Here is a 54,699-nt window from a genome sequence, read left to right as displayed (position 1 = left end):
CATCAGCACCAGGCCGAGGGCGAGCGCCAGCGGCAGGTCGCCCTTGCTGGTCTCGAGCGCGATGGCGGTGGTCATGGTGCGGGTGAAGCCCTCGATATTGCCGCCGACCACCATGACGGCGCCGACCTCGGCCGCCGCCCGGCCGAATCCCGCCAGCAGGACGGTCAGCAGGGCGAAGCGGCCATCCCAGAGCAGGGTCGGCACCGCCCGCCAGGGCCCGGCGCCGAAGGAGCGGAGCTGGTCCGCATATTCCTCCCACAGCGCCTCCAGCACCCCGCGCGACAGGGCGGCGAGAATCGGCGCGATCAGCGCCGCCTGGGCGATCACCATGGCGGTGGGGGTGAACAGCAACCCGAAACGCCCGAGCGGGCCGGAACGCGACAGCAGCAGGTAGATCAGCAGCCCCGCCACCACCGGCGGCAGGCCCATCAGCGCATTCAGCCCGATCACCAGCGCATGCCGGCCGGGAAAGCGCGCCACCGCCAATAAGGCACCAAGCGGCAGGCCGACCAGCGCCGCGATGCCGAGTGCCGTCAGGCTGACCCGCAGCGAGAGGCCGAGAATGCCGAGCATCGCCGGATCCCCGTCGCGGATCAGCGCGATGGCGGCCAAGACGGCGGAACCCAGATCCCCCACGATACCCCCCGGACGGCGCGCGGAAGGTGAAGGCGGCGGCGGCGGCGGTCAATCTTCGCTTGCGGTTGCGCTGGGCGGAGGCTCTGCTTCGCCCGAAACGGAGGGAACGCCATGGAACGCTTGCTGCCGATTGCCGCCCGCGCCGGGGCCCTGCTGAAGGCGCGGGGCGAGACCATCGCCGTGGCGGAATCCTCGGCCGGCGGGCTGGTCGCCGCGGCGCTGCTCGCGGTGCCGGGGGCCTCGGCCTATTTCCTCGGCGGGACGGTGGTCTACACGCGCGCCGCGCGGGAGGCGCTGCTGGCCATCCCGACCGAGCGGCTGGAGGGCATCCGGCCCTCGACCGAACCCTATGCCGCCCTGCTGGCGGAGGCGGCGCGGGCGCGGCTCGGCACGGTCTGGGGGCTTGGCGAGACCGGGGCGACGGGGCCGGCAGGCAATCGCTATGGCGATCCGGCCGGCCATGCCTGCATCGCCGTCGCCGGGCCGGTCGCGCTGCAACGGACGCTCCGCACCGGCCATGGCGACCGGGTCGGCAATATGCGGGAATTCAGCGATGGCCTGCTGCGCCTGCTGATCGAGGCGCTGGAGGCGGCGCCATGATCGGCCGCTTCATCTGGCATGAGCTGATGGTGCCCGATCCGGCCGCGGCCGAGATCTTCTACGGCGCGGTGCTGGGCTGGGACCGGCAGGATGCCTCGATACCCGGGCAGCCCTATACCCTGTTTACCGCCGGCGACCGTCCCGCCGCCGGCCTCTTCCCCTTGCCGGAGGAGGTGCGGGCCCGCGGCGCGCGGCCGGGCTGGATCGGCCATGTCGCGGTGGAGGATGTGGATGCGGTGGTGGCCGAGGCGCTTCGCCTCGGCGGCCAGGTGCATGTGCCGCCGCGGAGCATCCCGATCGGCCGCTTCGCGGTGATCGGCGACCCACAGGGCGCGGTGCTGGCCGTCTTCGCCGGGACACTGCCGGAGCCGCAGCCCATGGGCACGCCCGGCCATGCCGGCTGGAACGAGCTGGCAGCCGCGGATTGGCAGGCGGCCTTCCCCTTCTACGCGGCACTGTTCGGCTGGGAACGGGCGGAGGCGGTGGATATCGGCCCGATGGGCATCTACCAGACCTTCGGGCCAGGCGCGGGCGGCGCGGCCATGGGCGGGATGTACACCAAGCCGCCCGCCCTGCCGCAGCCCTTCTGGCTGTATTACTTCGCCGCCGGCGACATCGATGCCGCTGCCGGCCGCGTGGCGGCGGCCGGCGGGCAGGTATTGAACGGCCCGATGCAGGTGCCGGGCGGCGCCTGGATCCTCCAGGCGCTCGACCCGCAGGGGGTGATCTTCGCGCTGCTGGGCAGCCGCACCGCTTAGGCGGTGCGGTCGCCCCCGCCCGACAGCGCCGCCTGCGCCGCCGCCAGCCGCGCCACCGGGACGCGGTAGGGCGAGCAGGAGACGTAGTCGAGCCCGGCTTCCTCGCAGAACTGGATGGAGGCCGGGTCGCCGCCATGCTCGCCGCAGATGCCGAGCTTGAGGTCGGCCTTCACCGCCCTGCCCTTCTCCTTGGCGATCTTCACCAGCGCGCCGACGCCATCCGGGTCGATGGAGACGAAGGGATCCTTCGGCAGGATGCCCTTCTCGACATAGAGGGGGAGGAATTTGCCGGCATCGTCGCGCGACAGGCCGAAGGTGGTCTGGGTCAGGTCGTTGGTGCCGAAGCTGAAGAAGTCGGCAACCTCGGCGATCTTGTCCGCGGTCAGCGCGGCGCGCGGCAGTTCGATCATCGTGCCGATATAATATTCGATCGTCACGCCGCTCTCGGCGAGGACCTCCTTCGCCACCTTCTCGACCTGGGCGCGGGTGATCTCCAGCTCGCGCCGCGTGGCGACCAGCGGGATCATGATCTCCGGCACCGGCGCGGCGCCCGTCTCCTTGGCGGTGGCGACCGCCGCCTCGAAGATGGCGCGGGCCTGCATCTCGTAGATCTCCGGGTAGGAGATGCCGAGGCGGCAGCCGCGATGGCCGAGCATCGGGTTGGCCTCGGAGAGATCGGCGGCGCGGCGCTGCATCGTCACCGGGTCGGTGCCGAGCGAGGCCGCGACCTCGGCGATTTCCGCCTGGGAATGCGGCAGGAATTCATGCAGCGGCGGGTCGAGCAGGCGGATCGTCACCGGCAGCCCGGCCATGATCCGGAACAGCTCGATGAAGTCGGTGCGCTGGAAGGGCAGCAGGCGGGACAGCGCCTCGCGCCGGCCCTCCTCGGTTTCCGACATGATCATCTGCCGCACCGCGCCGATGCGCTGCGGGTCGAAGAACATGTGCTCGGTGCGGCAGAGGCCGATGCCCTCGGCGCCGAATTTGCGCGCCGTATCGGCATCGAGCGGCGTCTCCGCATTGGTGCGGACCCTGAGGCGGCGCACGCCGTCGGCCCACTCCATCAGCGTGGCGAAGTCGCCGGAGAGTTGCGGCTCCACCATGGCGACGGGGCCGATGAAGATCTCGCCGGTCGCGCCGTCGAGGGTGATGATCTCGCCGCCGCGGATGGTCTGGCCGCCGGCCATCAGCATCTGCGAGGAATAGTCGACCGTGACGCCGCCGGCGCCGGCGACGCAGGGCCGGCCCATGCCGCGCGCGACCACGGCCGCGTGGCTGGTCATGCCGCCGCGCGTCGTCAGGATGCCGCGCGCGGCATGCATCCCGTGGATGTCCTCCGGGCTCGTCTCGATGCGGACGAGGATGACGGCCTCGCCCTTCGCCGCGCGGGCCTCCGCCTCATCGGCGGAGAAGACGACGGCGCCGCAGGCCGCGCCCGGGCTGGCGGGCAGGCCCTTGGCGAGCAGCTTCCGCGGCGCCTTCGGATCCAGCGTCGGATGGAGGAGCTGGTCGAGCGCCGAGGGATTGACGCGCTTGATCGCCTCCTTCTGGTCGATCAGCCCCTCACGCGCCATGTCGACGGCGATCTTGAGGCTGGCGGCGGCGGTGCGCTTCCCGTTGCGGGTCTGCAGCATGTACAGCTTGTTCTGCTGCACCGTGAACTCGATGTCCTGCATGTCGGCATAGTGCTGCTCGAGCTTGGCGCGGACCGCGACGAGTTCCTCATAGGCCTTCGGCATGGCGACTTCCATGCTGCGCTCGCCCGGCTTTGCCTTGAGCTGCGCCATGGGCTGCGGCGTGCGGATGCCGGCCACCACATCCTCGCCCTGGGCGTTGATAAGGTATTCGCCGTAAAAGATGTTCTCGCCGGTGCTGGGGTCGCGGGTGAAGCAGACGCCGGTCGCGCAATCCTCGCCCATATTGCCGAAGACCATGGCCTGGACGTTGACCGCCGTGCCCCAATCGGCCGGGATGTCGTGCAGGCGGCGATAGGTGTTGGCGCGGGCATTCATCCAGGAGCCGAAGACGGCGCCGATCGCCGCCCAGAGCTGCGCCTGCGGGTCCTGCGGGAAGGGGCTGCCGGTGACCTGGGCCACCATCTCCTTGTAGCCCTTGGCCACGCGCTGCCAGTCCTCGGCAGTGAGCTGCGTGTCCTCATGCACGTCCCGCTCGAGCTTCACCTCCTCGATGATTTCCTCGAAGCGGTGGTGGTCGACGCCGAGCACGACGCTGCCGAACATCTGGATGAAGCGGCGGTAGCTGTCCCAGGCGAAGCGCGAATCGCCGGAGGCTGCGGCGAGCCCGTCCACCGTCTCGTCATTCAGGCCGAGATTGAGCACCGTATCCATCATGCCGGGCATGGAGACGCGGGCGCCGGAGCGGACGGAGACGAGCAGCGGCTTCTTGTGGTCGCCGAAGCGCATGCCGACCGCATCCTCGATGCGGGTCAGCGCGGCGCCGACTTGGTCCTTCAGCTCGGCCGGGTACTGCTTCCCATGCTCGTAGTAATAGGTGCAGACCTCGGTGGTGATGGTGAAGCCGGGCGGGACGGGCAGGCCGATGCTGGCCATCTCGGCCAGGTTGGCGCCCTTGCCGCCCAGCAGGTTGCGCATCTCCGCCTTGCCTTCATTATGGCCGGCACCGAAGCTGTAGACCCATTTGCTCATGGGAGGTTTCCCTCTGTTGCGCGGCTAGGGCGTGACCGCCGCGGGCCGGAACGGCCAAAGACGTGGATCACGCGACAAACTGGTTCTGCGCCGGTCACGGGGCGAGAGTGTGCCATACCGGCGCCGATTCAACCTTCGATTTTCGAGAAGTCCGCGACGGCCGTCATGGCGCCGCAGAGACGGCTCAGCAAACGCAACCGGTTGGCCCGAAGTTTCGGCTCCGGGTCGTTCACGACTACGGTCTCGAAGAAGGCGTCGAGCGGCGCGCGCAGCGCGGCGAGCGAGGCCATGGCGGGGCGGAATTCCTCGCCCGCCAGGGCGGCGGTGACCTCGGCCGAACGCGCCTCGACCGCTTCGGCCAGCGCGGCCTCGGCGGGCAGGACCAGCAGCGCGGGATCGACCGGCCCGTCATGCGGCCCGTCCTTGCGGCTCTCGATGCGGAGGATATTGGCGGCGCGCTTATAGGCGGCGAGGAGGTTGGCGCCATCCGGCGTGCCGAGCATCGCCTCCAGCGCCGCGGCGCGGGCGAGCAGCCGCACGAGGTCGTCATCCGGCGTGGCGCCGAAGATGGCGGCGACGAGGTCGTGCCGGGCGCCCTCGGCGCGGAGCTGGACGCGGAGGCGGTCGAGGAGGAATTCGAGCAGGCCGGCGGCGAAGGCGGCGACCATCGGCGGGTGCGGCGAACCGGCGGGCGGCTTGAAGCCGGCACCCAGCTTCTCGGTGGCGACATCCATGCCGAATTCCGGGCTCGCGGTGGTGCCCGTGGCCTGGGGATAGCCGAAGAACGCCTCGCCGATCAGGCCGGCGAGGCCGAGGCGCAGCCGGCCCTCGCGGATCATGCGGATGACGCCGAGCGCCGCCCGGCGCAGCGCGAAGGGATCGCCCGAGCCGGTCGGCTTCTCGCCCACCGCGAAGAAGCCGGCGAGCTGGTCGAGCTTGTCCGCCAGCGCCACCGCCACCGCGACCGGCTCGGCCGGCACCGCATCCCCAGGCCCGAGCGGCCGGTAATGCGCGCCGACCGCCTCCGCGACACGCGGCTCCTCGCCATCGGCCAGGGCGTAGTAGCGGCCCATGACGCCCTGCACCTCGGGGAATTCGCCGACCATGCCAGTGGCGAGATCGGCCTTGGCCAGCTTGCCCGCCCGCGCCGCGAGCGCCGGATCGGCGCCGACATAGGGGGCGATCAGCGCCGCCAGCCGTTCCAGCCGCCGCACCCGCTCGCCCTGGGTGCCGAGCTTGGCGTGGAAGACCACTGTCTCCAGCTTCGGCAGGAAGCTTTCGAGGCGCTGCTTGCGGTCCTGGTCCCAGAAGAAGCGCGCATCGGACAGGCGGGCGCGCAACACGCGTTCGTTGCCGGCGACGATGGCCGCGCCGCCATCCGCGGGGATGATGTTGGCGACCAGGGCGAAGCGCGGGGCCGGCCGCCCATCCGGGACGCGCAGCGCGAAATAGCGCTGGTTCACCCGCATGGTGGTGCGCATCACCTCGGGCGGCAGGTCCATGAAGGCGGCATCGATCGAGCCGAGCAGCGGCACCGGCCATTCGACCAACCCCGCCACCTCGGCCAGCAGGCCACGATCGGGCACGACCTCCAGCCCCTCCCGCGCCGCGAGCTCGGCGATGCCGGTCTCGATCAGCCGCTCGCGCTCGGCCGCATCGGCGATGACGAAGCGGTCGCGCAGCCCTGCCTCATACTCCGCAAAGGAGCGGACGGCGAAAGGCTCGGTGCCGGCGAGGATGCGATGGCCTTCGGTGAGGTCGGCGGTGACGATTCCATGCACCTGGTCCTCGCCATGCGCGAGGGGGAAGCGCACCGGCTGGCCGTCGAGGAGGCAAAGCACACGCTGCAAAGGCCGCACCCAGGCGAAGTCGCTGCTGCCCCAGCGCATGGATTTCGGCCAGGGAAAGGCGCGCAGCACGGCCGGCACGGCGCGGGCGAGGAGATCCTCGGCCAGCGTCACCTCGGCAGGCTTCGCCAGGACCCAGAAGCCGCCCTCCTCCCGCAGCTGCTCGCGCGTCGCGCCATGCTTGCGGAGGAACCCGTCCAGCGCCTGGGCGGGGGCATTGGTGCGCGGCCCGCGCTCCTCCTTGCCCGGCGTCTCGGCGCGGGCCGCCATCTCGCCGACCAGGGCAATGCGGCGCGGACCAAACAGCGGGCGCGGCATCTCCGGCATCAGCGGCCGCAACTCGGCCTGCAGGAGGCGGCAGAAATCCTCCGACGCCCGCGCCTGCATGCGGGCCGGGATTTCCTCGGAGAAGAGTTCGATCAGGAGCTCGGGCATCGGTTACAGCGCCGCTTTCACATCGGTCGGGGCGGAAACAGTGCCCAGGGAAGGCTGATTCGGGCGCATGCTACCCCTCCCCCTTCAGCCAGGCCTCGCAGCACCCCCGCGCCAGCGCCCGCACCCGGCCGATATAGGCCGCGCGCTCGGTCACGCTGATGGCGCCGCGGGCATCGAGCAGGTTGAAGCGGTGGCTGGCCTTGATGCACTGGTCATAGGCCGGCAGCGCCAGGCCCTGGGCCAGCAGCGCGGCGCATTCGCGCTCCGCATCCTCGAAGTGGCGGAACAGCATCGGCACATCGGCGTGCTCAAAGTTGTGCGCGCTGTATTCCCGCTCGGCGCGGAGAAAGACCTCGCCGTATTTCACGCCCTCGTCGTTGAAGTCGAGGTCGTAGATGCTCTCCTTGCCCTGGAGGTACATCGCCAGCCGCTCGAGGCCGAGGGTCAGCTCGCAGCAGGGCACGGCGCAGGGGATGCCGCCGACCTGCTGGAAATAGGTGAACTGCGTCACCTCCATCCCGTCGCACCAGACCTCCCAGCCGAGGCCCCAGGCGCCGAGGGTCGGGCTTTCCCAGTCATCCTCGACGAAGCGGAAGTCATGGACCTTGGGGTCCATCCCGAGCGCGCGGTAGCTGTCGAGCAGCAGGGATTGCGGGTCGCGCGGGCTCGGCTTCAGGATCACCTGATACTGGTAGTAGTGCTGCAGCCGATTCGGGTTCTCGCCGTAGCGCCCGTCGGAGGGGCGGCGGCTCGGCTGCACATAGGCGGCCTTCCAGGGCTTGGGCCCCAGGGCGCGCAGCGTCGTCGCCGGGTGGAAGGTGCCCGCGCCCACTTCCATGTCATAGGGCTGCAGGATCAGGCAGCCCTGCGCCGACCAGAAGGCATGCAGGCGGAGGATGATGTCCTGGAAGCTCGGCGGCTTCTGGCGGAGGGTGGGGGCGGCCAGGGTCTGCATGCGGCGCCTTGTGCCACGACGCAGGCCAGGAACAAAGCCCAGGGCACCACACGGTTCAGAGGCCGAGCCGGGCCCAGGCGGCGCGCTCCTCCGCGGCGGCGATCAATGCCTCGGGCGAGAGGCCGGGCAGCAGGCGGCGCAGCAGGGAGGGACGGCGCCCGCCGATCGGCACCAGCCGTGCCTTGGGCCCGAAGCGGCGGCGCGCCTCGCCAAGCGCATCGCCCAGCCGGTCCGCGAGGCCGAGCTCCACCGCCTGGCGGCCGGGCCAGAAGCGGCCGGTGAAGAGCTGCTCGGGCGGCGCCTTCAGCCGCTGCTGCCGGCGGGCGAGGATCCAGGCGCGGAACTCGCCATGCAGCTGCTCCAGCAGGGCCTCCAGCCGGGCGACATCCTCCGGCCGCTCCGGGCCGAAGGGGTCGAGGAAGCTCTTCTCCGTGCCCGCGGTGTGCATCCGCCGCTCGATGCCGAGCCGGGCGATCGCGCCCTCGAAGCCGAATCCGGCCGAGACGACGCCGATGGAGCCGAGGATGGAGGCCGGGTCGGCCACGATCTCATCCGCCGCGCAGGCGATCCAGTAGCCGCCCGAAGCCGCGGCATCCTCGACGCAGGCGATGACCGGCAGCCGCTTCTCCTCGGCCAGCCGCCGGATATGGCCGGCGATCAGGCTGGACTGCACCGGGGAGCCGCCGGGGGAGTTGATGACCAGGAACACCGCCGCGGCGCGCTTCAGGGCGAAGGCGCGGTCCAGCGCCGGCGCGACGGTGGCGAGGCTCACGCCCCCGCCGAAGCCGGGGCGCGGGGTAATGATGCCCTGCAGCCGCACCAGGGCGATGCGGGGCGGGCGGGCGAGAAAGGGGAGAGGCATCCGCCCAACTGAGCCGCGAACGCCGCCCGCTTCAAGCCACAGTGTCTAGATCGGCAGGGCCGAGCGCCAGGCGGCGAGATCCTCCTGGCCCCAGAGCCAGCCGGTTCCCCAGCTCAACCCGACCCCCACCGCCAGCCAGACCAGCCAGAGCAGCCGCTCCGGCCGGGTCCAGGCGCGGCTGGTGGTCCAGGCCAGCACCGCGGCCATGCCGACCGCGATGGAGGGCAGCGGCCCGGTCGTGTGCCAGAACAGCGTCGCGCTGGCGCCGGAAAGCGGGCCGCCGGCCAGGGCGAGCAGGGCCGCGACCGGCCGCCGCCGCTCCTCGGGCCGGAACAGCAGGGCGAGCAGGGCCAGCAGCGCCGGCGGCATCGCCAGGTAGAACAGCGGCGCCATCTCCCGCAGCGGCTGGAGGAAGCGCCCGCCCCGCAGGTTCAGCCATTCGGATCCTGCCAGCTCCAGGGAGCCATGCATCGGCGCCAGCCAGCGCTGGAAGGCATAGGCCGGCGCCTCGCCCATGGTCGCGGCGCCGAGCAGGATGCCGCCGACCGCGATGACGGCGGGGAAGAGCGTGATCAGGTAGAGCGCCGCCGCCGAGCCGGCATCCTGCACCCCGCGCAGGCAGAAGGGCAGGATCGCCGCGATCGGCAGCACGATATAGAGCGCATCCGGCGCGGTCAGCATCAGCGCCGCCAGCCCCAGGCCGAGCGCCATCAGCGATTGCGCATCCCCCACCGTCGCGGCGCGGTCGAGGCAGAGAATGACGATGCCGACCAGCAGCACCGCCAGCAGCAGGGTCTGCCCGGTGGTCGCCAGCACCAGCACCGCAGGATGGACGGCCAGCAGCCCGACCGCCGCCAGCGCCTCGGCGACGGACCAGCCGGCGCGGCGGAAGCGGAGGAAGAGCGCGCCGATCGCCCCGCCGGCGCCGAGGGTCGTCGCCAGCATCAGGGTCTGCGGCCCGGAATCCGGCACCCGGCGGATGAAGGCGAGCAGGGTGGCGCTGACCCATTGCCCGGCCAGCGCCGCCGGATCCTCGTTCACCCGCCAGATATCGGCCAGCACGCCGTCGAGCTGGCCGGAGCCGAGGATGCGGTCGGCGACCAGGGCAAACCAGAGGAAGGCCACATAGCCGACCAGCAGCCCGGCCAGGCGCCGGATGCGCGGCCGGGCCAGCGATGCCGGCAGGGCCGCGAGGGTGGCGCCGCTCATCCTGCCCCGTGGCTGCCCCCGGCGATGGCGGCCAGGGTCTGCTGGGTGGTGGTGGAGGTGCCGTGCTGGGTCTTCTCCCAGTAATGCGGCGCGACGATGAGCTGCCAGATCGCCTTGTAGGCGGCGACCGAATGCAGCACCCAATAGGCCGGCGCCAGCAGCGCCCAGGGCATCAGCTGGAACCAGCCGCGCTTCGCCGCCGCCACCATGGTCAGGTAGACATACATCGCGTTGCCGACCACGAGGTTGAACATCGCGAAGTAGATCACCGGCGGCGGGAAGATGCGGGAGACCGCATCGGCGCCGAAGACCACCGCCATCAGCGTCGTGGACCAGAGCAGCGGGTTGACCAGCGAGGTCAGCACCGGGAAGCCGACGAAGAACTGGAAGCCCCAGAAGCCGACGAAGCCGAGCCGGCGATAGAGCCGCATCGGATGGCGCATATGCACCAGCCAGGTCTGCATGTAGCCCTTGATCCAGCGGCTGCGCTGGTTGATCCAGCTCCGCAGCACGCCGTTGGCTTCCTCGAAAGTGGTGGAATTCACCACCGCGACCTCATAGCCCGCCTGGGTCAGCCGCACGCCGAGATCGGCATCCTCGGTGACGTTGTAGGGATCCCAGGCGCCGAGGTCGCGCAGCACCTTGGTGCGGAAATGGTTGGAGGTGCCGCCGAGCGGGATCGGCACCTTCAGCACATGCAGCCCGGGCAGCAGGTAGTCGAACCAGTTGCTGTATTCGAGCGTGAACATGCGGGTGAGAAAATTCTCACGCCGATTAAAGTAGTTCAGCCGGGCCTGAATGCAGGCGACATGCTCAGGCGAGCGCTTGAACAGCGCCACCGCCTTCTTGAGCTGATCGGGCTCCGGCATGTCCTCGGCGTCGAAGACCACGATGTATTCGCCGCGGGCGAAGCGCAGGGCGTAATTGCAGGCCTTGGGCTTGGTCTTGGGCTGGCTGGTCGGCACCCGGATGATCTCGAAGATGCCCTCGGCGCGCAGCGCCTTCGCCGCCTCGATGGTCTCGGTGTCGTCCGTCTCCAGCACCAGCTTCACATCGAGCTTGGCGCGCGGGTAGTCCATCCGGCGGATCGAATGGACCAGGATCGGCAGCACCTCCTGCTCCCGGTACATCGGCACCAGCACGGTATAGACCGGCAATTCCTCCGGATTCAGCGCCGCCACCTCCTCCGCCGTCACCGAGATATCGACATCATGGTGCGCGCCGACCCAGGTGAGGAGGAAGCGGAAGGCGAAGCTCAGCATGTAGAAGAAGGTGACGAAGCCGGAGGCGAGCACGGTGGTGGCGAGCGGCGCCACCAGCAGGCCAATCAGCAGCAGCGACAGGCCGATCCAGACGGCAATGAGCTGCGACCGCGTCACCGTGGTCTTGGCCGAGAGATGCGGCGCGGCGGTGTAGAGCGCCTCCCGCGCCTCGTAATCCGCCAGCGTGTCGAAGGCGTGTTGCAGCGCCCAGAGGATGTCGAATTTGGTGGTGACCGCCCAGGCGATGGAGGAGCCGGAGAAATGCTCGGCCGCCCAGGCGGCGGCCTCCGCCGAGGCGGGGTCCTGCGCGGCGATGATCAGGCGGTCGCCCTCCACCCGCCAGGGCAGCAGGCCGAGCTGGAGGTAGTCGATCCGCGCATCGGGATCGAGCAGCGCGGGATCGGGCGGCGTGGCGATGAGATCGGCCAGCGGCAGGCCGGTGCTGCGGGCCGACGCCGCCGCCCAGTCGCGATGGCTGATCGCGCCCTCGGCGATCAGCGCATCGCCGATGCTGGTGCGCCAGTTCCGCGCCTGGTCGCGCGCCTGGATGATGTCCTGCGTTTCCAGCCGCCGGTCGGCGACCAGCCGGGCGATGGTCTCATCCTCGCGCGGGCGGCGCTGGAGCATGGGTGCCCTACCCGGCCCGGCTGCGGCGGATGCGGATCACGACGCCGATCGCGGCGATCGTCACCAGGAGCCAGATGGCGATGAACAGCTCAGTCCGCCAGCGCTGCAGCAGCGAGGGGGCGGAGACGGGCCCGGATTCGACGACCGTTACATCGGGGCTGCGGGTATCGAAGGTCACCGGCAGGCCGCGGCCGTCATAGACCGCGACGGTGCCGGTGGTGAGCGTCGCCCGCGGCGGGATGACAAGGCTCTGCGGCGTGCCCGGGCTGACCCAGAGGCCGGGGATGGCGCCCGCGCTGGCCAGCTGCACCACCGTCACCGCGCCGACATTGCCGAGCTCCACCCGCGTGCCGGCCCGCGGCATATCGATGGTGACGCGGTTGCGGTCGGGCCGCAGCAGGCCAGCGCCGGCCAGATCCGGCGGCAGGGTCTCGCTGATGGCGATGAAGGGGCGGTTGAGCGCGCCGGAGGTGCTGACCTCGACCGATTCCGGCCGGGCGCCGGAATCGGCCAGCAGCCGGGCCACCAGCGGCACCGCCGCGGCGGCCGTCGCCTGGGAGGTGCCGAGCCGGACCAGGGCCGGCATGGTGTCCGGAAAGGCGAGGCCGCCGAAATCCCCGGCCGGGATGGGGCCATCGGTCAGCACCAGCTGGCTGGTGCCATGCAGCTGCATGTTCAGCGCATCCGAATAGGTGCAATTCCGCCGGATGCCGACCCGCACCAGCCGCAGGGTCACGGCCATGCGGTGCCGCACCAGATCCGGCGGCAGGTTCACCCGCACCCCGTCCAGATCGACCTGCCCCCGATAGGTCTCCGACCAGACCAGGCGGCGCCCGGCATAAAGGGCGACGACCAGGCTCTCGCCCTGCGGCACCGTCGCGCTCTTGCCCCGCAGCAGCATCGCCTGCGGCCGGCGCCCGGCCGGCAGGCGGCTCAGCGGCAGTTCGAAGGTGAGCGAGGCGCTGCCATAGACGTCGATCGCCTGGGGCGGAATGTCGAGATCGATGAAGCTGATCAGGTCGTGGTGCAGCGGCTCCCGCTGCAGGGGCCGGCCATTGGCCGCGGTGCTGTTGAAGACGCGGAGCGCCTGGCCCATGGCAATCAGCGCCGCCGCCGCCGAGCCATCGGCCACGACGATGCGCTGGCCGCCATCGGCGCGCGGCTCCAGCGCAAGGGTGCTCGCCGGGCCGATGCGGATATGCGCGCCGGGGTCGTTCGGCGGCAGCATCACCGGCCGGGCGCCGCGGCTGGTCAGCGCCATGGCGACGGCGATGGCGGCTTCGAGATCGCCGGTGCTGAGATTGGCCGGGAGCGAGATGCCGACATTGCCCGAGAGCTGGCGCCAGACCACGCCGAGGCCGGGATTGCCCTCCTCCGCCGCGAGGAGCTGGGTGCTGGGCTCGATCCGGGTCCAGACCGCCGGTGTGTCGTTGTCGAAGCATTCGACGCCGCGGCGCAGCGCCTGGTCGCCCTGGAAGCGAAGGCGGAGGAATTCCCCGGTGAGGAAGCGGGGCGGGATCGGCAGTCTCTCCCGGATCGTGCCCTGGTTCACCCGCAGCGTGCCAAGCGGCGTATCCTCGGCATAGACCGTGACCGAGGAGAGGTCATCGAGCATCGGGGAGGCGGTGACGTTCAGCTCCAGATCGGTCCGGCCGGGGCGCTGCGGCAGGGGGAAGAAGGCCTCGGCCCCGCCGAAGGGGCCGCGCAGGGTGAAGCCCTGGGGGAAGCCGAGATCGTCGAGGCTGGCGGCCTGGCCGGGCAGCGTCCCGGCCAGAATCAGTCCGAGGGCTGCCATCCCGAATCGCGCCGCCATCCTAGGCCGCCACCCACCCATCATCGATCCTCGATCCCCGGCCCCTGCGCCCACCGCCGCGGTCCGGTGCCAAATACCATCGCATTTATCGGAAATTGAAACAACTCATCGATGGATGCAGCCGCCTGTCATTTTGTCGCGTTACGCGAGTGGCAGCCAGGACCCTTGCCCTGCCGTCCCGCCTTCGCCAGCCTTGTCGCCAAGTCAGGAGGAGCGGGGCCATGTTCGATTTCCAGGGCAAGCGGGTGGTGGTCTGCGGCGGCAGCCGGGGCATCGGCCGCTCCATCGCGCTCGGCTTCGCCCGCGGCGGGGCGGCGGTGTCCATCTGCGCGCGCAGCGCCGGGCCGCTGGAGGCAGCGCGGGCGGAGATCGAGGCCCTCGGCGTCCAGGCCCATGCGGCGCCCTGCGACCTGGGCGACGGGCCAGCGGTGAAGGCCTATGTCGCGGCGGCGGCCGAGGCGCTCGGCGGGATCGACGTGCTGGTGAACAATGCCAGCGGCTTCGGCTCCCAGGATACCGAGGAGCATTGGGCGCTCGGCCTCTCGGTCGATGTGATGGCGACGGTGCGGGCGACGCATACCGCCCTCCCCTTCCTGGAGAAGGCCGGGGGCAGCATCATTAACGTCTCCTCGATCTCGGGCTACCGGCCCTCGGTGCGGACGCCGGCCTATGCGGCGGTGAAGGCGCTGCTGATCAACTACACCTCCTCCCAGGCGGCGATGTATGCGCCGAAGGGCATCCGGGTGAATGCGGTCGCGCCCGGCTCGATCGAATTCCCCGGCGGCTCCTGGGAGCAGCGGCGGAGCTCCGATCCCAAGCTCTACAATTCCATCCTGGGCAGCATCCCCTTCGGCCGCCTCGGCACGCCGGAGGAGGTGGCGAATGTGGCGATGTTCCTGGCAAGCCCGCTGGCCGGCTGGGTCACCGGGCAGACCGTCATCGTCGATGGCGGGCAGATGCTGTGAGCGCCGCCGGCCGCATCCTGGTCATCAACCCGAATTCCTCGCTCTCCTGCACCCAGGGGATCGCGGCGGCGCTGGCGCCCTTCGGGGCGCTCGGCCGGTTCGAGGTGGTGCGGCTGGAAGACGGCCCGCCCGCCATCGCCAGCTGGCGCGACTGGCATTCCGTTGCCGAGCCGCTCTGCCGGCGGGTCGAGCGGGAGGATGCGGCGGCCTATGTGATCGCCTGCGTCTCCGATCCCGGCTTCGAGGCGGTGCGCGCCACCACGCGGCGGCCGGTGCTCGGGATGTTCCGCTGCGCCGTGGCCGCGGCGCTGACCCGGGCGGAGCGCTTCGGGGTCATCGGCTTCGTCGCCGCCAGCGAGGCCCGGCAGCGCCTGGCGCTGCGCTCTATGGGTGTGGAGGAGCGGCTGGTCGGCTGGACCCCGCTCGACCTGCCGATGGAGGTGCTGACCGATCCGGAGGCGCCGCGATCCCGCATCCGCGAAGCGGCGCGGGCATTGGCCTCGACCGGGGCGGGCGCGATCGTGCTGGGCTGCACCGGCATGGCCGGGCATGTGGCCGCGGCCGAGGATGCCGCCGGGCTGGCGGTGATCGAGCCCTGCGCGGCAGCAGGGGCGATGGCGCTGCTGGCCACCGCCCCGGCCTGACGCCTTAGGTCGGGCTTAGAGCAAACTCCGATCAGGTGGGATCACCTGATCGGAGTACTTTGCTCGCTCAAACAACAAGCTGGAGCGGCTTCCGTGAGCCTAGGCGAACGGAAACTGCTCTAGATGCCCGACTTCTGCCCGCTGGTCTCGAGCTGGATATACTTCTGCACCGTCTGCGGCAGGTTCTGGCCGATGAACTCGGCCATCTGCACCTCCTCCTGGAGGCTCTGCTGCAGCAGCGCGATGCCCTGCTGGTCGCCCGCCGCCTGCGCCATCTCGATCAGGCCGCGATAGGAGGCGATCTCGAAATGCTCGAAGGCATAGTTGGCGAAGGTGTTCTTCAGGATCTCGTCCTGCATCGGCGCATGCGCCATAGCAGCGAGATTGCCCATCAGACCCGTGCCGAAATCCTTCAGCGAGGAATTGCTGGTGCCGAAGCGCTCGAGGATCTGTTCCAGCCGCTGCGACTGGACCCGGCTCTCCTCGATATGCTGCTTCATCCGGCCGACCATCTCCGGATAGCTCTCGATGCGCTCGACCTGGCGCTCGAGCAGCTGCATCGCCTGGACTTCCAGCGCATGGGCGTTCTTGAGGCCGGTAATGTAGATATCCTGGGCCGTACTTGCCATGAGGCGTCTCCCGTGTTGTCTGCGGCTGGAACAGCGTCCGCCGGGACCGGTTCCCGGTCGGTGCGGACCGTTCCGGCGGCAGGGGACCCGTGGGGCCCTTTCACGGGGAACGGAGGGCGAGGCTCCGGCGCTTCGACCGCAGGTCGCGAAGGAGAGTCGGATGCGCTGGACAGCCGGAGGAGTGGAGGACGGGACCCGGCGCTGGGTCGCGCCGCCGCTCGGGACCGCGGTGCGCCGCGGCGTCGCCAACCGATGCCCCTATTGCGGGGTGGGACGGGTCTTCGCGGGCTATCTGCGGCTGGTCCCGGAATGCGCCCATTGCGGGGCCCCGCTCGGGCGGCTGAGGGCCGATGATGCCCCACCCTATTTCACCATCTTCCTGGTCGGCCACCTGCTGGTGCCCGGGGTGTTCATGGTGGAGAAGGCCTATCAGCCGCCGATGTGGCTGCACATGGTGATCTGGTTGCCTCTCTTCACCGTCCTCTGCATCCTGATGCTGCGGCCCATCAAGGGCGCGGTGGTGGGCTGGATGAGCACGCTGGGTATCGGGTCGGAGGATGAGGACGCGGCGGAGCCGGCCAAGGCCGAGCCCCGATTGGCCGAGCCCCGGCTGGAAGGGCTGCCCGACCGGAATGCCTGAGACCGACCGATCCGCGACGGGGCCCGCACGGCGCATCGCGCGGCTGGAATTGCCGGATGCGAGCCCCCTGCCCTCGGCCTATGCCGAGGCGGACCGGCGCCAGGCGGTGCAGGACCTGCTGGCGAGCAACAGCTTCGACCCGCATGGCGTGGCGGGCGGGCCCTTCGTGCTCTTTCTCTGCGTGCGCGACGGAAGGCTGGTCTTCGATATCCGCGACGCGGCGGAGGTGCCGGTGCGGGCGGTGGCGCTGGCGCTCGGCCCCTTCCGGCGGCTGATCAAGGACTACCACCTGATCGTCGAAAGCCATGAGCAGGCGGTGACCGAGGGTGGGCACGAGGCGCGCATCCAGGCGATCGATATGGGCCGGCGCGGCCTGCACAATGAAGGGGCGGAGCTGCTGGTGGCGCGCCTCGATGGGCGGATCGGCCTCGATTTCGAGACGGCGCGGCGGCTGTTTACCCTGGTCTGCGCGCTGCACCAGCGGATCTAGCGGATCGGCCAAGGCGCTTCTATATCTGGTACTGGATTGAGTACCGGAGTAAGTTCTTGCAGACCCTGCCCGCCGCCGAGATCAAGCGCCGCGGTCTCGCTGCCCTGGACGAGGTCTTGCCGAACGGGCCGGTGCAGGTGATCCGCCGCAACCAGCCGGATTGCGTGGTCCTCAGCCTCGCCGATTACGAAAGGCTGCAGCAGTTGGCGGCGGCTGCCCGTCCCGGGCCGGACATCTGGTCGCTGCTGCTGGCGGAGGAGGCGAGCCCTGGCGAGCCGCGGGCCCGGCTTGACGCCGCCCTGGCGGAGGAGAGGGCAGCCTGGGAGTAGGTCGTGTACCTCTTCCTCGATGCCTGCATCCTGATCTACCAGGTCGAAGCCGCGGAACCCTTTGCCGGGCGGGTGCGGGATTGCCTCGCAACCCTGCGGCAGGAGCATCCGGGGGCACGGATCGCCGTCTCGGAGCTGAGCCGCCTCGAATGCCGGGTGCGGTCCTTGCGGGAGCGGCAGGAAGCGCTGGTTGCCGCCTATGACCGACTCTTTGCCGCATCCGGGCTGACGGTGGTGCCGCTCTCGCCCGCGGTCATCGATGCCGCGACGGTCTTGCGCGCCCGGCATCGGCTGCGCACCCCGGATGCCATCCAGGCCGCCTGCTGCCTGGCCCTGCCCGCGCCGCGCCGCTTCGTCACCGGCGATGCCGGATTCACCCGCCTGCCACGGCTTGACGTGGTGCTGGTTTGAGCCCCAAGGGACCGCCATGAAGATCAACGGCACCCCCTATCGCAGCGTCTGGGTGGACCCCGAGGATGGCTGGTCCGTCCGCATCTTCGACCAGACCCGGCTCCCCTGGGCGGTCGAGATCCTGCGCCTGGCAAATTGGGAGGAGGCGGCGCGGGCCATCAAGACCATGCAGGTGCGGGGCGCGCCGCTGATCGGGGCCGTTGCCGCCTATGGCGTGGCGCTGGCCATGCGGGCCGATCCGGGCAGCCTCGACCGGGTGCTGCCGGCGCTCAACGCCACCCGCCCGACCGCGATCAACCTGCGCTGGGCGCTCGACCGCCAGCGGGCGCGGCTGCACAACCTGCCCATCGAGGCCCGCGCCGCCGCGGCCTATGAGGAGGCGGCAGCGATCGCCGATGACGATGCCGAGACCTGCCGCCGGATCGGCGAGAACGGCCTGCCGCTGCTGGCCGAGATCGCGGCGCGGAAGGGCAAGGTCAATGTGCTGACCCATTGCAATGCCGGCTGGCTGGCCACCGTCGATTGGGGCACCGCGCTGGCGCCGATCTATATGGCGCATGATGCCGGGCATGACGTGCATGTCTGGGTGGACGAGACCCGGCCACGCAACCAGGGCGCGGCGCTGACCGCCTTCGAGCTCGGCGCGCATGGCGTGAAGCACACCGTCATCGCCGACAATGCCGGCGGCCATCTGATGCAGCATGGCGAGGTCGATCTCTGCATCGTCGGCACCGACCGGGTGACGCGCCAGGGCGATGTGGCGAACAAGATCGGCACCTATCTGAAGGCGCTGGCGGCGCGGGACAACGGCGTGCCCTTCTGGGTGGCGCTGCCGCATTCGACCCTCGACTGGCGCGTCCGTGACGGCGTCGCCGAGATCCCGATCGAGGAGCGCGGCGAGGCGGAGGTGACGGAGCTGACGGGCCGCACCGCCGATGGCCGGATCGAGACGGTGCGGGTGGTGGCCGAGGGCAGCGCCGCCGCCAACCCCGCCTTCGACGTGACGCCGGCGCGGCTGGTGACCGGGCTGATCACCGAACGCGGCCGCTGCGAGGCGAGCGAGGCGGGGCTGCGGGACCTCTATCCGGAGCTGGCCGGCTAACCGCCGCGGCGGCATGGCGGAAAAGGAGGGATCTGCGTCATTTCGCCACGACCCGATCCGGGCGAGAACCCGGTGCCGGGCCGATGGAGACGACGCCGATGCCAGCCAGCACCGCCACAGACGCAGCCCCGCAGCCCGGGATGGCAGCGGCGGGCCGGTCGAACGCCGTGGTCCTGGCCGTGGCACAGGGGCTTTTCACCGCGGCCCTGTCCATCGACCTGACGCTGACCGGCCTGACCGGCTACCAGCTTGCCCCCGACAAATCGCTGGCGACCCTGCCCTTTGCGCTGATCACCGTGGCGGGGGCCGTCGCCACCCTCTTCGCCTCGCTCCTGATGCAGCGGATCGGCCGGCGCTGGGGCTTCGTCATCGGCGCCGCCACCTGCGCCCTGGGCGGGCTGGTTTCCGTCTGGTCCATCCTGCATGACGATTTCTGGCTGTTCTGCCTGGGCACGGCCGCCGTCGGCGTCTTCCAGGCCTTCGCCCAATATTACCGCCTGGCCGCCGCGGATTCGGTGGAGGGTGAGCAGAAGGCCCGGGCGGTCTCGATGGTGCTCGCCGGCGGGGTGATCGCCGCCATCCTCGGCCCGGCCCTCGCAGCCTGGAGCAAGGACCTCTTCCCGGTCCTCTTCGCCGGCTCCTACCTCATGGTCTTCGTCCTCGGCCTCGCCTCGGTGGCCCTGCTGGCCCTGGGCTACCGCGACATGGATGCGCCGGGCGCCGCCGGGGATGCGGCCGCAGCGCCGGCCCGCAGCCTGATCCTGGTCTTCCGCCAGCCGATCTCGCTGGCGGCGCTCGCCAACAACGTCATCGGCGGCGCCGTGATGATGTTCGTCATGACCGCAGCGCCGCTCGCCGCCGTCGCCTGCCACCATTCCATCGACGATGGCGCGAACATCATCCAGTGGCACCTGGTCGGCATGTATGCGCCGTCCTTCTTTGCCGGCCGCCTCATCAAGCGCTTCGGCATGCCGGCCGTGCTCTTCACCGGCATGGCGCTGAGCGCCGCCTGCGGCCTCATCGCCCTGGCCTCCACCAGCCTGGTCGCCTTCTATCTGGCCCTGTTCTGCCTCGGCATCGGTTGGAATTTCATGTTCGTCGGCGGCACCACGCTCCTCGCCTCCTCCTACCGTCCGTCCGAACGGGCACGGGTCCAGGGCGTGGCGGAGCTGATCCGCTACGGGATCACCGCCGCCGCGACGCTGGCCGCCGGGCCGGTGCTGGAAGGCTTCGGCTGGGCAGCCCTGAATGTCGTCATCCTGCCGCTGCTGGTTGTTGCCGCCGCGATGACCTTCGCCTGGGTACGGGCGGAGCGCGGGGCTCGGGAAAGGCCTGCGGCATGAGCCGGGAGATCCGCTTCCTGATCCATCCCGGCTTCCAGCTCCTCGACCTCAGCGGCCCGCTGGCGGCCTTCCAGATCGCCGGCCGGCTGGCGGGGGCCGAGCCCTACCGGCTCCGCGTCGTCTCCCGCGGGGGCGGCCCCGTCGCCAGTTCCTCCGGCGTGGAGGTCCTGTCCGAACCGGCCGATGCCCTGCCCTTCGACACGCTGGTGGTGATGGGTGGCGCCCAGGGCCAGTGCAGCACCGGCGAATCGGAGGAGGCGCGGATCGTCGCCGCCGGGGCAGGCCGCAGCCGCCGCACGGCCAGCGTCTGCACCGGCGCCTTCACCCTGGCCAATGCCGGATTGCTGGATGGCAGGCGCGCCACCACCCATTGGGAATTCGCCGCCCTGCTGCAGCGCCTCTTCCCCCGCATCAGGGTCGATGGCGACCGCATCTTCATCCAGGATGGCCCCATCTGGACCTCGGCCGGCATCACCGCCGGGATCGACCTCGCCCTGGCCATGATCGAGGAGGATCTCGGCATGGAATTGTCCCGTGCCACCGCCCGCATGCTGGTCGTCTATCACCGCCGGCCGGGCGGCCAGTCGCAATTCTCGACCCTTCTGGAGCTGGACCCCCGGTCGGAACGGATTCGCGCGGTGCTGAGCTTCGTGCGCGAGCACCTGCACGAGGCCCTAACGGCCGAGCGGCTGGCCGCGATCGCCTGCCTCAGCCCCCGTCAGTTCACCCGCGCCTTCCTGGCCGAGACCGGCGAGACGCCGGCCCGAGCTGTCGAGCGCCTGCGTGCCGAGCTGGCGCGGCAGCGGATCGAGGATGGCTCGGAGCCGATCGAGGTGATCGCGCGCGAGGTGGGGTTCCTCGACCCCGAGCGGATGCGGCGCGCCTTCCTCCGCCGCTTCGGCCATCCGCCCCAGAGCATCCGGCGCTTGGCGCGCACCGCATGATGACAGCCCCGGCCCCGATGACAGGATCCCACGGCATGAATGCCAACCGAGACGCGCAGGTCGAGGAGTTGCGGCAATTGCGCCGCCTGCGCCTGGCGGCCCTGGTCGAGGGCACGACCCTTCTCCTCCTCCTGCTGGTCGCCGTGCCGGCCAAGCACCTTTTCGGCCTCCCCGAGGCGACCCGGGTGATGGGCCCGGTGCATGGCCTCGCCTTCCTCGCCTATGCCTGGACCTTGGTGGCGACCGTCTCGGGCACGCCCTGGCGGGCGGGCGAGGTGCTGCGCCTCGTGCTCGCCGCCTTCCTGCCCTTTGGCGCCCTGCTCAGCACCGGGCTGCTGCGGCGGAAGGAGCTGGCGGTGGCTGCCATCCGGGATGCGGCGTGATGGAGGTCTGGCTCAAGGCGTTGCATGTCGCGGCGGTCCTCCTCTTCGCCGGCGGGCTGCTCGCCCAGTCGCTTGCCGTGGCGGCGGCGAGCCGCGGTGCCCTCGATGCCGGGCTGCTGGCCGGGCTGCGCCGCTGGGACGGGCGCGTCACCGGCCCGGCGCTGCTCGCCCTCTGGGCGCTCGGCATTGCCGTGGCGCTGCGCGGTGGCTGGTTCGGGGCCGGCTGGCTCTCCGCCAAGCTGCTGCTCGTGGTGGCGCTCAGCGGCCTGCATGGCATGCAGGCCGGCCGGCTCCGGCGCCTCGCCCTCGGTGGCGGGCCGCCGCCCAACGGCCTGGCCTGGACGCCTGTGGCGGTTGCCCTGCTGCTGGCCGTGATTGCGCTGCTCGCCGTCGCCAAGCCGTTCTGAACGGGGCCGCTACCGCCGCCCCGCCATCTGCCGGTTCTCCAGGCGGCTCAGCAGCCGCACCACCGGCCAGAGCAGCACGAAGTAGATCACCGCCGCCGCCATGATCGGCGTCGCGTTGTAGGTCACGCTCTGCGCCTGGCGGGCCTGGAACAGCAGCTCCGGCAGCGCGACGACCGAGGCGATGGAGGTGAGCTTCACCACTTCCAGCGTGTTGGAGATCAGGTCCGGCAACACGTTCCGGACCGCCTGCGGCAGCACCACATGCCCGAGCGCCTGCAAGGCGGTGAGGCCGGTGGAACGCGCCGCCTCCGTCTGGCCATGCGGCACGCTCTCGATCCCGGCCCGCAGGATCTCCCCGTAATAGGCGCCGGTATTGAGGAAGAAGCCGATCGCCACGGCGGTCAGCGGCGAGACCTCCAGCCCCGCGAAGGGCAGGCCGGCATAGACGAAGACCAGCAGCACCAGCGGCGGCAGGGACCGGAAGAGATCCACCCAGGCGATCAGCGGCCAGCGCACCCAGCGGCTGCGCAGGGTCGAGAGCAGGGCCAGGATGACGCCGCCGATGAAGCCGAGCGGCACCACGACCGCCGAGAGCACCAGCGTATTGAGGAAGCCGGCCCAGAGGATCGGCCAGGCCTGCTCCAGGATCTCCCAGGAGAAGAAGGCCTGGAGGAAGTCATCGAAGGTCATGGATTAAGGGCCATGCGATTCACGCTCCGGTCCTCGCTGCGCTGCGGGCCTCCGCGACCGCATGGCGCTCACCGCTTCCAGGCGAAACGCGCCTCGACCCAGCGGCCGAGGATCACGACAGGGAGGAAGAGGACGAGATAGGCCAGCGCGCCGAGGGTCAGCGGTGTCGGGTTGAAGCTGAAGGAAACGCCGGCCTGGGCGGCGCCCAGGATCTCCTGCACCGCGACCACGCTCGCCAGCGCCGTGCCCTTGGTGATGGCGATGGTGCGGTTGGTCAGTGGCGGCACCACCATCCGCAATGCTTGCGGCAGCACCACCCAGCCGAGCGTCTGGGCGAAGCCGAGGCCGGTGGAGCGCGCCGCCTCCCACTGGCCGCGCGGCACGGCGGTGATGCCGGCCCAGACGATCTCCTCGGCGAAGGCCATCAGCACCAGCGAGAGGGAGAGCCAGGCGGCGGCGAAGCCCGACATCGAGAGGCCCGCTGCCGGCAGGCCGAAATAGAGCAGCACGATCACCACCAGCGGCGGCAGCGCCCGGAACAGGTCCACCACGAAGATGATCAGCCAGTTGAGCGGGCGGATGCCGAGGCTCCGCAGCACCGCCAGCGCCAGCCCGGCGGCGAGGCCGGTCAGGATGATGCAGCCGGCCAGCAGGATGGTCAGCCAGAAGCCCTCGATCACCTTCGGCAGGTATTCCGCCGCGACCCGGGCATTGAAGAAGCTGTCGAGGAAGCGGTCCCAATTGCTCACGCGTGGTTACGCTCGATCTGGCCGATGAAGGCGCGGGTGCGCTCCTCCTGCGGCGCGCCGAAGATGGCGGCGGGCGGCCCCTGCTCGACGATGCGCCCGCCATCCATGAAGATCACCCGGTCGGCCGCGGCGCGGGCGAAGCCCATCTCATGGCTGACGACCACCATGGTCATGCCGCTCTCGCGCAGCTCCCGCATCGCCGCCAGCACGCCGCCCACCAGTTCGGGATCGAGGGCCGAGGTCGGCTCGTCGAACAGCATCACCCGTGGCTCCAGCGCGATGGCGCGGGCGATGGCGACGCGCTGCTGCTGCCCGCCCGAAAGCTGGCCTGGGTAATGGCCGGCGCGGTCCGCCAAGTGGACACGGTCCAGCGCCTCCCGCGCCCGCGCCTCGGCCTCCGCCCGGCCCCGCCCCTGCACCTTGCGCAGCGCCAGCGCCACATTCCCGAGCGCGGTCATATGCGGGTAAAGGTTGAAGGACTGGAACACCATCCCGATCCGCTGCCGGGCCTTGTTGATATCGGTCCGGCGATCCAGCAGGTCGATCCCGTCCACCGTGATGCTGCCGGCGGAAGGTTCCTCCAACCGGTTCAGGCAGCGCAGCAGGGTCGATTTGCCGGAACCGCTGGGGCCGATCACGAAGACCAGCTCCCTCTCCTGCACCAGCAGGTCGACCCCCTTCAGCACATGCAGGTGGCCGAAATGCTTGTGCAGGCCGCGGGCCTCGAGGATGGGGCCGGGCATCAGCCGCAGCTGGCGCGGACCGGGGCCGGGTCGTAGCCGGGCAGGTTGGGCGGGCCATAGCCCGGGAAGGTCACCCGCTCCGCATCATCCTCCTTCGGCGCCGCGCCGAACCATTTCTCGGACAGCTTGGCGATCGTGCCGTCCTTCTTGAGGCACTCGATCGTCTCCTCGAGCTGGTTGCGCATGGCCGCATTGTCCTGCCGCACCGGCGTCGCCCAGTGGAAGCGGGTGCCGGGCAGCACGAAATCGGCGATGAATTGCGGCGTGCGGGTGGCGGAATACTTCACCACCGTATTGCCCGCGAGGTTGGCATAGGCGCGGCCCTGGATCACCGCCTGCACTGCATCCGGCTGGCTGTCGAAGGCCAGCAGCGTCAGGTTCAGCCGTTCCGCGTTGTTGCGCACCCATTGCTCATAGGGCGTGCCCTTGTTCACGCTGATCGCCTTGCCGCGCAGATCCTCCTCCGAGCGGATCGGAGGCGTGCCGCGCTTGATGCCGAATTGCAGCTCGGTCCAGATATAGCCCTCGGTGAAGAGCAGGCTGGCGGCGCGTTCCGGCGTGACCGTGACCGGGGCGCAGAGGAAGTCGTAGCGCCCGGCATTCATAGCCGGGATCAGGCCGGAGAAGCTGGCGGAATCGATGACCAGCTGCCGGCCGAGCCGCTTCGCGATCGCATCGAAGAGGTCGATCTGGAAGCCCTGGACGCCGCCCTGGAGGCTCGGGAAGGCATGCGGGGCGTAGGTGCCATCCACCGCGCAGCGCAGCGGCGGCTGGTTGCCGGCCGGGGCACCGACAGTGGTCTGGGCCAGGGCCGGCGCCGCCAGCAGGGTTCCGAGCAGGGCGGCGAGCAGGGGGTGTCTCAAGGCGTGCAACTCCCGGATGGCGTCGCGCGGACGATCCTGCATCCGCGGGTCCGGCGCAACGGTCCCCGGCCGAGTCGCTGCCACGAAATCGCCCTACGGCTGACCGGAAGCCGCCAAGCCCGGGGTGTTTAAGACTGGGCAAGGGCCGCTGGCCCATGAGCCTTGGAGAGATTGAGATGCAACGGATCGCCTGCAGCCTGATCGGTGCCTCGCTGGCCGTGATCTGCGCCCTCGTGGCCCTGCTGCTATCGGATGCGCTCTCACCCGGCCGCCTGCCGCCGATGCTGGCCTTCTGGGCCGCCTGCGGCGCCGGCGGGATGCTGATCGCCGGCCTGATGCTGCTGGAGCGCAGCAGCCGGGAGACGCGGATCACGCATGCCCCGGCCGGGTTCCTGCCCGCGCGCTAGAAGGCGAGCTGCGTCCTCAGCGCGAGGGTATGGAAGCGCTGGCCGATCTGGGTCGTGCCAGCCGGGTTCAGCCGGTCGACATTCACGATGTCCCAGTTGAGCATGAAGCGCAGGAGGTTGTTCGGGTACCAGCTCAGCCCGAGCCCCACCACCTCCTGCCGCCCCCCGAAGACGCCACCGGTCGTGGCCTGGGCTTGGCCGCGGCGCACCTTGTCGTTCAGGTCGGCCACGCTGTAGCGCGCCATCACCTCCCAGGCACCCCAGCCGCCTTCCGCCAAGCTGAAGGGATGCGCCGGCTTCGGCCGGGCGAAGGCGGCGGCGCTGCTGGTATAGAGCCGCGGCTCCCCGGTCAGCACCCAGCTCCCTTCCACATAGCCGCCCTCGAAGCCGAGATCGGGCCGCGGCGCAGCGCCGGCGCGGGCCTGCTCCACCCCGATATGGATGTATTCGCCCTGGAGCAGGAAATTCCGCCAGCGCAGGCCGAATTCCGGCCCCCAGGCATAGGCATGGTCGGCCGGCAGGCTGCCGGTATCGATCAGCCGCGACTGGTCGATCCGCAGCTCCGCCCGGTCGCGGAGCTGCAGGGTCTGGCCGGTGGAGGTGCGGCGGATGTCGAAGGCGTAGTTGCCCGACAGGCCGAGATGGACATCGATATCCGGATCGGCATAGGGCCGGCCAGCGATGCGGGCGACGCCGCCGGTCTGGTCCGGAATGCCCTGGGCGGTGCTGTTGCCGCCGTAATTGGCGCCGGTCAGATAGGCGCTGGCGAACCACCGGTTCGCCGCCCAGCGCCCACCGAGCGAGGAGCGGCCGTCGCCGGCGGCGATGTTGCGGGCGATCTCGACGATGCTCGGCCGCTCGAGGAACAGGAAGTCGTTCGAGCTCATCGAATCCTGCAGCGTCACCCAGGGCTTGAAATAGCCGAGGGTGAGGGTCAGCGGCCGGATCGGGTTCCAGTTGAAATTCGCCTCGTAGAGGGTGGGCGAGCCGTCCGGGGAGCCGCCGAAATCGGGGGTGATGTTGAAGGTGAAGTCGTCGTAGCGGAAGCCGAAGAGCAGCCGGCCGCGCCGCAGGTTCTGGCCGAAGCTGTCGAGGTCGCGGACGCCGCGGTTGTTCGGGTTGCCCGGCGCGTCGCGCAGGTAGCCGCCGATATCGTATTGGAACTGGCCGCCGAGCGAGGCGGAGAAGCGCCCATCGGCCGAGGTGAAGGTCGGCCGGTTGTTCGGGAAGGTGACGCGGCCGGTATCCGGCGGCGGGGCCGGGGGCGGCACGGCGGCCAGGGCAGCGGGCGGCGGCGCGGTGTCCAGCCGGCGCTGGGTCTCGCGCACCTCGGTGCGGCTCCGCTCGGCCTCCTGCCGGGCCGTCGCCGCCTCGCGCCGCAGGCGGGCCAGCTCGGATTGGAGGCTGCGGAGCTGGCGCTCGATCGCCTCCATCCGGGCAGCATCCTGGGCCAGGGCCGGCGGCGGGATCAGGGCAAGGCCCAGCAGGACGCTTCCGGCGGCGAGCATACGGGCATTTGGCATCGGCAAGGTTTCCCTGCTGCGGTGCGGCGGACCCTGCCGCGCAGCTATAGCCAGGGGATGACGCTTCGGTTGCAGCAGGGAGACATCACCGCCGGCGAATGAAAGGCAGGGCTTTACGCCGGCCGGCGCGCCGCTTATCCAGGGCGCCACCGCGATGGGGCGTAGCCAAGCGGTAAGGCAGCGGTTTTTGGTACCGCCATTCCCAGGTTCGAATCCTGGCGCCCCAACCAGCACCCGCGCGCCCGGAGAGGTTCGAACTCCCAGCCCCCAGATCCGAAGTCTGGTGCTCTATCCGGTTGAGCTACGGGCGCCACGGCGGTTGATCCTTGGCGCAGAACCGAGGTGCCGGCAAGAAGCCGGGCTACCAGCGGGCGAAGACGCCCAGCACCGGCCCCGCCACCGCATTCCAGCCCTCGGCGCAGGCGATGCCGCAGCGGCGCGCCCAACCTGGCAAGACGGCAGAGACGAAGAGGGCGCGGATGGCGGCCCGATTCGCCGCGCTCTCGACCACCAGGGTCAGCGTGCCGCGTTCGCCTGGACAGGCGGGCTGCCCGAGGAGGCAGGCTTCCCCCTCCTCCCGCTGCGTCTCGGCAGCCCGCCAGATCGCGGCCTCATGCTGCCGGATGCCGGCCTGCAGCGCTCCCCTCACCTCCCCCGGCAGCGCCGCCCAGCCGGCGGCATGGGCGGTCAGGAAGGCCATGGACCAGCCCAGCGGCACGGTGGAGACATGGGTGACGACGCGGTGCAGCCCGATCCCGCTGGCGGCCGGTGTGCCGGTCACGACGCAATCCAGCACGCCCTCACGGAACCCCTCCATGACCCGGTCGAGGCCGAGCACCACCGGCGAGGCCCCAAGCGCGATCACCAGATCCGCCTGGTTGACCGAGGCGATGCGGATGCGCCGGCCAGCGAGGTCCAGCAGGCTGGCAAAGGGGCGGTTGCAGGCCATCACCTGCGGCGGGCGGAGGAAGACCGCCAGCAGCTCGATCCCGTAGCGGTCCTGCAGCATCTGCGCGAGGCGCGGCTGCCAGAGATCGACCATCCGGCGCTGGCTGACCGCATCCTCGGAGAGCAGCGGCAGGTCGGCGATGCCAAGCTCAGGCTCGGTAAGGACGAGCGCGCTGACCTCCAGCGTGCCGATCAGCACCACGCCGTTGCGCATGACCGTCAGCATATGATCGGCGGCGAGGCCCAGATTGCCTGGGGACCGCAGGGCGACGCTGACGCGGCCATCGGTGAGCTCCGGCACTTGCCGGGTCCAGAAGGGGATTTCCACCGTGCGGAATTGGCGCGGCGCCGCGAAGCCGCTGATGACCCGGATCTCGATCGGCGCCGGCGCCTCGGCGGCAGCAGGTCGGGCCAGCGCGCAGACCACAAGGCAGGACAACGCGCCGATCAGCCAACGCAGCATCGCTCCTGCTCTCCCACCTCAACCTGGACGGGAAGATAGACGATGGCCACGAAATGTAACGCGGGAACTAAGGTATCGGGGAAGAAAATGGCGCGCCCGAAGAGATTCGAACTCCTGACCCCCAGATTCGTAGTCTGGTGCTCTATCCAGCTGAGCTACGGGCGCGCAGCCGCCGAAGCGGCGAGGTGGGCGAAATAGCGGAGGCTGCGCCGGTGCGCAACCCCCTATCGGCCGATCAATGCGAGAGCTTTTCCAACTCCCGCACCACCGCCTCACCCATGACGCTGGTGCCGACGCGGGCCATGCCGGGCTGCATGATATCGGCGGTGCGGAGGCCACCGGCGAGAACCTTCTCGACCGCCGCCTCGACCAGCTTCGCATCCTCCTCCATGCCGAAGGACCAGCGCAGCAGCATGGCAAAGGAGAGAATCTGCGCGCAGGGGTTGGCGATGCCGCGCCCGGCGATATCCGGCGCCGAGCCATGGATCGGCTCATAGAGCGCGTAGCGCTTGCCGCTGGTCGAATCCACCGCGCCGAGGGTCGCCGAGGGCAGCATGCCGAGCGAGCCGGTCAGCGCCGCCGCCAGGTCGCTCAGCACATCGCCGAAGAGGTTGTTGCCGAGAATGACGTCGAACTGCTTCGGGCGGCTGCAGAGCTGCATGGCGCAGTTGTCGGCATACATGTTCTCGAGCTGCACATCCGCATATTCGGCCTTGTGCACCTCGCCGACCACGGCCCGCCACAGCCGGCCGGACTGCATGACATTCGCCTTCTCGACGCTCGTCACCTTGCCCCGGCGCTTGCGTGCCAGGTCGAAGGCGACTCGCGCCACGCGGGCGATCTCGTCCTCATGGTAGACATCGGTGTCGAAGCCGCGGCGCTTGCCATCCGGCAGCGTTTCGACGCCACGCGGCTCGCCGAAATAGACGCCGCCCACCGTCTCCCGCACCACCATGATATCGACGCCGCGGACGATATCGGCCTTCAGGGAGGAAGCCTCGACCAGCGGCTCCATCACCAGCGCCGGACGGAGATTGGCGAAGAGGCCGAGATCCTTCCGCAGCCGGAGAATGCCGAGTTCCGGCCGTTGGTCAAAGGGGAGGCTGTCCCATTTCGGGCCGCCGACGCTGCCGAACAGCACCGCATCGGCCGCGCGGGCCTTGGCCACTGTCTCGTCCGGGCAGGGCGTGCCGACGGCATCGATCGCGGCGCCGCCGACCAGCCCTTCCTCGATGCGGAAGCTCACCGCCCGGCGCCGCTCCATCCAGTCGATGACGCGGCTGACCTCGCGCATCACCTCGGGGCCGATGCCGTCACCCGGCAGGACCAGCAGCGTCTTGTTGGCAGCCATCGAACCTTCCCCCTTGCCGCGTCCGTTCAGCCGTAGAGCCAGGGCTGCGCGGCCTTCTGCTTCGCTTCGAACCCGTCGATCGCCCCGGCGTGCTGCATGGTCTGGCCGATATCGTCGAGGCCGTTCAGCAGCAGGTGCCGCCGCAGCGGATCGATCTGGAAGGGGATCTCCTCGCCCGAGGGCCGCACCACCACCTGCCGTTCGAGATCGACGGTGATGCGCGCATTCTCGCCCATCTTCGCGTCTTCCATCAGCTGCGCGCAGACCTCGCGCGGCAGCTTCACCGGCAGCACGCCGTTCTTGAAGCTGTTGTTGTGGAAGATGTCGGCGAAGTCCGGCGCGATGACGCAGCGGATGCCGAAATCGAGCAGCGCCCAGGGCGCATGCTCGCGGGAGGAACCGCAGCCGAAATTCTCGAAGGCGATGAGGATCTCGGCCTTGCGGTAGGGTTCCTGGTTGAGGACGAAGTCGGGATTCTCCGACCCATCCTCCTTGTAACGGAAATTGGCGAAGAGGTTCTTGCCGAAGCCGGTGCGGCTGATGGATTTGAGGAACCGCGCCGGGATGATCTGGTCGGTATCCACATTGGCCTTCGGCATCGGCGCCGCGATGCCGGTGAGCGTCGTGAAGGCTTCCATCACACGGCTTCCTTCGGCTGGTAGTCCCGCACATCGGCCAGGTGGCCGGCAATGGCGCTGGCCGCCGCCGTCGCCGGCGAGACCAGATGCGTCCGCCCGCCGGGGCCCTGCCGCCCCTCGAAATTCCGGTTCGAGGTAGAGGCCGAGCGCTGGCCGGGCTTCAGCTTGTCCGGATTCATGCCGAGGCACATCGAGCAGCCCGCCTCGCGCCACTCGAAGCCCGCTTCCTGGAGGATGCGGTCGAGACCCTCGGCCTCGGCCTGCTTCTTCACCAGGCCGGAGCCGGGGACGACCATGGCCCGCACATTGTCCGCCACCTTGCGGCCGCGGGCGATGCTCGCCGCCATGCGGATGTCCTCGATCCGGCTATTGGTGCAGGAGCCGATGAAGACGACATCGACCGGCAGGTCCTGCAGCTTCTGCCCGGGCTGGAGGCCCATATACTCGACCTTGCGGCGGAACTGGGCGCGTCGGGCCTCGTCCTCCTGCGCCTCCGGGTCGGGCACGACGCCATTGACCGGCAGCACATCCTCGGGACTCGTCCCCCAGGTGACCTGCGGCGCAATCTCATGCGCGGCGAGCTTCACCACCTTGTCGAAATGCGCCCCGGCATCGGTCGGCAGCGTCTTCCACCACTCGATCGCGCGCGCCAGCGCCTCGCCCTTCGGCCCCTGCGGGGTGCGGGCGATGTAGTCGAAGGTGGTCTGGTCGGGGGCGATCAGCCCGGCCCGGGCGCCGCCTTCGATCGCCATGTTGGACACCGTCATCCGCCCCGCCATGTCGAGCGCGCGGATGGTGTCGCCGGCATATTCGATCACATGGCCGGTGCCGCCGGCGGTGCCGATCTTGCCGATGATGGCCAGCGTGATGTCCTTGCCGGAGCAACCGAGGGCGAGGTTGCCCTCGACCAGGACCTGCATGTTCTTCGCCGGCTTCTGCAGCAGCGTCTGCGTCGCCAGCACATGCTCCACCTCGGAGGTGCCGATGCCGAAGGCGAGCGCGCCCATGGCGCCATGCGTCGAGGTATGGCTGTCGCCGCAGACGATGGTCATGCCGGGCAGCGAACGGCCAAGTTCCGGCCCGATCACATGCACGATCCCCTGCCGGTCATCGAGCAGCGGGATGAAGGGCACGCCGAATTCGGCGACGTTCTTCTCGAGCGTCTCGACCTGGAGGCGGCTTTCGGGATCGACGATGCCGGTATAGCGGCTGGCATCGGTGGCGATGTTGTGGTCGATGACGGCCAGCGTCGCATCGGGGCGGCGGACCTTGCGGCCGGCGGCGCGGAGGCCGTCGAAGGCCTGGGGCGTCGTCACCTCATGGGTGAGGTGGAGGTCGATGTAGAGAAGGGCAGTGCCGTCGGGCAGCGTCTCGACGACGTGGGCATCCCAGATTTTGTCGAACAGCGTGCGCGGTTTCTGCGCTGACATGACGTACCCCAAGTGTTTGATGGGCGCCCCGGGCCGGCTGGGCCCGGGGACGCCGATGGTTCAGCCTTGCGCCTCGGCGGTGCGGAGGTCGCGCTTCTCCTCGATGCGGGCGGCCTTGCCGGTCCGGCCACGGAGGTAATAGAGCTTCGCGCGCCGCACCTTGCCGCGGCGGACCACCGCGATCTCGGTGACGGAGGGCGAATAGAGCGGGAAGACGCGCTCCACGCCTTCGCCATAGGACAGCTTGCGGACGGTGAAGTTGCTGTTCACGCCCTTGTTGCTGCGGGCGATGACCACGCCCTCATAGGCCTGGGAGCGGACCCGCTCGCCCTCGACCACGCGCACCATGACGCGGACCGTATCGCCCGGGCCGAATTCCGGCACGGTGCGAAGGCCGGAGAGGCGCGCAAGCTGGTCGGCCTCGAATTGCTGAAGCAGGTTCATGGCGGGTTGTCCTTTGCGTTCTGATGTCTAGGCGGCGCTGGCCTGGCCGTCCAGCGGCGCCGCGATGGGTTGGGTGCCCTGGAGCCGGGCCCAGAGATCGGGCCGGCGGGTCCGGGTCAGGGTCTCGGCCTGTTCCCGCCGCCAGCGCGCCACCTCGGCATGGTTGCCGGAGAGCAGCACAGGCGGGACGGGCAGGCCGTTCCAGACCGCCGGGCGGGTGTAATGCGGGTATTCGAGGAGGCCGCCATTGGGACCGGCACTGAAGCTCTCCTCCTCCCCGCTCGCGGCCGCGCCCATCACGCCGGGCAGCAGCCGCACGCAGGCATCGAGGAGAACCAGCGCCGCCGGCTCCCCGCCCGAGAGGACATAGTCGCCGATCGAGACCTCGCGCAGGCCGCGGGAGTCGATCACGCGCTGGTCGATCCCCTCGAACCGGCCGCAGAGCAGGACGAGGCCGGGACCGGCACTGAATTCGCGGACCATGGCCTGGTCGAGCGGCACGCCGCGCGGCGTCAGCACCACCGCCGGCCGCACCGGGCCCTCGGCCAGCGCCGCGCCGAGCGCCGCATCCACCACATCCGGCCGCAGCACCATCCCGGTGCCGCCGCCGCAGGGCGTGTCATCCACGCTGCGATGGCGGTCCGTGGCGAAGCCGCGGATATCGATGGCATCGAGCGCCCAGCGCCCCTCGCGCAGCGCCCGGCCCGCGAGGGAATGGCCGAGCGGCCCGGGGAACATCTCGGGGAAGAGGGTGAGGACGGAGGCGGACCAGGTCACGCGGCATCCTCCGACCCGGGCGGCACGACGATCTCCTCCGGCGGCACGACGACGACGCGCCCGCCCGCCAGATCGACCACCGGCACCACCGCCCGGGTGAAGGGCAGCAGCCGCTCGGGCGGCCCCTCCAGCACCAGGAAGGCCCCGGCGCCATGATCCTCGACCGCGTGGATGATGCCGAGGCTCCCCCCCGCCTCCGTCTCGGCCCGGAGGCCGATGAGATCGGCGAGGTAGTATTCCTCCTCCTCCGGCGGCGGCAGCCGGTCGCGCTCGGCATAGAGCCGGGTGCCGGTCAGCCGCGCCGCGGCATCCCGGTCGGCGACGCCCTCGACCCGCGCCAGCCCCTCGGCCAGCAGGATGAGGTCGTAGCGCCGCGTGCCGTCCTCGTTCGTCAGCGGGCCATAGTCGGCAATCGCGGCAGGGTCGGCGGTGAAGCTGCGCAGCTTCACCAGGCCGCGCACTCCGTGCGGCCTGCCGATTTCCCCCACCAGGATGCGCTTGCCGGTCACGGCCTAGCCTCCTTTGGTCAGCCGGCCGCGGCCGCGGCGCGCTCCTGCGCCTTCTTCTTCGGCGCGGACTGCTTCGGCTGCTCACGGAACTCCGGCATCGGCGCCAGGTCGGCCTTGCCGAGGAACTTGGCGACGCGGTCGGTGGCGACGGCGCCCTCGCCCAGCCAATGCTTGATGCGCTCATCGAGCAGCCGGATGCGGTCGGCATGGTCGGAGGGCAGCATCGGGTTGTAGCTGCCGACCTTCTCGATGAAGCGGCCGTCGCGCGGGCTGCGGCTGTCGGCCACCACGATGTGGTAGTAGGGACGCTTCTTGGCGCCGGCGCGGGCGAGGCGAATCTTGAGACCCATGGTCCTGCTTCTACTCCGTAGAGGGTTCTAGAAAGGCTTCCGGCCGCCAGGGAGGTTCATCCCCTTGGGGAGCAGGGCGCCGAGGCCACCCCGCATCAGCCCCTTCTGGCCGAGCTTGTTCATCCGCTTCATCATCGCGGACATCTCGTCGAACTGCTTGAGGAGGCGATTGACCTCCTGCACCGTGGCCCCGCTGCCGGCGGCGATCCGCCGCTTGCGCGAGGCCTTGATGATATCCGGCGCCCGCCGCTCCTTCGGGGTCATGCTGCCGATGATGGCGGCCTGTCGCTTGAGGATGGTCTGGTCGAGATTGGCGCCCTCGATCTGCTGCTTCATCTTGCCGATGCCCGGCAGCATGCCGAGGATGCCGGAGAGCGAGCCCATCTTGCCGATCTGTTTCAACTGATTGGCATAGTCCTCGAGGTTGAACTGGCCCTTCTGCATCCGGGCCGCCATCTTCTCGGCTTCCGCCTGGTCGATGGTCTCCGCCGCCCGCTCGACGAGCGAGACGATGTCGCCCATTCCCAGGATGCGCCCGGCGATGCGGTCGGGGTGGAAGTCCTCCAGCGCATCGAGCTTCTCGCCCGCGCCCAGCAGCTTGATCGGCGCACCCGTCACCGCCCGCATCGACAGCGCCGCGCCGCCGCGCGCATCGCCGTCGATCCGCGTCATGACGATGCCGCTGACGCCGACCTTGTCCTGGAAGGCCCGCGCCGTGTTGACGGCATCCTGGCCGGTCATGGCATCGACGACGAGCAGCGTCTCATGCGGCCGCGTCGCCGCCTTGACCTGCGCGACCTCGTCCATCAACGCCTCGTCGATGGCCAGCCGCCCGGCGGTGTCCAGCACCACCACGTCGAAGAGCTCGCGCCGGCCGAGATCCATGGCGCGGGCCGCGATCTGCAACGGCGTCTCGCCGGCGACGATCGGCAGGGAGGCCACGCCCACCTGCTTCGCCAGCGTCTCCAGCTGCAGCTGCGCCGCCGGACGGTGGACGTCGAGCGAGGCGAGGAGGACCTTCTTCTTCTCGCGGTTCTTCAGCCGCAGCGCGATCTTGCCCGAGGTCGTGGTCTTGCCCGAACCCTGGAGGCCGACCATCAGGATCGGCACCGGCGACGGCGCATTGAGGTCGAGCCCCCGCGCCCCGCTATCGCCCTCGCCACCGCCCAGCGCCTCGACCAGAGCGTCGTTGACGATCTTGATGACCTGCTGGGCCGGGGAGACGCTTTTCAGCACCTCGACGCCGACCGCCCGCTCACGGACCTTGGTGGTGAGGTCCTTCACCACCGGCAGGGCGACATCGGCCTCCAGCAGCGCCACGCGCACCTCGCGCAGCGCCTCGTTCACGTCGGCCTCGGACAGCGCGCCGCGGCGGCGCAGCCGGTCGAAGACCCCGTTCAGCTTGCTGGACAATGCCTCGAACATGGTAACCCTTTATGTTCGGCCCGCCCAAAACAGAACGCGCCGCTGCGCGAGTCTTCGCGGAGCGGCGGAGCCCCCTGCCCGGCAGGGGACCGTCTGGTTCGGGGCAACCCGAGGGGAGGACGCCTAAGCCTTGGCGCCCACCGCGTCAAGTCTCAGACTATTTCGGTGCCAGCACCATGATCATCTGGCGGTTTTCCAGCCGCGGCATCTGCTCAACCTTGATGGTCTCGCCGAGCTCGACCCGGATCCGCTCGAGAACCTTGATGCCCAGATCCTGGTGCGCCATCTCGCGGCCGCGGAAGCGGAGCGTAACCTTCACCTTGTCGCCCTCGCCGATGAAGCTCTTCATCTGGCGCATCTTGACCTCGTAGTCATGGTCGTCGATGTTCGGACGGACCTTGACTTCCTTGATCTCGACGACTTTCTGGCGCTTCCGGGCCTCGTTGGCCTTCTTCTGCTGTTCGTATTTGTATTTGCCGTAGTCGGTGATCTTGCAGACCGGCGGCACGGCGTTCGGGCTGATCTCCAGCAGGTCCATGCCGACCTCGAAGGCCCGCAGCATGGCATCGCGCGCCGACATCACGCCGATCATCTCGCCGTCCTGGTCGATGAGCCGGACCTGCGGGACACGGATATCCTCGTTGACCCGGGGGCCGTCGCGGGTCGGCAGCTGGTTTGAAACGGGGCCTCTGGCTATGGTACTCTCCTGTCGTTGTGAAAGGGGTGGCAGCCCATTTTATGGGGCTTGACTCACTCCGCTGCAACCGTCCGTGCAAGATCCGGCGGCATCGCCTCAGTGGCGAGGAGGCGAACCGCCTCCTCCAGAGGCAGGGCTTGCTGCTCGCGGCCCGGCAGGCGGCGCAGCACCAGCGTCCGCTCCTCCGCCTCGCGCCGCCCGACCACCGCCAGCACCGGCACGCGCTGGTCGATATGATCGACCACCTTGCGGTTGATCTTCTCGTTCCGCAGGTCGAGCTCGACCCGCAGCCCGGCCTTGGCCAACGCCGCCGCCGCCTCACGCGCATAGCCGTCGGCGTCCGAGACGATGGTCGTCACCACCACCTGGACCGGCGCCAGCCAGAGCGGGAAGCGCCCGGCATGCTGTTCGATCAGGATGCCGATGAAGCGCTCGAAGCTGCCGAGGATGGCACGGTGCAGCATCACCGGGCGCTTCCGCGACCCATCCTCCGCCACATACTCCGCCCCCAGCCGCTCCGGCAGGACGAAATCCACCTGCAGCGTGCCGCATTGCCAGTCGCGACCAATCGCGTCGCGGAGCACGAATTCCAGCTTCGGGCCGTAGAAGGCGCCCTCGCCCGGGTTCAGCGTGTATTCGACGCCCGCCGTCCGGCAGGCCTCGCGCAGCGCACCCTCCGCCTGATCCCAGACCTCGTCCGTGCCGGCCCGCATCGCCGGCCGGTCGCTGAACTTCACCCGGAATTCGGAGAAGCCGAGGTCGCGGTAGATGGAGGAGAGCAGCGCCACGAATTCGACCGTCTCGGCGGCGATCTGCTCCTCGGTGCAGAAGATATGCGCGTCGTCCTGCGTGAAGGCCCGGACGCGCATGATGCCATGCAGCGCCCCGGACGGCTCATAGCGGTGGCAGCTGCCGAATTCCGCCATGCGCAGCGGCAGCTCGCGGTAGCTGCGGAGCCCCTGGTTGAAGATCTGCACATGGCAGGGGCAGTTCATCGGCTTCAGGGCGAGGACCCGATCCTTCTCGTCCTCATCCTCGACGCGCGCGATGAACATCGCCTCGCGGAATTTCTCCCAATGGCCGGAGGCTTCCCAGAGCTTCCGGTCCAGCAGCTGCGGCGTCCGCACCTCCTGGTAGTGCGTCGCGTCCAGCCGCCGGCGCATATAATCCTCGAGCGCCCGGTAGAGCTTCCAGCCCTTCGGATGCCAGAAGATGCTCCCCGTTGCCTCCTCCTGCAGGTGGAAGAGGTGCATTTCGCGGCCAATCTTGCGGTGGTCGCGCTTCTCCGCCTCCTCGATCTGGTGGAGATAGGCGTCGAGCTCCTTCTGGTCGCGCCAGGCCGTGCCGTAGATGCGGCTCAGCATGGCGTTGCGGTGGTCGCCCCGCCAATAGGCGCCGGCCACCTTCATCAGCTTGAAGGCCGTGCCGACATCCCCCGTGCCGCGCATATGCGGGCCGCGGCAGAGGTCGATCCAGTCGCCCTGCGAATAGAGGCTGATCTCCTCCGTCTCCGGCAGGTCGCGGATGAGCTGCGCCTTGTATTTCTCGCCCCGCGCCTCGAAGAAGGCGATCGCCTCCTCGCGCGGCATCACGGACCGCACGAAGGGCGCGTTGCGCGAGACGATCTCCCGCATCTTCGCCTCGATCGCGGCGAAATCCTCCGGCGTGAAGGGCTCGTTGCGGGCGAAGTCGTAGTAGAAGCCGTTCTCGATCGAGGGCCCGATCGTCACCTGCGTCCCGGGATAGAGCGCCTGCACGGCCTCGGCCAGCACATGCGCCGCATCGTGCCGGATCATCTCCAGCGCCTCGGGGTCGCGGCGCGTGATGAAGCGCAGGCTGGCATCGCGCTCGATCGGCATGGCGAGGTCGCGCGTCACGCCATCGACCTGCATGGCCAGCGCCGCCTTGGCGAGGCCGGGGCCGATCGCCGCCGCGACGGTGGTGCCCGTCACCGGCCCGTCGAAGGCGCGGACGGAACCATCGGGCAGGGTGATCGCGGGCATGGCTCTGGCTGTATCCTTGGGTCTGGCGGGGCGCGGACCATGGCCAGCGCGCGCGGCTCCCGTCAAGCGGCACGCTTGCTTGCCGCCCGGGCGGACCTAATTGTTTGCAACCTGCGGCCAATTCAAGCCGCGCGGGGAGGAAAGACCAGCCTTTGACGGAGCCGCGCCGCGCCGCCCTGTATGTCGACTTCGATAATGTCTTCGCCGGCCTCGCTGCGCTGGACGAGGCTGCCGCCTGGAATTTCGCCTCCAATCCCGGCCGCTGGCTCACCTGGCTGGCCGAGGCCGCGCCGGGCGGGCCGCGGCGCTTCCTGGTCCGCCGCTGCTACCTGAACCCGGCCGGCTGGATCGAGCCGGAGCAGGGCGGGGAGCTGGCGCAATGGCTCGGCCAGCCGCGGCTCTTCTACAGCCGCTTCCGCCCGGATTTCGTCCGCGCCGGCTTCAGCGTGGTGGATTGTCCGCGCCTCGCACGGCTGAAGAACGCCGCCGATATCGTCATGGCGCTGGATGTGGTGGACGCGCTCGCCCATCCCACCCGCTTCGAGGAGGTCGTGATCCTTTCCGGCGACAGCGACTTCACCCCGCTGCTGCACCGGCTGCGGGAGCATGACCGGCGGGTCCTGGTCGTCACCCAGGACGCCTCGGCACCGGCCTTCCGCGCCGCGGCCGACCAGGTGATCCCGCTCGGTGAATTCGCCCTTGCCGCCCTGCCGCCCGAACCCGCCTCCGGGCCCGACCGCATCCCCGACCCGGCCGAGCCCGAGGCCCAGCGCGCCGCGATCCTGGAGGCACTGCGCCGCATGGTCGCCGCCTCGCCCGTGCCGCTGCACCTGCCGGTGCTCGGCAAGCGCATCCATGAGGAATGCGGCGCCTGGGTCCGCCGCAGCCGCTTCGGCGGGGCGGGGACGCTGGCCAAGCTGATCGAAGGCGCGCGCGACCTGGCGCTGGAGGCGGGGCCGGGCGGCGGCTGGCTCTATGACCCGAACCGGCATGAGCGACCCTCCCTCGCCCAGCCGGAGCCGGCGCCAGAGTCCGAACCCGATCCCCGCTCCCTGACGGAGCTGCGCGCGGCGCTGGGCGAGGAGTTGCCGCGGCTGGGCGCGGAGGAGATGGGCTTCCTGCTCGACCGGCTCGCCGCACTGCTGCCCCTCCCGGCCGCGCCGGGGCCGGAGCAGCGGGCGGCGCTGGTCGCGGAAGGCATCGCCGCCGGCTTCGACATCCCGGCCGGGGCGGTGGAGGCGGTGGTGTCCTGGCTGCAGCGCGGCCGCTTCGACTGGCAGCCGGCGGCCCGGCCGGATGACAGCGCCGCCCGGCTGGCCCGCTTCCTCTATGCCACCCTCACCCGCCAGGCTACCGCAGCCGGGCTGCGCCTGCCGCCCGAGACCCTGGCCGCGCTGCGCAACTGGCTTGGCCTGCCGGCGCCGCGCCCGACCGAGGCCATGGCCGCCGAGGAACCCTGACGCCGGACGGCGTTCCATGATCCTAGTGTTTAAGCCGGCGCGGCGAGTCCCGCCGGGGAGGCCATGCCCATGTCCGTCCGGATCCCCTTCGACACCCTCTATGCCCAGCTGCCGGAGCGCTTCTATTCGCGCGAGGCCCCGAAGCCGGTTGCGGCGCCACGGCTGGTCCGACTGAACACCCCGCTCGCCGAGCAGCTCGGCCTCGATCCCGCCGCGCTGGCGAGCCCGGAGGGGGTGGAGATCCTCGCCGGCAACCGGGTGGCGGAAGGCTCGGCCTTCATCGCCGAGGCCTATGCCGGCCATCAATTCGGCCATTTCAACCCGCAGCTCGGCGATGGCCGCGCCATCCTGCTGGGCGAGGTGGTGGGGCGCGACGGGCAGCGGCGGGACCTCCAGCTCAAGGGTTCCGGCCGCACCCCCTGGTCGCGCGGCGGCGACGGGCGGGCGGCGATCGGCCCGGTCCTGCGCGAATACATCATCAGCGAGGCGATGGCGGCGCTCGGCGTGCCGACCACCCGCAGCCTCGCCGCCGTCACCACCGGCGAATCGGTCTTCCGCGAGACGGCGCTGCCGGGCGCAGTGCTGACGCGGGTCGCCGCCAGCCATATCCGCGTCGGCACCTTCCAGTATTTCGCCGCCCGCGGCGATCTGGAGGCGGTGCGGCTGCTGGCCGACCATGTGATCGCCCGCCACTATCCGGAGGCGGCTGCGGCCCCCTCCCCCTATCTCGCCCTGCTGGAGGGGGTGATCGGCCGCCAAGCACGGCTGATCGCGCAATGGATGCAGATCGGCTTCATTCACGGGGTGATGAATACCGACAACTGCGCCATCTCCGGCGAGACCATCGATTACGGCCCCTGCGCCTTCATGGACCATTACGACCCGGCGACCGTCTACAGCTCCATCGACCATGCCGGGCGCTATGCCTATGGCAACCAGCCGCGCATCGCCCAATGGAACCTGGCCCGGCTGGCGGAGGCCCTGCTGCCGCTCCTGTCCGACGACGAGGACAAGGCGATGAGCGCGGCGCAGGATGCGCTGGCCGCCTATGTCCCGCAATTCCAGGGCGCCTGGCTGGACGGGATGCGGCGGAAGCTCGGCTTGGCGACGGCGGGCGAGGAGGATGCGGCGCTGGTCGGCGAGCTGCTCGGCGCCATGGCCGAGGGCAGTGCGGATTTCACGCTGACCTTCCGCTTCCTGGCCGAGGCAGCGGCCGACCCGGCCGGCGATGCGGCGCTGGTCGCGCTTTTCCCCGGCTATGCCGGCTGGGCGCCGCGCTGGCGGGCCCGGGTGGAGGCGGAGAGTGCGACGCCGGCCGAACGCGCCGCGGCGATGCGGGCGGTGAACCCGGCCTTCATCCCGCGCAACCACCGGGTGGAGGCGGCGCTGGCTGCCGCGACGGAGCGCGAGGATTTCGCCCCCTTCGAGGAGCTGCTGGCGGTGCTGGCGCGGCCCTTCGAGGACCAGCCCCATTTCGCCGCCTATGCCGCCCCGCCCGAGCCGGAGCAGCGGGTGCTGCAGACCTTCTGTGGCACCTGACCGTCAGGGGGATCGGGCAAGGCCGAAGCGGATCGGCCTTGCCCAAGGGTCCCTATATCAGCGGGTGGTCCAGATGGGCCAACAGCATGTGCTCCATCGCCTCCGACGGCAGCGGATGCAGCGCGTGGTCGGGTCCTATCACCAGGAGATGCCCGTCCGGCACGGCGGTCTCGGTCGTCGGGAAGAGGAAGAGGTCATCCGTATGCAGCACGAGCTGCACCAGGGGTGACAGCGTCGTATCGGCCGGAGTCACAGGGTCCGCATGGACCACCGCGGGGCTGGCCGGCGTGGCGTGGTCCAGGCCGGGTGGCTGATCGGTGGCGGTGGCCTTGTCCGTGACGGTCTGAAGCAGATCGGTGACGGGATTGGCCGGCACCGCCGGATCAGCAGCCTGGGCGGGATGACCGGCGGCCACGGCCGGGCCGGCACCGTGATCCGCCGCGTCTGCGATCGGCTTGGGGGCCGGGGTCGGATCGCCGGCCGTCTTGACCGGCTGCGCCGCAGGGCTGTCCTTCCCGGTCGGGTGGTCGGGCAGGGCGGCGACCGGGTTGCCGCCGGCCGCAGGTGCGTCGCCACCCTTCGCCGCATGGCCGTTGGCGACGGCTTGGCCGGGGGCGTGATCCAGCCCGTTCGAGGCCGCAGTCGCCGCGGGAGTGCCCTCGGCCGCGGTCTTCGCAGGCGGAGACGCCGCCTTATCCTGCCCGGTAAAGTGGTCGAGCAGATCGGCGACCGGGCCATCGGTTGCCTTCCCGGGCGGGTCCGCCGACGCGGCCGGTCCGGTGCCATGATCGATCAGGCCAGGGGCGGCATTGCCCGGCGTCGCCGCCTCGGCCGCCGGCTTCGTTGCGCCATCCGCGATGACGTCCTTGCCGGTGACATGGCTGACCAGATCCGAAACCGGGTTGCCCGGCCCCGTCGCATCGGCCGCCGGCTTCGCCGCGCCATCTGCGATGACGTCCTTGCCGGTGACATGGCTGACCAGATCCGAGACCGGATTGCCCGGCCCCGCCGCATCGGCCGCCGGCTTCGCCGCGCCATCTGCGATGACGTCCTTGCCGGTGACATGGCTGACCAGATCCGAGACCGGATTGCCCGGCCCCGCCGCATCGGCCGCCGGCTTCGCCGCGCCATCCGCGGCAACGTCCTTGCCGGTGACATGGCTGACCAGATCGGAAATCGGGTTGCCCGGCCCCGCCGCATCGGTCGCCGGCTTCGCCGCGCCATCCGCGATGACGTCCTTGCCGGTGACATGGCTGACCAGGTCGGAAATCGGGTTGCCCGGCCCCGTCGCATCGACCGCGGGCTTCGTCACGCCACCCGCAGCACCGTCCTTGCCGGTGACATGGCTGACCAGATCGGAAATCGGGTTGCCCGGCCCCGTCGCATCGACCGCCGGCTTCGTCACGCCACCCGCAGTAACATCCTTGCCGGTGACATGGCCGACCAAGTCGGAGATCGGGTTGCCCGGCCCCGTCGCATCGACGGCCGGCTTCGTCAGGCCGCCCGCGGCAACGTCCTTGCCGGTGACATGGCCGACCAAGTCGGAGATCGGGTTGCCCGGCCCCGTCGCATCGGCCGCCGGCTTCGCCGCGCCATCCGCGATGACGTCCTTGCCGGTGACATGGCCGACCAAGTCGGAGATCGGGTTGCCCGGCCCCGTCGCATCGACGGCCGGCTTAGTCAGGCCGGCCGCGGCAACGTCCTTGCCGGTGACATGGCTGGCCAGGTCGGAAATCGGGTTGCCCGGCCCCGTCGCATCGGCGGCCGGCTTCGTCACGCCGCCCGCGGCAACATCCTTGCCGGTCAGGTGACCGACCAGATCCGAGACGGGGTTGCCCGTCGCCACATCGGCCGCCGGCTTCGTCAGGCCAACTCCGGCGACCTCCTTGCCTGTCACTTGGCCGGCCAAGCCGGCCACCGCCTGGCCGTGATCGGAAGCCGTGGCCGCGACATCCTGGCCATGAGTCGCCGCGCCGACTGTATCGGCCACACCTTTGCCCAGCCCGGTCGTGGCCTGGGTAACGGCATCCTTCACCGTGGTGGCCGTATCGGCCAGCGCCGTATCCACGGCAGCCACCACGATGGCACCGAGGCCGACCGCCACCGCCCCCGCCACGGGGTCGGCCGCCTGCTGCATGGCGGCCTCCATCGGGCCGAGTCCGCGATCAACCGTGTCGGATACGGTCTGGACCGGCGGGACCTTCACCGTAACCGGGGCCTGATGATCCCCGCTCGCGGCATGCTGGGGGGAGGCCGGCGCGTCATCCAGCTGCGGCTTGCTGACCGTGTCGAGGACCGGCGTCACCACCGCGACCTGCTTCACCGGCTGCGGGACAGGCGCGGATTTCTGGGGCGTCGTCGCGGCGACCTCGTCGCCATGCGCCTCGACCGGCGCCGGATTGCTCTCGACCGGGGTGCTGCGCGGTGGCGGCGCGGCCTCCTGCTTCACCGGCGCGCTGGTGGCGATGCTGGGCGGCTTCTCCATCATCACCACCGCCTCCGCCCGCGGCGCGTCGGCGGCCGATCCGGGCTGCAGAGGCATGGCGGCGGCCGGCTTAGCGGCATCGGTCGCGGTGGCCGCCACGGGCTGCGCCTTGGTCGGGCCGGTCTCGACCAGCCTGGCCCGGGCCAGATCCGTCTGCCCCGCCAGCACGGCCAGGGCCGATGGGTCCAGATCGGCGGCCTGGCCGGCCGCGGCCATATCGGCATGGACGAGACCCGCCGCCGCATCAGCCAGCACCACCGCCTTCACGACAGTCGTGCCCTCGGTGCCGCTACGGCCCGAGGAGAACAGGCTGCCGGGCGCGGGTTTGGCCGCGGCTGCCTCGCTCTCCAGCGAGGCCCGATAGGTGACGCTCGGGATGATGGTGGTGCCGCGCAGCGCACGGCGGCCGCCGCCGATATCGGCGATGATGGCGGACCAGCCGATCGCATCGGCCCGCTGCTCCTCCTGTAGGGCCGCGCTGCCGGCCGGGGCGCCGGGCGTTGCCTCCGCGATGTCGCCAGGGGACGGCACGGTGCCGGGCGCGATCGGGCTCGCCTGAGCCCCCTCCTCGCGCCGCAGCCCCTCCTGGTTCAACAGGCTCGCCAGCGCGATGCCGCCGAGGCCGAGCACGCCCATCTCCACCGAGGTCACCCGGTCGCGGAACTGCTCCCGCAGCCGGGCCCGGGCATGGCGGGCATTGCTCTCGGCCTCCTCGCTGGCGGAGATGTCCACCGCCGGCGGGCGCGGCCGGCGCGGCGGCGGCATGCGCACCTCCCCCGGCTCGAGGAAGGATGCATCGAGGCGCGCAGCCGATCGGCGCCAAAGGCTGGCGCGCTGCCACTCCATACCCATCGGCCTGTCTCCTCGTCGCCCCGGTAAGGAAGTGTATACCATTCCCCGCGGTCGCGAGGCCGCTCTGTCACGCTCCCGCTATCAAGCCCTGGCGATCATGCCGGGGGCGAGCCGTTTCAGCGCCCGCAGGCCGGCAGGGGCAGCCGCGCCGCCGGATCGATGCGTTCGCCATCGGCCAGCAGCTCGAAATGCAGATGCGTGCCGTAGGTGATGCCGCTGCGCCCGACTCGGCCCAGCCGCTCCCCTTGTGCCAACTGCCGCCGCCCGCCCGCCAGCGCAGGGACTACCGTGCCGAGATGCGCGTAGCGCGTCACCCAGCCACCCGGATGGCGGAGATCGACCTCCAGCCCCCGCGCGCTGCGGCGGCGGATGGCCACGACCTCGCCCGCCGCTGCCGCCTGGACCCAGGCGCCAGCCGGGGCCGGTATGTCGATGCCGCCATGCAGGCGGGAGGCACGCGGCCCCGCTCCCTCCCGCGCCCCGAAGGGCGAGGAGATGCAGGACTGGGCAAAAGGCGGCCGGAGCTCGGGCGCCGGCCCCGCCGCCGCCAGCAGCGGCAGCAAGCCGGCCAGCGCCGCCGCCCGGATATGCGTCCGTGTCCTCGTCATGCCGTCCCTAACGGCGGGACCAGCTCCCGGCCGCAATCACCGTCGTCAACACGATCCCATAGGTGCACAGTCCGAGGGCAAGGGCCGCGAAGACCCAGTCCAGCGAGCCGCCGAGTCGCAGCGCCAGCCAGCCGCCGCCGACCGCGACCACCAGCCGCAGCAGCCCAGCCAGCAGCGGCCAGCCCAGCCGACCCGCCCCCTGCGAGGCGAAATACAGCGAAAGGCCGAGGCCGAAGAAGCCATAGGCCGGCCCGACCAGGCGCAGATAGGCGGCGCCCGTCGCCAGCATCGCCGGCTCGGCGCCGAACAGGCCAAGCCAGGCTTCCGGCCAGGCCGCCGCCGCCAGCCCCACCGCCTCGGTCACCAGGAAGGCGAGGGCCCCGCCGGTCAGCGCGATGCGCAGCGCCCGCGCCGTCTGCCCGGCGCCGATATTGGTCCCGACCATTGCCACCAGCGGCGCGCCCAGCCCGAAGACCAGCGGGATCAGCAGGTATTCCAGCCGCGTCCCGGTGCCATAGCCGGCCACCGCATCGGTACCGCCGGCACGGGCGACGACCGCGGTGGTCAGCGCGATGGTCAGCGTGGTCTGCAAGGTGCTGACCGAGGCGACCGCGCCGACGCCCAGGATGTCGCGGAACAGCGCCCAGCGCAGCCGCGCGGGCCGCAGCCGGGCTGGGCTCCGCCCGGTGCAGACCGCCCAGCCCAGCAGCAGGGCCGAAAGCGCGCTGCCCGCCACCACCGCCCAGCCCGCCCCGGCGATGCCGAGCGCCGGCACCGGCCCCCAGCCGAAGATCAGCAGCGGCGAGAGCGGCACCAGCAGCACCACGCCGGCGATGATGGCGACCGAGGGCAGCAGCATCGTCCCGGTGCCACGCAGCACGCTGGCGAAGGCATTGCCGATCCAGGTCAGCACCGCCCCGCCGAAGGCGACGTCCGAATAGAGCAGCGCGGCCTGCAGCGCCTCGCCCTCCCCGCCCAGCGCCGCATAGAGCGCCGCGCCGAAGCCGAGCAGCAGGCCGGTGAAGACCAGGCCGAGCGCGACATTCACCACCAGCGCATGCAGCACGAGCGCATCGGCATCCTCGCGCCGATTGGCGCCCAGCGCCCGGGCGATGGCGGAGGCGATGCCGCCGCCGATCGCCCCGCCCGAGAGCATCTGCATCATCATGAAGCCGGGAAAGACCAGCGCCATCCCGGCCAGCGCCTCGGTCCCCAACTGCCCGACCCACCAGGTCTCGATCAGCCCGACCGAGGCCTGGGCCAGCATGACCAGCGTGTTCGGCCAGGCGAGCCGCAGCAGGGTCGGCACCACCCGCCCTTCCAGCAGCAGCCGCGTGCGCGGGCTGAGTGCCGAGCGCAGCGGCGGCGCGGCCAGGTCGGCACGCGAGGGCTGGATGTGCATCGCCATCTCCGGTTTTGATGGCGAACGTCACCATCAACGCCAAAAATGGCGGACGTTATTAAAGCCTGTCAAGGCGTCGCGTCGGCTGTCGCCGTCGTCGTGGTGGTCGCCGCCGGCGCCGCGTCCTGCGTCGTACCCTGCGTCGTCCGCTGCGTCCTCCCCTGGCCCGGCACGGCGATCGGCGTGACCTGTACCGGCGCCACGCCCTGCTGGCGCATGCCCAGGCGGTCGGCGACGCGCGGCGTCACATCGATCACCCGCCCGCGCACATAGGGGCCGCGGTCGCGGATGGTGACGCGGGCCCGCTGGCCGGTCCGAAGATTGGTCACCTCGGCGACCGTGCCGAGCGGCAGGGTGCGATGCGCCGCCGTGTCGGAACCGGGGTCGAAGCGCTCGCCGCTCGCCGTCTTCTTGCCCTCGAAGCCTGGTCCGTAGAAGGAGGCTTGGCCCTGCTGTGCCGGCGCCGCGGCCTCGGGCGCCTGGACGGGCGGCGATAGGGGCGGCTGGCTGGCGCAGGCGGCCAGGGAGGCGGCGAGCAGCAGGGCGGCGGCCGGGGCGCGGGGCATGAGGTCTCCTCGGGTCGTGACGGTCCCGGCCCGAAGGACGCCTGGCAACCGATCCGGTTCCCGACCGCCGCGCCGAATGGCCGGCTTGACCAGGGGCATGGCTGCCAACGAGTTTGCGCCCTCCCTGGACAGGTGCCCCGTATGCCCCAGCGCATCCTCGTGCTGCTCGCCCATCCCGCCCGCCGCCGCTCCCGCGCCAATGCCGCGCTGACCGCCGCCGCGGCCGCGGTGGAGGGCGTCCGGCTGCACGACCTGTATGAGGCCTATCCGGACTTCCTGATCGATGTCGAGGGCGAGCAGGCACTGCTGCTGGAGCATGACGTCATCGTCTTCCAGCACCCGGTCTATTGGTATTCCTCGCCGGCCATCCTGAAGGAATGGCAGGACCTGGTCCTGGAACACGGCTTCGCCTATGGCCGCGAGGGCACCGCCCTGGCCGGCAAGACCCTGCTCTCGGCGGTCACCGCCGGCGGCACCGAGGAGGCCTATGGGCCGGAGGGGATGAACCGCCACGCCATCACGGAATTCCTCCGTCCCTTCGAGGCGACGGCGCGGCTCTGCCGCATGCGCTGGCTGCCGCCCTTCATCCTGCACGGCACGCATCTGCTGGGGCCGGAGGCGCTGGCGGAACGCGCCACCGACTACGCCGCCCGATTGGCGCGACTGCGCGACGCGGTGGAGGCCTGAGCGATGGGTGAGGGATTCCTAGGCCAGGCCTTCGTCTATCTCCTCGCCGCGGTGGCGGCGGTGCCGATCGCCAAGCGGCTCGGCCTCGGCTCGGTGCTCGGCTACCTGCTCGCCGGGGTGGCGATCGGGCCCTTCGGCCTGCATCTCGCAGGCGATGCCGGGGCGGTGATGCATTTCGCCGAATTCGGCGTGGTCATGATGCTGTTCCTGGTGGGGCTGGAACTGCGCCCGGCCCGGCTCTGGGCGATGCGCGGGCCGGTGCTCGGCGCGGGCGGGATGCAGGTCGGGCTGACGGCGCTGGCGGTTGCTGCCATCGGCCTCGCCTTCGGCTTCGACTGGCGCATGGCGCTGGCGGCGGGGCTCATCCTCGCCATGTCCTCGACCGCCATCGCGCTGCAGATCCTGGCCGAGCGCGGGCTGCTGAAGACCGGCGGCGGCGAGACCACCTTCGCCGTGCTGCTGTTCCAGGATGTCTCGGTCATCCCGATCCTGACGGTGCTGCCGCTGCTCGCCCTCGCCCCGGCCGGGGCCGCTGGCGGCGCACATGCGGGCGGCTGGATCGAGACCCTGCCGCCCTGGGCCCATGCCCTCGCGGTGCTGGGCGCCGTCGCCATCGTGGTGCTGGGCGGGCGGGTGCTGACGCGCCCGGTCTTCCGCCTGGTCGCGGGCACGCATCTGCGGGAGATCTTCACCGCCACCGCCCTGCTGCTCGTCATCGCCATCGCGCTGCTGATGGAGACGGTCGGGCTCTCGCCCGCGCTCGGCGCCTTCCTCGGCGGCGTGGTCCTGGCCGATAGCGAGTTCCGCCACGAGCTCGAGGGCGATATCGAGCCCTTCAAGGGGCTGCTGCTCGGCCTGTTCTTCCTCTCGGTCGGGGCCGGGATCGATTTCGCCCAGGTCGCGGGCGCGCCGCTCACGGTCGCCGGCCTCGTGCTGCTGCTGGTGCTGGTGAAGGCGGCGGTGCTGGCGGGGCTGGGGCTGCTGGCGCGGCGGCCGCGGACCGAGATCCTGCTGACCGCGCTGGTGCTCTCGCAGGGCGGCGAATTCGCCTTTGTCCTGCTCGCCTTCGCCACCCAGAACGGCGTTTTGCCGGCGGCCGAGGCGAGCCTCCTCGTCTCCGTCGTCGCCCTGTCGATGCCGGTGACGCCGCTGCTGATGATGGCCTATGGCCGGCTCGCCGACCGCCTCGCCGGGACGGACCTGCCGCCGGAGCCGGATGCGGTCGAGCCGCAGGGCAGCGTCATCATCGCCGGCTTCGGCCGCTTCGGGCAGATCGTCGGCCGGCTGCTGCTGGCCCAGGGCCAGCCCGTCACCGTGCTCGACCACGATATGGAGACGATCGAGACGCTGCGCCGCTTCGGCTACCGGGTCTTCTACGGCGATGCCACGCGGCTCGACCTGTTGCAGGCGGCGGGCGCGGCGGAGGCGGCGCTGGTCGTGGTGGCGACCGATGCGCCGGAGACCACGCTCTCGATCATCCATACCGTGCGGCGGCACTTCCCCCAGGCACAGATCCTGGCCCGCGCCACCGACCGGACCCATGCCTATGCGGTGCTGGAAGCCGGGGCGGATGGCATGGTGCGGGAGACCTTCGGCTCGGCGCTGGAGCTGGGGGTGGAGGCGCTGCGCCGGCTCGGCCTGCCAGCCTATGAGGCGGCGCGGGTGGGGCGGCTGTTCCGCCGCCACGACCTGCGGGCGCTGCACCGGCTGGGCGCGATCCGCGACGATGACGGGCGCTACCGCCTCGCGGTGCGGGAGGCGGCGGAGCAGCTGGTCGGCGTGCTGGAACGCGACCAGGTCCGCGGCCGCATCGCGCTCGACGAGGGCTGGGATACCCGCAGCCTGGTGGAGGAAGTGCGCCGCGACGCCGCCGAGCGGGACAAGGCGGGTTGAACCGGGCTCAGCCCCCGTTCAGCTCCTGCCGGACCTGGGCATAGGCCAGCAGGGTGAACAGCCCGGTGCCGCCGAGGACGTTGCCGATCAGCGCCGGCAGGATGAGGCCGCCCAGCGCATGGCCGAAGCCGATCTCGCCGCTCCAGGCCAGCAGGAAGGCCTCGGCACTGCCGGCCACCACATGGGTGAAGTCGCCGAGCGCGATGGCGGTGGTCAGCGCGACGATGATGGCGATGTCGCCCTGGGCGATACCAGCGCGGATCCAGGCGATGGAGGCGATGAGGAAGCCGGCCGGCACGCCCTGCAGCAGCAGCGCGGTCCAGTCCTTCGCCAGCAGCTTGCGCGAGACCTCCAGCATGGACTCCAGCAGCTCCGGGCCCATCAGGTGGGCATGCACATTGATCGCGGCGGCGATGCAGGCGCCGATCATGTTGCCGATGAAGACGATGGCCCAGAGCCGCGCGGTGCCGCCGAGCTTGGTCCAGCTCGGCGCTGCCATCACCGGCAGGACGGTGACGATGGTCTGTTCAGTGAAAAGCTGCATCCGCCCGAGGATGACCATCAGGAAGCCGAGGCTGTAGCCGAGATCGGCCACCGCATCGCGCCAGGGCAGGCTAGCCGGCAGCTTGTGCAGCAGAGAGCCCTGGGCGATCACCGAAGCCATGATGGTGATGCCGCCGGCGATGCCGGACCAGAAGAGCGAGCCGTTCGGCCGCCTCAGCTCCTCCTCGCCCTGGCGACGGACGACCTCGTGCAGGACGGTCGAGCGGGGCGCCGAGAGGGCCTCGACATCCTCGTGCTCGCTGGCCTTCAGCCCTCTCCCTTGTCCGCCTTCCATGACTCCTCCCGCTGGCTGGCGCGGGTGGCACGCCGCGCCGCGCGGCGGGGAAAGACGCTGCGGAATTCCAGCCGCTGCAGCAGCAGGAGGCCGAGTCCGGCGAGGAGGAGGATGATCAGGGCGGTGAACATGGCGTGCCATCCCAAACGGGCGGCGGCATCGCGAGTTGCTGGCCATAACTCGCATCGGCTTCGGTAGAAGCATTCCAAACGGTTTCACAACTTATTGGTTTATCGGCAGAATCTCCGGTCACATCTTGTGCAGGGAAGCGGACCACAACCGCCATGCGCTTGCTGGGTATCGGTTGTAACCTGCAATCTCCGCGCCCTCCGGCAATTGGATCTGGGTGATGCATCCTAGTGGGGCGCTGAAGGCAGGATCGGCCGCGCGGCCCGGCAGCGGCCAGGTGGAGATCGCCGGGCGTTATCTGTTGCGCGGCACGCTCGGCACCGGCGCGGGCACGGTGGTGCATGAGGCCTTCGACCGGCTGATCGAACGCCGGGTGGCGCTGAAGCTGGTGAGCCTGCCCGCGGTCGAGGATGCCGAGACGGCGGAGGCCATCGCCCGCTTCCGCCGTGGCGCCCGTGCCGCCGGCGGGCTCAATCACCCGAACATCGTCGCCGTCTTCGACTATGGCGAGAATGCCGAGCAGGCCTGGATCGTGATGGAGCTGGTCGAGGGCGGGTCGCTCAAGGCGCTGCTCGATGCCGGCGAGAAGCTGCCGCTGCCGAAGATCCTCGCGCTGATGACGCAGCTGCTGGAAGGCCTCGGCTATTCCCATGCGCGCGGCGTCGTCCATCGCGACATCAAGCCGGCCAATCTGATGCTCACCCCGGCGGGGATGCTGAAGATCGCCGATTTCGGCATCGCGCGGCTGGAGAATTCCTCGATCACCCAGATCGGCACCATGATGGGCACGCCGGCCTATATGGCGCCCGAGCAGTTGCGTGGCGAAACGGTGGATGCGCGGGCCGATATCTGGGCCGCCGGCGTCGTGCTCTATCAGATGCTCACCGGAGAAAAGCCGTTCGGCGGCGGCATCACCTCGATCATGCAGAAGGTGCTGAACACCGATCCGGTGCCGCCCTCCCGCCATGGCACGCCGACCGGCTCGCCCGAGATCGATGCCGTGGTGGCCCGCGCCATGGCCAAGCTGCCGGAGGACCGCTTCGCCTCCGCCGCCGAATTCGCCGCCGCCCTGCAACGCGCGGTCGCCGCTGCCGCCGCGGGCGGCACCGCGGCGCCGCGCCATCCGACCGAGGACGGCACCGTGGTCAGCGCGCCGCCGCGCCGGCGCCTGCCGCCCGAGCCCTCGCGCGGGCGGCGCCTGCTGCTGCCGGCGCTGGGCGGCGGCGTGGTGATCCTCGCCCTGCTGATCGGCGGCAGCATGATGCTGGGCAGCCGCCGGCCAACCCCGCCGCCGGCGCAACAGGCGGCCGCCGTCCCGCCGCCTCCGCCCGCCCCGGCCCCGATCGCCGCCCAGCCGGCCCCGGTCGCCATGCCGGCCCCGCCACCCACGCCTGCCGCGCCGCCCCCGGTCCCGCCCAGCCTGGCGCCGCCCGAGCCCGATCTCGCCGCCCTGGCCGCCACCATCCGGGAGGAGCCTTGCAGCCTGCTACGGGTCGCGGTCACGGGACGGGAGATTGCGGTCGGCGGCCTCGCCCGCACCGCCTCGGTCGAGGCGGTCCGCCGCAGCCTGGATGGCGCCGGCCTCGCGCCCGGCGCGGCGCGGCTCGCGCTCGATAATTTCGACGCCCCCTATTGCGCGACGCTCGACGCGGTGCGGCCGGTCGCCGTGCTGGGCGAGGAGGCGCCCAACCTCCGCTTCACCAGCCCCAACCCGCTGCGCGGCGGCCAGGCGCTGCGCTTCAGCGTCACCACGCCCGATTGGCCGGCGCGGCTGCACATCGCCTATGTCACCGAAGCGGGCGAGGTCGGGCATCTGGTCCAGGGCGGCGTGCCGCAGGCGCCGCGCAGCGCGGTGGCCTTCGGCGACGGCAACCGCTGGGCCGCGACGGCGCCCTTCGGCGCCGACATGCTGGTGGTGATCGCCACCGAACGGCCGCTCTTCATGCTCCGCCGGCGCGGTGAGCGGATCGAGGATTTCAACATCGCCCTGACCGGCGCGCTGCGCGATGCGCAGCAGGAAGGCGGGCGGGCCGCGGTGCGGGTCGTGCTGCTGCATACGGTGCCCGGGCCATGAGGCTGCCGCTCGGCACATTGCTGGCGCTGCTGGCCGGCCCGGCCCTGGCCGCCGTCACCTTCGAGGAGGAGGCACCGGCCCCGCGGCCCGCGGCACCTGCGGCCCGGCCGGCCCCCACGCCGCGCGCCGCCCCTGCCCCTCGCCCCCGGCCGCCCCGCGAGGAGCGCGCCCCGCGCGACGAAGCCACCCCGGTCTCCACCCAGCCGGCCGAGCCGGCATCGCGCGGCCTGGTCATGGACAGCCGCGCCCGCTGCGGCATCTGGGCGCCCGACCTCCAGCCGGGCGAGGCGCTGGAATGGTCCGGCCCCTGCAGCAACGGCGTCGCCAATGGCACCGGGGAGCTGCTGCGGCGGAACGGCGATGCGGTGGTCAGCCTGACCCAAGGCCGCTTCGCCGGCGGCAAGCTGGAGGGACCGGCCAATATCAGCCTCGCCAACGGGGCGCATCTCGAGGCCGAATTCGCCGGCGGCATCGCCCGCACCGGCACCATCCGCTTCGGCGATGCCAGCACCTACCAGGGCGAGATCCGGGGCAACCTGCCCAATGGCCGCGGCTCCCGCTCCTGGCCGCGGGGGCCGGAATATGACGGGCAATGGGTGAATGGCGTCCGCACCGGCGAGGGCCGGCAGCAGGATGGCTATGGCGTCTATTCCGGCGAATGGCGCAATGACCGTCGCAACGGCCGCGGCGTGCAGATCTACCAGAGCGGCGACCGCTATGACGGCATGTGGCGCGACGACCAGCGGAACGGCCAGGGCGTCATGACCTGGTCCGGCGGCGTCTATGAGGGCGAATGGCGCAATGACCGCCGCAACGGCCAGGGCACCGAGGCCTATCGCAACGGCGCCCGCTTCAGCGGCCAATTCGTGGACGACCTGCCGAGTGGCCCCGGCGTGCTGGTCGCCGGCGACGGCACCCGCTTCGAGGGGCGGATGACCGGCGGCTGCCTGGCGACCGAGCGCGGCATCTTCCGCATCCTCCCCGGCCCGGGAAATTGCTGAGCGGTTGCTGAGGGGGAAAGGCCGGCAACGTCACCCTCCGCACCCCGTTGGCTGCTTTCTCTCCCAGGAAGGGACAGCAGCATGACGAACGGCAACCCCCTCTCGCGGCGCCAGGCCGTGGGCAGCACCGGCCTCGGCCTCGCAGCGGCCGCCGCTGCGCCGGGCCTCGGCCAGGCCGCCACCTCGACCGGCCAGCCCCTGGCCGACCCAAGGGCGAAATACCCGAAGCCACCCTTCGCCAAGCAGTCCCAGCCCTGGCCTGGCCTCGCCTCCAAAATGGATCCGCGGCCGGATCATGGCGAGACCAGCTATCGCGGCTCCGGCCGGCTGGCCGGACGCAAGGCCCTCATCACCGGCGGCGATTCCGGCATGGGCCGCGCCGCCGCCATCGCCTATGCCCGCGAGGGCGCCGATGTGGCGATCAACTACTTCCCCAATGAGGAAGAGGATGCCGCCGAGGTCCTCGCCCTGATCAAGGCGGAGGGGCGCATCGGCATCGGCATCCCCGGCGACCTGCGGGAGGAAGCCTTCTGCACCCGCCTGGTCGCGGAGGCGGTGCGCGGCCTCGGCGGGCTCGACATCCTGGTCAACAATGCGGCGCGACAGCAGACCCGCGCCTCGATCCTCGACATCAGCAGCGAGGATTTCGACGCCACGATGAAGACCAACATCTACGCGCCCTTCTGGATCATCAAGGCGGCGCTGCCGCACATGCAGCCTGGCTCGGCCATCATCGGCACCACCTCCGAGCAGGCCTATGACCCCTCGGCCGAGCTCTATGACTATGCCCAGACCAAGGCGGCGACGATGAGCTACGTGAAGTCGCTGGCGAAGCAGCTGGCGTCCAAGGGCATTCGGGTGAATGGCGTGGCGCCGGGGCCGATCTGGACGCCGCTCCAGGTCAGCGGCGGGGCGACGATGGAGAAGCTGGAGAGCTTCGGTAGCCAGACGCCCTTTGGCCGGCCGGGGCAGCCGGTCGAGCTGGCCTCGATCTATGTCCAGCTCGCCGCGGCGGATGCCAGCTATGCCACGGGCCAGGTCTATGGCGCGGCCGGCGGCTCCGGCCAGCCGTAGTAGCGTCAGGCAGGGCCGGCTTCCGGTCGGCCCTGGCCTAGAGCAGCATCCGATCATTCGGGCTCATAGCCTGCGGCGGTGAAGTAGCTTCGGCATTCGTTTGGAGTGAACTGCGGCAGCGCAT

General features: G+C 70.7%; 52 protein-coding genes and 3 tRNA genes (1 of these 55 only partly in view). 22 read left to right on the top strand and 33 right to left on the bottom strand.

Going from position 1 to position 54,699, the window contains the following annotated elements:
- Nucleotides 1-612, bottom strand: partial view of an ABC transporter permease gene (locus JMJ55_RS00275; protein ID WP_328702545.1) — the 5' portion only. The gene continues 69 nt to the left of window position 1, outside the view; only the first 612 of its 681 coding nucleotides appear in the window; it begins with the start codon at nucleotides 610-612; its stop codon lies beyond the left edge, outside the window.
- A gap of 135 nt (nucleotides 613-747) precedes the next feature.
- Here JMJ55_RS00275 and JMJ55_RS00270 point away from each other — a divergent pair, with 135 nt between their 5' ends.
- Together JMJ55_RS00270 and JMJ55_RS00265 are read left to right on the top strand one after the other, a co-directional pair.
- Nucleotides 748-1,236: a CinA family protein gene (locus tag JMJ55_RS00270; RefSeq protein WP_202823491.1), complete on the top strand. Its 489-nt coding sequence runs from the start codon at nucleotides 748-750 to the stop codon at nucleotides 1,234-1,236.
- Complete coding sequence (locus tag JMJ55_RS00265) at nucleotides 1,233-1,994, top strand: VOC family protein (RefSeq protein ID WP_202823490.1); 762 nt, start codon at nucleotides 1,233-1,235, stop codon at nucleotides 1,992-1,994. The genes JMJ55_RS00270 and JMJ55_RS00265 overlap by 4 nt, the downstream gene beginning before the upstream one ends.
- Here JMJ55_RS00265 and ppdK read toward each other — a convergent pair.
- From ppdK to JMJ55_RS00230, 7 genes are all read right to left on the bottom strand, one after another.
- Nucleotides 1,991-4,660 carry a pyruvate, phosphate dikinase gene (gene ppdK, locus JMJ55_RS00260; protein ID WP_202823489.1) on the bottom strand — a complete coding sequence of 890 codons (2,670 nt, stop codon included), beginning with the start codon at nucleotides 4,658-4,660 and terminating at the stop codon, nucleotides 1,991-1,993. The two genes, JMJ55_RS00265 and ppdK, sit on opposite strands and share 4 nt — an antisense overlap.
- Before the next feature lie 128 nt (nucleotides 4,661-4,788).
- Entirely contained in the window at nucleotides 4,789-6,942 is a 2,154-nt protein-coding gene (gene glyS, locus JMJ55_RS00255; protein WP_202823488.1) for a glycine--tRNA ligase subunit beta, read from the bottom strand.
- A gap of 70 nt (nucleotides 6,943-7,012) precedes the next feature.
- On the bottom strand, nucleotides 7,013-7,897 hold the full coding sequence (locus JMJ55_RS00250; protein WP_202823487.1) for a glycine--tRNA ligase subunit alpha: 885 nt from the start codon (nucleotides 7,895-7,897) through the stop codon (nucleotides 7,013-7,015).
- A 55-nt stretch (nucleotides 7,898-7,952) separates the two neighbouring features.
- Nucleotides 7,953-8,759, bottom strand: a complete 807-nt coding sequence (locus tag JMJ55_RS00245) for a S49 family peptidase (RefSeq protein ID WP_202823486.1) — start codon at nucleotides 8,757-8,759, stop codon at nucleotides 7,953-7,955.
- Between the two features lie 45 nt (nucleotides 8,760-8,804).
- A complete protein-coding gene (locus tag JMJ55_RS00240) occupies nucleotides 8,805-9,968 on the bottom strand; it encodes a hypothetical protein (RefSeq protein ID WP_202823485.1) in 1,164 nt (387 codons plus the stop codon).
- Nucleotides 9,965-11,857, bottom strand: a complete 1,893-nt coding sequence (locus JMJ55_RS00235) for a glycosyltransferase (protein ID WP_202823484.1) — start codon at nucleotides 11,855-11,857, stop codon at nucleotides 9,965-9,967. Before JMJ55_RS00235 ends, JMJ55_RS00240 begins: the two co-directional genes overlap by 4 nt.
- A 7-nt stretch (nucleotides 11,858-11,864) precedes the next feature.
- Complete coding sequence (locus tag JMJ55_RS00230; protein WP_202823483.1) at nucleotides 11,865-13,652, bottom strand: cellulose biosynthesis cyclic di-GMP-binding regulatory protein BcsB; 1,788 nt, start codon at nucleotides 13,650-13,652, stop codon at nucleotides 11,865-11,867.
- Nucleotides 13,653-13,891: 239 nt separating this feature from the next.
- Here JMJ55_RS00230 and JMJ55_RS00225 point away from each other — a divergent pair, with 239 nt between their 5' ends.
- Nucleotides 13,892-14,635, top strand: coding sequence for an SDR family NAD(P)-dependent oxidoreductase (locus JMJ55_RS00225; RefSeq protein ID WP_202823482.1), 744 nt, complete (start codon nucleotides 13,892-13,894; stop codon nucleotides 14,633-14,635).
- Nucleotides 14,632-15,279, top strand: coding sequence for an aspartate/glutamate racemase family protein (locus JMJ55_RS00220; protein ID WP_202823481.1), 648 nt, complete (start codon nucleotides 14,632-14,634; stop codon nucleotides 15,277-15,279). Before JMJ55_RS00225 ends, JMJ55_RS00220 begins: the two co-directional genes overlap by 4 nt.
- A 119-nt stretch (nucleotides 15,280-15,398) precedes the next feature.
- Here the strand turns inward: JMJ55_RS00220 and JMJ55_RS00215 are convergent, their stop codons facing one another.
- Nucleotides 15,399-15,908, bottom strand: a complete 510-nt coding sequence (locus JMJ55_RS00215; protein WP_202823480.1) for a ferritin-like domain-containing protein — start codon at nucleotides 15,906-15,908, stop codon at nucleotides 15,399-15,401.
- 160 nt (nucleotides 15,909-16,068) lie between these two features.
- Here JMJ55_RS00215 and JMJ55_RS00210 point away from each other — a divergent pair, with 160 nt between their 5' ends.
- From JMJ55_RS00210 to JMJ55_RS00170, 9 genes are all read left to right on the top strand, one after another.
- Entirely contained in the window at nucleotides 16,069-16,548 is a 480-nt protein-coding gene (locus JMJ55_RS00210) for a DUF983 domain-containing protein (RefSeq protein WP_202823479.1), read from the top strand.
- A complete protein-coding gene (locus JMJ55_RS00205; protein WP_202823478.1) occupies nucleotides 16,541-17,038 on the top strand; it encodes a UPF0262 family protein in 498 nt (165 codons plus the stop codon). Before JMJ55_RS00210 ends, JMJ55_RS00205 begins: the two co-directional genes overlap by 8 nt.
- Nucleotides 17,039-17,094: 56 nt before the next feature.
- On the top strand, nucleotides 17,095-17,367 hold the full coding sequence (locus tag JMJ55_RS00200; RefSeq protein WP_202823477.1) for a type II toxin-antitoxin system Phd/YefM family antitoxin: 273 nt from the start codon (nucleotides 17,095-17,097) through the stop codon (nucleotides 17,365-17,367).
- A gap of 3 nt (nucleotides 17,368-17,370) precedes the next feature.
- Nucleotides 17,371-17,778 (top strand): type II toxin-antitoxin system VapC family toxin, encoded by a 408-nt coding sequence (locus JMJ55_RS00195; RefSeq protein ID WP_202823476.1) that lies wholly within the window; start codon nucleotides 17,371-17,373, stop codon nucleotides 17,776-17,778.
- Between the two features lie 16 nt (nucleotides 17,779-17,794).
- The gene (mtnA, locus tag JMJ55_RS00190; protein ID WP_202823475.1) at nucleotides 17,795-18,880 is read left to right on the top strand and encodes an S-methyl-5-thioribose-1-phosphate isomerase; all 1,086 of its coding nucleotides are present in this window, start codon (nucleotides 17,795-17,797) and stop codon (nucleotides 18,878-18,880) included.
- Between the two features lie 98 nt (nucleotides 18,881-18,978).
- On the top strand, nucleotides 18,979-20,223 hold the full coding sequence (locus JMJ55_RS00185) for an MFS transporter (RefSeq protein ID WP_202823474.1): 1,245 nt from the start codon (nucleotides 18,979-18,981) through the stop codon (nucleotides 20,221-20,223).
- Complete coding sequence (locus JMJ55_RS00180; RefSeq protein ID WP_202823473.1) at nucleotides 20,220-21,167, top strand: GlxA family transcriptional regulator; 948 nt, start codon at nucleotides 20,220-20,222, stop codon at nucleotides 21,165-21,167. Before JMJ55_RS00185 ends, JMJ55_RS00180 begins: the two co-directional genes overlap by 4 nt.
- A 35-nt stretch (nucleotides 21,168-21,202) precedes the next feature.
- A complete protein-coding gene (locus JMJ55_RS00175; RefSeq protein ID WP_202823472.1) occupies nucleotides 21,203-21,550 on the top strand; it encodes a DUF3817 domain-containing protein in 348 nt (115 codons plus the stop codon).
- Entirely contained in the window at nucleotides 21,550-21,957 is a 408-nt protein-coding gene (locus tag JMJ55_RS00170) for a CopD family protein (protein WP_202823471.1), read from the top strand. The genes JMJ55_RS00175 and JMJ55_RS00170 overlap by 1 nt, the downstream gene beginning before the upstream one ends.
- A 9-nt stretch (nucleotides 21,958-21,966) precedes the next feature.
- Here the strand turns inward: JMJ55_RS00170 and JMJ55_RS00165 are convergent, their stop codons facing one another.
- The 4 genes from JMJ55_RS00165 to JMJ55_RS00150 form a co-directional block, all read right to left on the bottom strand.
- Entirely contained in the window at nucleotides 21,967-22,647 is a 681-nt protein-coding gene (locus tag JMJ55_RS00165; protein WP_202823470.1) for an amino acid ABC transporter permease, read from the bottom strand.
- 68 nt (nucleotides 22,648-22,715) lie between these two features.
- Nucleotides 22,716-23,396, bottom strand: coding sequence for an amino acid ABC transporter permease (locus JMJ55_RS00160; RefSeq protein ID WP_202823469.1), 681 nt, complete (start codon nucleotides 23,394-23,396; stop codon nucleotides 22,716-22,718).
- Complete coding sequence (locus JMJ55_RS00155) at nucleotides 23,393-24,139, bottom strand: amino acid ABC transporter ATP-binding protein (protein ID WP_202823468.1); 747 nt, start codon at nucleotides 24,137-24,139, stop codon at nucleotides 23,393-23,395. The genes JMJ55_RS00160 and JMJ55_RS00155 overlap by 4 nt, the downstream gene beginning before the upstream one ends.
- Nucleotides 24,139-25,044: a transporter substrate-binding domain-containing protein gene (locus tag JMJ55_RS00150; protein ID WP_202823467.1), complete on the bottom strand. Its 906-nt coding sequence runs from the start codon at nucleotides 25,042-25,044 to the stop codon at nucleotides 24,139-24,141. Before JMJ55_RS00150 ends, JMJ55_RS00155 begins: the two co-directional genes overlap by 1 nt.
- A 134-nt stretch (nucleotides 25,045-25,178) precedes the next feature.
- On the opposite strand from JMJ55_RS00150, the gene JMJ55_RS00145 reads away from it, so the two are divergent.
- Entirely contained in the window at nucleotides 25,179-25,409 is a 231-nt protein-coding gene (locus JMJ55_RS00145; RefSeq protein WP_202823466.1) for a hypothetical protein, read from the top strand.
- On the opposite strand, the gene JMJ55_RS00140 is transcribed toward JMJ55_RS00145, so the two are convergent.
- Nucleotides 25,406-26,932: a porin gene (locus JMJ55_RS00140; RefSeq protein ID WP_202823465.1), complete on the bottom strand. Its 1,527-nt coding sequence runs from the start codon at nucleotides 26,930-26,932 to the stop codon at nucleotides 25,406-25,408. The genes JMJ55_RS00145 and JMJ55_RS00140 overlap by 4 nt on opposite strands.
- 155 nt (nucleotides 26,933-27,087) lie before the next feature.
- Between JMJ55_RS00140 and JMJ55_RS00135 the strand changes: the two genes are divergently transcribed.
- Nucleotides 27,088-27,162: transfer RNA gene (locus JMJ55_RS00135), tRNA-Gln, on the top strand.
- Between the two features lie 7 nt (nucleotides 27,163-27,169).
- Here JMJ55_RS00135 and JMJ55_RS00130 read toward each other — a convergent pair.
- The 13 genes from JMJ55_RS00130 to thrS all read right to left on the bottom strand — a co-directional run bounded on the left by JMJ55_RS00130 (nucleotide 27,170) and on the right by thrS (nucleotide 37,967).
- Nucleotides 27,170-27,243, bottom strand: a tRNA-Arg gene (locus JMJ55_RS00130).
- 50 nt (nucleotides 27,244-27,293) lie between these two features.
- A complete protein-coding gene (gene dctP, locus JMJ55_RS00125; RefSeq protein ID WP_202823464.1) occupies nucleotides 27,294-28,343 on the bottom strand; it encodes a TRAP transporter substrate-binding protein DctP in 1,050 nt (349 codons plus the stop codon).
- Between the two features lie 88 nt (nucleotides 28,344-28,431).
- Nucleotides 28,432-28,508 (bottom strand) — tRNA-Arg (locus JMJ55_RS00120).
- A 70-nt stretch (nucleotides 28,509-28,578) separates the two neighbouring features.
- Nucleotides 28,579-29,694 carry a 3-isopropylmalate dehydrogenase gene (leuB, locus tag JMJ55_RS00115; protein WP_202823463.1) on the bottom strand — a complete coding sequence of 372 codons (1,116 nt, stop codon included), beginning with the start codon at nucleotides 29,692-29,694 and terminating at the stop codon, nucleotides 28,579-28,581.
- 26 nt (nucleotides 29,695-29,720) lie between these two features.
- On the bottom strand, nucleotides 29,721-30,332 hold the full coding sequence (gene leuD, locus JMJ55_RS00110; protein ID WP_202823462.1) for a 3-isopropylmalate dehydratase small subunit: 612 nt from the start codon (nucleotides 30,330-30,332) through the stop codon (nucleotides 29,721-29,723).
- Nucleotides 30,332-31,762, bottom strand: a complete 1,431-nt coding sequence (gene leuC, locus JMJ55_RS00105) for a 3-isopropylmalate dehydratase large subunit (RefSeq protein WP_202823461.1) — start codon at nucleotides 31,760-31,762, stop codon at nucleotides 30,332-30,334. Before leuC ends, leuD begins: the two co-directional genes overlap by 1 nt.
- 60 nt (nucleotides 31,763-31,822) lie before the next feature.
- Nucleotides 31,823-32,206, bottom strand: coding sequence for a 50S ribosomal protein L19 (gene rplS / locus JMJ55_RS00100; protein ID WP_202823460.1), 384 nt, complete (start codon nucleotides 32,204-32,206; stop codon nucleotides 31,823-31,825).
- A gap of 27 nt (nucleotides 32,207-32,233) precedes the next feature.
- Nucleotides 32,234-32,983: a tRNA (guanosine(37)-N1)-methyltransferase TrmD gene (gene trmD / locus JMJ55_RS00095; RefSeq protein WP_202823459.1), complete on the bottom strand. Its 750-nt coding sequence runs from the start codon at nucleotides 32,981-32,983 to the stop codon at nucleotides 32,234-32,236.
- Nucleotides 32,980-33,492 carry a ribosome maturation factor RimM gene (gene rimM / locus JMJ55_RS00090; RefSeq protein ID WP_202823458.1) on the bottom strand — a complete coding sequence of 171 codons (513 nt, stop codon included), beginning with the start codon at nucleotides 33,490-33,492 and terminating at the stop codon, nucleotides 32,980-32,982. The genes trmD and rimM overlap by 4 nt, the downstream gene beginning before the upstream one ends.
- 17 nt (nucleotides 33,493-33,509) lie before the next feature.
- Nucleotides 33,510-33,842: a 30S ribosomal protein S16 gene (gene rpsP / locus JMJ55_RS00085; protein WP_202823457.1), complete on the bottom strand. Its 333-nt coding sequence runs from the start codon at nucleotides 33,840-33,842 to the stop codon at nucleotides 33,510-33,512.
- 27 nt (nucleotides 33,843-33,869) lie between these two features.
- On the bottom strand, nucleotides 33,870-35,267 hold the full coding sequence (gene ffh / locus JMJ55_RS00080) for a signal recognition particle protein (RefSeq protein WP_202823456.1): 1,398 nt from the start codon (nucleotides 35,265-35,267) through the stop codon (nucleotides 33,870-33,872).
- 157 nt (nucleotides 35,268-35,424) lie between these two features.
- A complete protein-coding gene (gene infC / locus JMJ55_RS00075; protein ID WP_236033357.1) occupies nucleotides 35,425-35,937 on the bottom strand; it encodes a translation initiation factor IF-3 in 513 nt (170 codons plus the stop codon).
- Nucleotides 35,938-36,017: 80 nt separating this feature from the next.
- Nucleotides 36,018-37,967, bottom strand: a complete 1,950-nt coding sequence (gene thrS, locus JMJ55_RS00070; RefSeq protein WP_202823455.1) for a threonine--tRNA ligase — start codon at nucleotides 37,965-37,967, stop codon at nucleotides 36,018-36,020.
- 152 nt (nucleotides 37,968-38,119) lie between these two features.
- Between thrS and JMJ55_RS00065 the strand changes: the two genes are divergently transcribed.
- Nucleotides 38,120-39,427, top strand: coding sequence for an NYN domain-containing protein (locus tag JMJ55_RS00065; RefSeq protein WP_202823454.1), 1,308 nt, complete (start codon nucleotides 38,120-38,122; stop codon nucleotides 39,425-39,427).
- 69 nt (nucleotides 39,428-39,496) lie between these two features.
- Nucleotides 39,497-40,966, top strand: a complete 1,470-nt coding sequence (locus JMJ55_RS00060) for a protein adenylyltransferase SelO (RefSeq protein WP_202823453.1) — start codon at nucleotides 39,497-39,499, stop codon at nucleotides 40,964-40,966.
- Nucleotides 40,967-41,018: 52 nt separating this feature from the next.
- Here the strand turns inward: JMJ55_RS00060 and JMJ55_RS00055 are convergent, their stop codons facing one another.
- From JMJ55_RS00055 to JMJ55_RS00040, 4 genes are all read right to left on the bottom strand, one after another.
- Entirely contained in the window at nucleotides 41,019-44,216 is a 3,198-nt protein-coding gene (locus JMJ55_RS00055; protein ID WP_202823452.1) for a hypothetical protein, read from the bottom strand.
- A gap of 203 nt (nucleotides 44,217-44,419) precedes the next feature.
- Nucleotides 44,420-44,911 carry a M23 family metallopeptidase gene (locus tag JMJ55_RS00050; RefSeq protein WP_202823451.1) on the bottom strand — a complete coding sequence of 164 codons (492 nt, stop codon included), beginning with the start codon at nucleotides 44,909-44,911 and terminating at the stop codon, nucleotides 44,420-44,422.
- Between the two features lie 7 nt (nucleotides 44,912-44,918).
- The gene (locus JMJ55_RS00045) at nucleotides 44,919-46,313 is read right to left on the bottom strand and encodes an MATE family efflux transporter (protein ID WP_202823450.1); all 1,395 of its coding nucleotides are present in this window, start codon (nucleotides 46,311-46,313) and stop codon (nucleotides 44,919-44,921) included.
- Between the two features lie 68 nt (nucleotides 46,314-46,381).
- Nucleotides 46,382-46,879 carry a septal ring lytic transglycosylase RlpA family protein gene (locus tag JMJ55_RS00040; protein WP_202823449.1) on the bottom strand — a complete coding sequence of 166 codons (498 nt, stop codon included), beginning with the start codon at nucleotides 46,877-46,879 and terminating at the stop codon, nucleotides 46,382-46,384.
- A gap of 141 nt (nucleotides 46,880-47,020) precedes the next feature.
- Here JMJ55_RS00040 and kefF point away from each other — a divergent pair, with 141 nt between their 5' ends.
- Both kefF and JMJ55_RS00030 read left to right on the top strand, forming a co-directional pair.
- On the top strand, nucleotides 47,021-47,566 hold the full coding sequence (gene kefF / locus JMJ55_RS00035) for a glutathione-regulated potassium-efflux system oxidoreductase KefF (protein WP_202823448.1): 546 nt from the start codon (nucleotides 47,021-47,023) through the stop codon (nucleotides 47,564-47,566).
- 3 nt (nucleotides 47,567-47,569) lie between these two features.
- Nucleotides 47,570-49,459: a monovalent cation:proton antiporter-2 (CPA2) family protein gene (locus JMJ55_RS00030; RefSeq protein WP_202823447.1), complete on the top strand. Its 1,890-nt coding sequence runs from the start codon at nucleotides 47,570-47,572 to the stop codon at nucleotides 49,457-49,459.
- Between the two features lie 7 nt (nucleotides 49,460-49,466).
- Here the strand turns inward: JMJ55_RS00030 and JMJ55_RS00025 are convergent, their stop codons facing one another.
- Together JMJ55_RS00025 and JMJ55_RS00020 are read right to left on the bottom strand one after the other, a co-directional pair.
- Nucleotides 49,467-50,297: a formate/nitrite transporter family protein gene (locus JMJ55_RS00025; protein ID WP_202823446.1), complete on the bottom strand. Its 831-nt coding sequence runs from the start codon at nucleotides 50,295-50,297 to the stop codon at nucleotides 49,467-49,469.
- The gene (locus JMJ55_RS00020) at nucleotides 50,270-50,428 is read right to left on the bottom strand and encodes a hypothetical protein (RefSeq protein ID WP_202823445.1); all 159 of its coding nucleotides are present in this window, start codon (nucleotides 50,426-50,428) and stop codon (nucleotides 50,270-50,272) included. Before JMJ55_RS00020 ends, JMJ55_RS00025 begins: the two co-directional genes overlap by 28 nt.
- Before the next feature lie 218 nt (nucleotides 50,429-50,646).
- Between JMJ55_RS00020 and JMJ55_RS00015 the strand changes: the two genes are divergently transcribed.
- From JMJ55_RS00015 to JMJ55_RS00005, 3 genes are all read left to right on the top strand, one after another.
- A complete protein-coding gene (locus tag JMJ55_RS00015; protein WP_202823444.1) occupies nucleotides 50,647-52,500 on the top strand; it encodes a serine/threonine-protein kinase in 1,854 nt (617 codons plus the stop codon).
- Complete coding sequence (locus JMJ55_RS00010; RefSeq protein ID WP_202823443.1) at nucleotides 52,497-53,501, top strand: MORN repeat-containing protein; 1,005 nt, start codon at nucleotides 52,497-52,499, stop codon at nucleotides 53,499-53,501. Before JMJ55_RS00015 ends, JMJ55_RS00010 begins: the two co-directional genes overlap by 4 nt.
- Nucleotides 53,502-53,582: 81 nt before the next feature.
- Complete coding sequence (locus JMJ55_RS00005) at nucleotides 53,583-54,575, top strand: SDR family oxidoreductase (protein WP_202823442.1); 993 nt, start codon at nucleotides 53,583-53,585, stop codon at nucleotides 54,573-54,575.
- The last annotated feature ends 124 nt before the right edge of the window (nucleotides 54,576-54,699 follow it).

It is taken from the genome of Belnapia mucosa (assembly GCF_016775475.1).
GTDB classification, from domain to species: domain Bacteria; phylum Pseudomonadota; class Alphaproteobacteria; order Acetobacterales; family Acetobacteraceae; genus Belnapia; species Belnapia mucosa.
The sequence above is the reverse complement of the archived record's forward strand: the minus strand, read 5'-3'. Positions and strand labels throughout refer to the sequence as shown.

Excerpts from the sequence above, each read along its gene's own strand:
- JMJ55_RS00270 (WP_202823491.1), top strand. The coding sequence starts at position 748 with ATGGAACGCTTGCTGCCGATTGCCGCCCGCGCCGGGGCCCTGCTGAAG.
- JMJ55_RS00265 (WP_202823490.1), top strand. The coding sequence starts at position 1,233 with ATGATCGGCCGCTTCATCTGGCATGAGCTGATGGTGCCCGATCCGGCC.
- ppdK (WP_202823489.1), bottom strand. The coding sequence starts at position 4,660 with ATGAGCAAATGGGTCTACAGCTTCGGTGCCGGCCATAATGAAGGCAAG.
- glyS (WP_202823488.1), bottom strand. The coding sequence starts at position 6,942 with ATGCCCGAGCTCCTGATCGAACTCTTCTCCGAGGAAATCCCGGCCCGC.
- JMJ55_RS00250 (WP_202823487.1), bottom strand. The coding sequence starts at position 7,897 with ATGCAGACCCTGGCCGCCCCCACCCTCCGCCAGAAGCCGCCGAGCTTC.
- JMJ55_RS00245 (WP_202823486.1), bottom strand. The coding sequence starts at position 8,759 with ATGCCTCTCCCCTTTCTCGCCCGCCCGCCCCGCATCGCCCTGGTGCGG.
- JMJ55_RS00240 (WP_202823485.1), bottom strand. The coding sequence starts at position 9,968 with ATGAGCGGCGCCACCCTCGCGGCCCTGCCGGCATCGCTGGCCCGGCCG.
- JMJ55_RS00235 (WP_202823484.1), bottom strand. The coding sequence starts at position 11,857 with ATGCTCCAGCGCCGCCCGCGCGAGGATGAGACCATCGCCCGGCTGGTC.
- JMJ55_RS00230 (WP_202823483.1), bottom strand. The coding sequence starts at position 13,652 with ATGGCAGCCCTCGGACTGATTCTGGCCGGGACGCTGCCCGGCCAGGCC.
- JMJ55_RS00225 (WP_202823482.1), top strand. The coding sequence starts at position 13,892 with ATGTTCGATTTCCAGGGCAAGCGGGTGGTGGTCTGCGGCGGCAGCCGG.
- JMJ55_RS00215 (WP_202823480.1), bottom strand. The coding sequence starts at position 15,908 with ATGGCAAGTACGGCCCAGGATATCTACATTACCGGCCTCAAGAACGCC.
- JMJ55_RS00210 (WP_202823479.1), top strand. The coding sequence starts at position 16,069 with ATGCGCTGGACAGCCGGAGGAGTGGAGGACGGGACCCGGCGCTGGGTC.
- JMJ55_RS00205 (WP_202823478.1), top strand. The coding sequence starts at position 16,541 with ATGCCTGAGACCGACCGATCCGCGACGGGGCCCGCACGGCGCATCGCG.
- mtnA (WP_202823475.1), top strand. The coding sequence starts at position 17,795 with ATGAAGATCAACGGCACCCCCTATCGCAGCGTCTGGGTGGACCCCGAG.
- JMJ55_RS00185 (WP_202823474.1), top strand. The coding sequence starts at position 18,979 with ATGCCAGCCAGCACCGCCACAGACGCAGCCCCGCAGCCCGGGATGGCA.
- JMJ55_RS00180 (WP_202823473.1), top strand. The coding sequence starts at position 20,220 with ATGAGCCGGGAGATCCGCTTCCTGATCCATCCCGGCTTCCAGCTCCTC.
- JMJ55_RS00175 (WP_202823472.1), top strand. The coding sequence starts at position 21,203 with ATGAATGCCAACCGAGACGCGCAGGTCGAGGAGTTGCGGCAATTGCGC.
- JMJ55_RS00170 (WP_202823471.1), top strand. The coding sequence starts at position 21,550 with ATGGAGGTCTGGCTCAAGGCGTTGCATGTCGCGGCGGTCCTCCTCTTC.
- JMJ55_RS00165 (WP_202823470.1), bottom strand. The coding sequence starts at position 22,647 with ATGACCTTCGATGACTTCCTCCAGGCCTTCTTCTCCTGGGAGATCCTG.
- JMJ55_RS00155 (WP_202823468.1), bottom strand. The coding sequence starts at position 24,139 with ATGCCCGGCCCCATCCTCGAGGCCCGCGGCCTGCACAAGCATTTCGGC.
- JMJ55_RS00150 (WP_202823467.1), bottom strand. The coding sequence starts at position 25,044 with ATGCAGGATCGTCCGCGCGACGCCATCCGGGAGTTGCACGCCTTGAGA.
- JMJ55_RS00145 (WP_202823466.1), top strand. The coding sequence starts at position 25,179 with ATGCAACGGATCGCCTGCAGCCTGATCGGTGCCTCGCTGGCCGTGATC.
- JMJ55_RS00140 (WP_202823465.1), bottom strand. The coding sequence starts at position 26,932 with ATGCCAAATGCCCGTATGCTCGCCGCCGGAAGCGTCCTGCTGGGCCTT.
- dctP (WP_202823464.1), bottom strand. The coding sequence starts at position 28,343 with ATGCTGCGTTGGCTGATCGGCGCGTTGTCCTGCCTTGTGGTCTGCGCG.
- leuB (WP_202823463.1), bottom strand. The coding sequence starts at position 29,694 with ATGGCTGCCAACAAGACGCTGCTGGTCCTGCCGGGTGACGGCATCGGC.
- leuD (WP_202823462.1), bottom strand. The coding sequence starts at position 30,332 with ATGGAAGCCTTCACGACGCTCACCGGCATCGCGGCGCCGATGCCGAAG.
- leuC (WP_202823461.1), bottom strand. The coding sequence starts at position 31,762 with ATGTCAGCGCAGAAACCGCGCACGCTGTTCGACAAAATCTGGGATGCC.
- rplS (WP_202823460.1), bottom strand. The coding sequence starts at position 32,206 with ATGAACCTGCTTCAGCAATTCGAGGCCGACCAGCTTGCGCGCCTCTCC.
- rpsP (WP_202823457.1), bottom strand. The coding sequence starts at position 33,842 with ATGGGTCTCAAGATTCGCCTCGCCCGCGCCGGCGCCAAGAAGCGTCCC.
- ffh (WP_202823456.1), bottom strand. The coding sequence starts at position 35,267 with ATGTTCGAGGCATTGTCCAGCAAGCTGAACGGGGTCTTCGACCGGCTG.
- thrS (WP_202823455.1), bottom strand. The coding sequence starts at position 37,967 with ATGCCCGCGATCACCCTGCCCGATGGTTCCGTCCGCGCCTTCGACGGG.
- JMJ55_RS00060 (WP_202823453.1), top strand. The coding sequence starts at position 39,497 with ATGTCCGTCCGGATCCCCTTCGACACCCTCTATGCCCAGCTGCCGGAG.
- JMJ55_RS00055 (WP_202823452.1), bottom strand. The coding sequence starts at position 44,216 with ATGCCGCCGCCGCGCCGGCCGCGCCCGCCGGCGGTGGACATCTCCGCC.
- JMJ55_RS00050 (WP_202823451.1), bottom strand. The coding sequence starts at position 44,911 with ATGACGAGGACACGGACGCATATCCGGGCGGCGGCGCTGGCCGGCTTG.
- JMJ55_RS00045 (WP_202823450.1), bottom strand. The coding sequence starts at position 46,313 with ATGCACATCCAGCCCTCGCGTGCCGACCTGGCCGCGCCGCCGCTGCGC.
- JMJ55_RS00040 (WP_202823449.1), bottom strand. The coding sequence starts at position 46,879 with ATGCCCCGCGCCCCGGCCGCCGCCCTGCTGCTCGCCGCCTCCCTGGCC.
- kefF (WP_202823448.1), top strand. The coding sequence starts at position 47,021 with ATGCCCCAGCGCATCCTCGTGCTGCTCGCCCATCCCGCCCGCCGCCGC.
- JMJ55_RS00030 (WP_202823447.1), top strand. The coding sequence starts at position 47,570 with ATGGGTGAGGGATTCCTAGGCCAGGCCTTCGTCTATCTCCTCGCCGCG.
- JMJ55_RS00025 (WP_202823446.1), bottom strand. The coding sequence starts at position 50,297 with ATGGAAGGCGGACAAGGGAGAGGGCTGAAGGCCAGCGAGCACGAGGAT.
- JMJ55_RS00020 (WP_202823445.1), bottom strand. The coding sequence starts at position 50,428 with ATGTTCACCGCCCTGATCATCCTCCTCCTCGCCGGACTCGGCCTCCTG.
- JMJ55_RS00015 (WP_202823444.1), top strand. The coding sequence starts at position 50,647 with ATGCATCCTAGTGGGGCGCTGAAGGCAGGATCGGCCGCGCGGCCCGGC.
- JMJ55_RS00010 (WP_202823443.1), top strand. The coding sequence starts at position 52,497 with ATGAGGCTGCCGCTCGGCACATTGCTGGCGCTGCTGGCCGGCCCGGCC.
- JMJ55_RS00005 (WP_202823442.1), top strand. The coding sequence starts at position 53,583 with ATGACGAACGGCAACCCCCTCTCGCGGCGCCAGGCCGTGGGCAGCACC.